The sequence below is a fragment of the Streptomyces sp. S465 genome, from assembly GCF_026898115.1.
Lineage (GTDB): Bacteria > Actinomycetota > Actinomycetes > Streptomycetales > Streptomycetaceae > Streptomyces > Streptomyces luomodiensis.
On record NZ_CP114036.1, the window covers coordinates 3,085,212 to 3,141,257 of the forward strand.

Sequence of the window (56,046 nt, forward strand, 5' to 3'; positions counted from 1 at the left end):
AAGGGGCCAGGAAGACCCGGTTCATCCGGGCCGTCCGGGTGACCAGCTTGCGGTGGGTCCGCACGCCTTCCTCGGTCAGCCGCAGGACGTTGCGGCGGCCGTCGTGCGGGTCGCGCACCCGCTCCAGCAGGCCGCGGCGGGCCAGCCGGGCGACCAGGTCGGCGATGGTGGAGCGGTCGAGGTGGACGTGTTCGCTCAGCGTCCGCTGATCGATGTCCGGCTTCTCCATCAGCGCGTTGATCACCGCGAACTGCGGCGAGGTGGTCTCCTCGGAGACCATCGCGCCCCACAGCAGGGAGTGCGCCTGCTGGAGGCGGCGGGCCAGATGCCCGGGGTGCGTGTTCAGGTCCACCGCACCGCCCATGCCGCCTCCTCCTGGCTTCTGACGTCTGCGTCGGTTCCGTGCACGATTAGTCCGTACACTGAGCGATTCTGCCCCGCGGAAGAGCTGATGTCGAGAGGCAGCATTCCCCCAGCTCCAAACCCTTGACGCGCGGGCCCGCCGATGGCAACGTGCGGAACCGGCGCCCAATTAATCAGCACACTGAGCATCCTGCCCACGGAGCGAAAAGGCTGACCACAGACATGGCTCTCACCCAGTCCGACATCGACGGCGAACTCACCCTGATACGGGAGTCCTACGAGAAGGCGCGTGCCGAGGGGGCGCCCGCCGCCGAGCACCCGTCGCGCGACTTCCGCCCGTACCGCAGCAGTACGCTGCGCCACCCCAAGCAGCCGCTGGTGGCGGTGCACGGCGACCCGGAGACCGTGGAGCTGCACACCCCGGTCTTCGGCCACACCGACACCACCGCGCTCGACAACGACCTCACGGTGCAGCACCAGGGCGAACCGCTCGGCGAGCGCATCACCGTCTCCGGGCGGCTCCTGGACAGCCAGGGCCGCCCCATCAGAGGGCAGCTCATCGAGGTGTGGCAGGCCAACGCGTCAGGCCGCTACGCCCATCAGCGCGACGACCACCCCGCACCGCTGGACCCCAACTTCACCGGCGTGGGGCGGACGTTGACCGGCGACGACGGGTCGTACCACTTCACCACCATCAAGCCGGGTGCCTATCCGTGGCGCAACCACGAGAACGCCTGGCGGCCGGCGCATATCCACTTCTCCGTCTTCGGCACCGCGTTCACCCAGCGGCTGATCACCCAGATGTACTTCCCCGGCGATCCGCTCTTCGCCTACGACCCGATCCTCCAGTCCGTGACGGACCAGTCCGCGCGGGAGCGGCTGGTCGCGACGTACGACCACGGGCTGTCGCGGCCGGAGTGGTCGCTGGGCTACCGCTGGGACATCGTGCTGGACGGACCGTCCGCCACCTGGATCGAGGAGGGCCGCTGATGACCGAGAGGCTCGCACCCACACCGTCCCAGACCGTGGGACCCTTCTACGGATACGCCCTGCCCTTCCCCGACGGCGGCGAGATCGCCCCGGCGGGCCACCCCGACACGATCACCCTGCACGGCCGGGTCTACGACGGCGAGGGCCGGCCCGTCCCGGACGCGCTGGTCGAGCTGTGGCAGCCGGACCCGGACGGCTCCCTGGCCGGAGCGGCCGGGTCGATGCGGCGCGACGCGGTGAACGGCGGGTTCCTCGGCCGCAACGGCGTGGACTTCACCGGGTTCGGCCGGATCGCCACCGACGCGGACGGCCACTGGGCAGCCCGTACGCTGCCGCCGGGCGGCCCGGCCGCCCCGTACATCAGCGTGTGCGTCCATGCCCGGGGGCTGCTGCACCACCTCTTCACCCGCGTGTACTTCCCCGAGCACACCGAGGCCAACGCCGCCGACCCGCTGCTCGCCTCGCTGGATCCGGCGCGCCGCGAGACGCTGGTGGCGACGGCGGGGTCCCGGCCGGGGACGTACCGCTTCGACATCCGCCTCCAGGGCGAAGGGGAGACGGTTTTCCTTGAGTTCCGCTAGTTCCGCTCGTTCCGCTGGTGCGGCTGGTTCCGCTCGTTCCGCTGGTTCCGCTCGTTCCGACGGTGCCGGTGACGACGTGGGGCTGCTGTCCCCGGTGCGGGCCGGTTCGGCGGTGGAGGCGGCCACCGGCGACACCGCGTTCCTCCAGGCCATGCTGGACGCGGAGGCCGCGCTGGCGCGGGCGGTGGCACCGGCCGGGGCGGCGGAGGCGGTGGCGGGCGCGGCCCGCGCCGAGCTGTACGACGTGCGGGAGCTGGCGCTGCGCGCCCGCTCCGGCGGCAACCCCGTCATTCCGCTGGTCGCCGATCTCACCGCGGCGGTGGCCCGCACGGACCAGGAGGCCGCGTCGTATGTGCACCGGGGCGCGACCAGCCAGGACATCCTGGACACGGCCGCGATGCTGGTGTCCGCCCGCGCGCTGCCGCTGATCGTGGCCGATCTGGACCGCGCGGCGGCGGAGCTGGCGCGGCTCGCCGCCGCGCATCGCGACACCCCGATGCCCGGCCGTACCCTCACCCAGCACGCCGTGCCCACCACCTTCGGGCTGAAGGCGGCGGGCTGGCGGACGCTGGTGCTGGACGCCCGTGACCGGCTCGCGGCGCTGCGGCCGCCCGCCCAGCTGGGCGGCGCGGCGGGCACGCTGGCGGCCTTCGGGGACGGCGGGGCCGCGCTGCCGGCCCGGTTCGCCGAGGAGACCGGGCTGGCCGCGCCCCATTTGCCGTGGCACACCCTGCGCACCCCCGTCGCCGACCTCGGCTCCGCGCTGGCCTTCGCCGTGGGGGCGCTGGGGAAGGTGGCGGCGGATGTGCTGGTGCTCTCGCGCACCGAGATCGGCGAGGTGGCCGAGGGCACCGGCGGCGGATCGTCCGCGATGCCGCACAAGAGCAACCCGGTGCGCGCCACGCTGATGGCCGCCGCGGCCCGTCAGGCACCGCAGCTCGCGGCCACCCTGCTGGGCTCGCTGACCGCCGAGGACGAGCGCCCGGCCGGCGCCTGGCACGCCGAGTGGCAGACGCTGCGGGAGCTGTTGCGGCTCGCGGGGGGCTCCGCCCGGGACGCGGTGGAGCTGACCGGCGGACTGCGGGTCTTCCCGGACCGCATGGCCGCACACCTGGAGCTGACCGACGGCCTGATCGTCAGCGAACGCCTCATCGCCGCCCTCACCCCGATCGTCGGCCGCGCCCGTGCGAAGGAGCGGCTGACCCAGGCGTCGCGGCGGGTGGCGGCGGAGGGGGTGTCGCTGGCGGACGCGCTGGGCGATGTGCTGCCCCCCGACCGTTTGCGTGAGCTGACCGACCCCACGCGGTACGTGGGGTCCGCCCCAGCCCTGGTCGACCGTGCCCTCGAGCGTGGGGCGCGGCCCCAGCGGCGTCCCGAGCAGCGGTCCCATCAGCGCCCCGATCAGCGGCCCCACCCGTAGAAGTCTCGTCGCCGGGTGCGGGCCGGTGGGTGGTCGTGCCCACTGGCCCGCCCCGAGCGGCGTCGGCCCGCCGACCACCCATGACCCCACCCCCCTGGCCCCACCACCCCACCCACGAGCCGGAGTACCCAGCGTGACCCCACTCCATTACGACCTCAGCGGGCCCGCCACCGCGCCCCCGCTCATCCTCGGGCCCTCCATCGGCACCTCCCTCGCCGTCTGGGACCCCCAGCTTCCCGCGCTCGCCCGGAACCACCGTGTGCTGCGCTGGGATCTGCCCGGCCACGGCGGTTCGCCCGCCGCGCTGCTGCCCTCCGACGGCTCGGCCACCATCGGGGCGCTCGCCGCCCTCGTCCTGCGCCTCGCCGACGACCAGGGGTGGGAGCGGTTCGCGTACGCGGGGATCTCCCTCGGGGGTGCGGTCGGGCTGTATCTGGCCGCCCACCACCCCGACCGGGTGGGCTGCCTGTCCGTCGTCTGTTCCTCGGCCCGGTTCGGCGAGCCCTCGAGCTGGCGCGACCGGGCCCGGCTGGTGCGGGAGGAGGGCACGGAGGCGATGGTGGCGAGCCGGACCGGGACCTGGTTCTCGGAGGAGTTCGCGGCCACGCCACGCGGCCGCGCGCTGCTGGCGGACCTCCGCGCCACCGACCGGGCGGGCTACGCCGCCTGCTGCGATGTGCTCGCCGACTACGACATGCGGGACGCGCTGCCGTCCATCACCGCCCCCACCCTGGTCGTGGCCGGCCGTGAGGACCCGGCCACCCCGCCCGCCCACGCCCGTCAGATCGCCGACGCGGTGCCGGGCGCGAGTCTGCTGGAGGTCGCGGGGGCGGCCCATCTGGCGGGCGTGGAACGGCCGGACGCGGTCACCGGGGCGCTGCTCACCCACCTCGCCGGCGCGGCCCGGCCGTCCGACGACGCCTCCCGGCACGCGGCCGGGATGACGGTGCGCCGGGCCGTCCTCGGGGACGCGCACGTGGATCGCGCGGTGGCCCGTACGACCCCGTTCACCGCCCGCTTCCAGGACTTCATCACCCGCTACGCATGGGGCGAGATCTGGACCGGCGACGGACTGGACCGGCGGACCCGCAGCTGTATCACCCTCACCGCGCTGATCGCCCACGGCCATGACACCGAGCTGGCCATGCACGTCCGGGCCGCGCTCACCAACGGTCTGACCCGTGAGGAGATCGGCGAGGTGCTGCTCCAGTCCGCGGTCTACTGCGGGGTGCCGGCGGCCAACTCGGCGTTCGCCACCGCCCAGCGGGTCTTCGACGAGATCGACGCCGCGTCACCCGCCGACCCGGCGGCAGGTGTCGACGCTGCGTCACATTCCGATACCGACAGGTGACATACCTCCGCAACACCTCTGTCGTAATCCGCCTCCATCGTTGATCGTTGGGTCGTAGGGAGACCGGGAGACGAGGGGGCGTACACGATGTCCATGAGCCGTCGCAGGCTGCTGGGTGCGGGCGGAGGGCTGGCCCTGACCGGGGCGCTGGCCTCCGCCTGCGGAACGAACACCGGGCGGGGCGGCGACGACCACGCCGGCCAGCCGGTGATCGAGCAGTGGTACCACCAGTACGGCGAGGCCGGCACCGAACAGGCGGTCCGGCGGTACGCCGACGCGTTCGACGGGGCCAACGTCCAGGTGCAGTGGCGGCCGGGCAACTACGACCAGCAGACCGCCGCCGCGCTGCTGACCGACTCCGGCCCGGACGTCTTCGAAGCCAGCGGGCCGTCCCTGGACCAGATCCAGGGCGGCCAGGTGGTCGACCTCACCGATCTGCTCAGCGAGGCGAAGGACGACTTCAACCCGACCGTGCTGGAGCAGAAGACGTACCAGGGCAAGGTCTGGGGCATTCCGCAGGTCATCGACATGCAGCTGCTCTACTACCGCAAGAGCCTGCTGGCGGACGCCGGGGTGGAGCCCCCGGACACCCTCGACGCGCTCATCGACGCGGCGAAGAAGCTCACCACCAAGAACGTCAAGGGGCTCTTCCTGGGCAATGACGGCGGCCCCGGCGTCCTCGCCGGCACCCCCCTCAACGCCGCCGGGCTCGAACTGATCACCAAGGACGGCGAGATCGGCTTCGACGACCCGGCCGCCGCCCGCACCCTCGGCAAGCTGCACCAGCTCTACGCCGAGAAGTCGCTGCTGCTCGGGGCGCCCTCCGACTGGTCGGACCCGGCCGCCCTCACCCAGGGGCTCACGGCCATGCAGTGGTCCGGACTGTGGGCGCTGCCGCAGGTGCAGAAGGCGCTGGGGGAGGACTTCGGGGTGCTGCCGTTCCCCAAGGACGGGGCGGACGGCGCACCCGCGGTGCCGGTCGGCGCGTACGGGGCGGCGGTGAGCGCGAAGACCAAGCACAAGGCGGAGGCGAAGGCGTATGTGAAGTGGCTGTGGGTGGACAGGACCGAATACCAGGAGGACTTCGCCCTCCGCTACGGCTTCCACATCCCCGCCCGGATGTCGCTCGCCAAGAAGGCCGCCAAACTGCGGACGGGCGCGGCCGGTGAGGCGGCGCGCTACGCCTTCGACCACGGCCATGTCTCCGAACCGCTGCTGTGGACCGCCGCGGCCAGGACCGCCTACCAGGACGCGCTGAGCCGGATCATCAAGGGCGGCGCCAACCCGGACGGCGAGCTGCGGTCGGTGATCCGCAAGGCCCGGGCCGAGTTGCGGCGCGTGAAGAAGAAGAGCTGATGCGCGGCACGTATCGACGCAGGCTCCTGGGCCCGCAGAACCGCCACCTCTGGTTCTGGATCTTCGTCGGCCCGTTCGTGCTGGGCCTGACCCTCTTCACCTATGTGCCGCTGGCCTGGAGCGCGTACCTCAGCTTCTTCGACGCGCACAACACCGTGTCGCCGACGGACTTCGTCGGTCTGGACAACTACACGGCGATGCTGGGCGACGACGCGTTCACCGACAGCCTGGTGACCTTCCTGGTCTTCACGGCGTTCATCGTCCCGGCCACCTATGTGCTCTCGCTCGGGCTCGCGCTGATGGTCAACCGGCTGCGCTGGGCGCAGGCGTTCTTCCGGTCGGTGTTCTTCCTGCCGGTGGCGTGCTCGTATGTGGTGGCGGCGCTGATCTGGAAGATATCGATCTTCAACGGGGTGCGCTTCGGGCTGGCCAACACCGTACTGGGCTGGTTCGGCGCCGATCAGATCGCCTGGCTGTCGACCACCGAGCCGCCCTGGTACTGGCTGGTCATCGTGACCGTACGGCTGTGGCTCCAGGCCGGGTTCTACATGGTGCTGTTCCTGGCCGGGCTACAGCGCATCTCGCCGCGGCTGTACGAGGCGGCGGCGGTGGACGGGGCGCGGCCCGGGTGGCAGGTGTTCCGGCACATCACCTTTCCGCAGCTGCGGGCGACCTCGGTCGCGGTGGTGCTGCTGCTGGTGATCAACGCCTTCCAGGCGTTCGACGAGTTCTACAACCTGCTGTCGGATGCGCGCGGCTACCCGCCCTACGCCCGTCCGCCGCTGGTCTACCTCTACTACACGGCGCTGGGGCAGGGGCAGAACCTGGGCCTGGGCAGCGCGGGCGCGGTCATCCTGGCGCTGATCATCGCCGTGGTGACGCTGGTGCAGGCCCGCTGGTTCGGCCTGGGCCGGAAGGAGGACTGATGCGCACGTCCCGGAACCCGCGCACGCGCACCCCGCACACCTCGCGGGATGTGCGGGACGCCCTGGTCGGGGTGGGGCGCGCGGTGCGACTGGTGCTGCTGATCGCGCTCGCGCTGCTCTTCCTGATCCCCTTCTATCTGCTGGTGCGCAACGGCCTGTCCAGCGAGGCGGACATCACCTCGCCCGGCTGGACGTTCTTCCCGAGCGAGCTGCACTGGTCCAACGTCCGCGAGGTGTTCGACGACCCCAATGTGCCGATGGCGCACGCGCTGCTCAACTCCTCGCTGATCGCGGTCCTCACCACCGTCGGCACCCTGCTGCCGGCCTCGCTCGCCGGATACGGTCTGGCCCGTATCCCGTACGCCTACGCCGATGTGGTCTTCTACTGGATCCTGGGCGCCCTGATGGTCCCGGCGGCGGTGACCTTCGTGCCGAGCTTCGTCCTGGTCTCCACCCTGGGCTGGGTGTCCACCCTGCGCGGTCTGGTGGTGCCCACGCTGTTCAGCGCGGTCGCGGCGTTCATCTTCCGCCAGTACTTCCTGGGCTTCCCCAGGGAGCTGGAGGACGCGGCACGGGTGGACGGGCTGGGCTACTGGCGCACCTACTGGCGGGTGGTGGTGCCCAACTCCCGGCCGGTGTTCGCGGCGGTGGGCACGATCGTCTTCATCGGCGCCTGGAACTCCTTCCTGTGGCCGCTGGTCATCGGCCAGGACCGGGACGCGTGGACGGTGCAGGTGGCGCTGTCCACGTTCACCACCGCCCAGACCGTCAACATCCATGAGCTGTTCGTGGCGGCGGCGGTGTCGATCCTGCCGCTGCTGGTGGTCTTCCTCGTCCTCCAGCGCTATATCGTCGCGGGCGTCGAGCGCACCGGTATCGACGACTGAGGCGGCTCATCCGGCGGCCGGCCCGCCGTCCGGCAGCGGGTGGTACCGCCGCAGCCAGACCTCGGTCTGGGACAGATGCGCGGTGGCGGCCGCGGCGGCGGCCGCCGGATCGCGTGCGGCGAGTGCGTTGATCAGCGCCTCGTGGCCGAGGTCGCTGACCAGCCGGATGGTGTCGGCCTCGGGGGCGCCGTAGATGCTGTAGTGGCTGCCCCGGGCGCGCAGCACATCGGCGAGGGCGGCCAGCGCCTCATTGCCGCTCGCCCGGCACAGGGTGGCGTGGAACTCCCGGTCCAGCGCGTGCCGTTCCGCCTCGTCCTCGGACCGGGCCAGCCGCTTCTGCACCGCGCGGAGCCGGGCGACGACCTGCTCGTCGGCGCGGGCCGCGGCCAGCGCGGCGGCCTGGGCCTCCAGGGGGCGGCGGACGTCGAACAGCTCCAGCAGCCCGTCCAGCGGCAGGACGTCCACGGTGGCGGCGAACCCGGCCAGCATCTGCCCGGGGCGCAGCGCCGAGACGAAGGTGCCCGCGCCATGGCGGGACTCCAGCATCCCGAGGGCGGCGAGCGTGCGCACCGCCTCGCGCAGCGATCCGCGCGACACGCCGAGTCGCGCGCAGAGTTCGGGCTCGGCCGGGAGCTGCTGACCCGGCGTCAGCTCACCCTTGGCGATCATGGCGCGCAGCCCGTCCGCCGCCACATCGGTCGCGGCCATCCCGCCACCCCTTCCTCATGGACCGACCGAGTCGTGAGAACCAAGTCGTTAGACGACTTCAACGCCAACGATCGACTTCGTTACTGCCATTTTACGTCGAGACCCTGTTCAGAACGGTGTCACCCCTCTACGGTTCCCCGAAAGCTCATCGAAGTCATCGGACAACTCGGGAAGGGCTTATGACCGCCCTGTCACACTGGACGCTCGACCCCTCGGTCGTCCACCTCAACCATGGCTCGTTCGGCGCCGTGCCACGCCCCGTCCAGGAGGACCAGCGGACGCTGCGCGAGGAGATGGAGACCAACCCGGACGCGTGGTTCCGGGAGCTGCCCGAGGGGGTGGGCCGGGCGCGGGCCGCCGTGGCGCGGTTCCTGCGGGTCCCGGCGGACCACACCGCCCTGGTGGCCAACGCCAGCGCCGGAGTGAGCACCGTGCTGGGCTGCCTGGCGCTGCCGCCCGGCGGCGAGGTGCTGCTGACCGACCACGCCTACGGCGCGGTGGCGATGGGCACGGCACGGGCCGCCGCGCGGGCCGGCGCCCGGGTGCGGACGCTGCACATCCCGCTGGAGGCGACCGCCGAGGAGATCGCGGCCGTCTTCGCGGGGGCGCTGAGCGAGGCCACCGCGCTGGTGGTGGTCGACCAGATCACCTCGGCCACCGCCCGGCTCTTCCCGGTCGCGGAGATCACCCGGCTCGCGCACGCCGCCGGGGCGAAGGTCCTGGTCGACGGCGCGCACGCGCCCGGCATGCTGGCCGATCCGGTCGGCCTGGCCGGGGCGGCGGACTTCTGGGTCGGCAATCTGCACAAGTGGTGCTGCGCGCCGCGCGGTACGGCGGCGCTGGTCGCGCGCGGGCCCGACGCCCAGGACCTGTGGCCGCTCACCGACTCCTGGGGCGCCCCGCACCCCTTCCCGCGCCGCTTCGACGAACTGGGCACGACGGACCTCACCGCCTGGCTCGCGGCGCCGCGCTCGCTGGAGTTCATCGAGGAGACGTACGGCTGGGACACCGCCCGCGCGCGCATGGCCAAGCTGGCCGAGGTGGCCCAGGGGCTGCTGGCCGACGCCCTGGGCGCGGACCTGACCGCCGTCGGCGGCAGCGAGGCCCCGGCGATGCGGCTGGTCCCGCTGCCCGCCGGACTCGCCACCGACCACGCCGCCGCCCATGTGCTCCAGCGCCGCATCGCGGCCGACACCGGCTGCGAGACCGCCATCACCTCCTGGGACGGGCGGGGCTTCCTGCGGCTCTCGGCCCATCTCTACAACACCGTCACCGACTACGAGCGACTGGCCGAGCGCCTTCCGGGCTGTCTCGAGGAGTAAGACCCATGCGCACCAAATCCATCGAAGCGACCATCGAGGACGCCGCGAGCCCCGAGACCCGGCTGTCCCGCGCCCTGGGCCCGCTCCAGCTGACCCTCATGGGCATCGGCGTCACCATCGGCGCGGGCATCTTCGTGCTGACCGGCACCGCCGCCGCGAACTACGCGGGGCCGAGCATCGCCGTCTCGTACGCCATCGGCGCGGTCGCCACGGCCCTGGTCGCGCTGTGCTACATGGAGTTCGCCAGCACCGTCCCGGTGGCGGGCAGCGCCTACACCTTCGCCTACGTCTCGCTCGGGGAGCTGGTGGCCTGGCTCATCGGCTGGGACCTCATCCTGGACATGACGATGGGCGCGGGCGCGGTGGCCAGTGGCTGGTCGCAGTACGTCACCGACTTCCTGGCCACGTTCGGCATCCACATCCCGGCCTCCGTCTCCGGCCCGGACGCGGCCGTCAACGTCCCAGCCGTGCTCGTCATCCTGGTGCTCACCGCCATCCTGGCCTCCGGGGTGCGCACCACCTCGCGGATCAACACGGCGATGACGGTGGTGAAGCTCGCGGCCATCGTCGTCTTCCTGGCGATCGGGGTGACGCATGTCGACACGGCCAACTGGTCGCCGTTCATCCCGGCGTCCCAACCGGTGGGCGATGACGGCGACATGTGGCAGCAGCCGCTGCTGGGGTGGGCCGGGCTGGGCGCGGACGCGACGTTCGGCATGGCCGGGATCCTGACCGGCGGCGCGATCGTCTTCGGCGCGTACTCCGGCTTCGACATCATGGCCAGCAACGCCGAGGAGGCCAAGCGGCCGCAGCGCACCCTGCCCATCGCGCTGCTGTCCACCGTCGCCGTCTGCGCCGTGCTGTACGTCGCCGTCGCCCTGACCGTGACCGGGATGCAGCACTACACCAAGCTGGACAACGCCGCCCCCATCACCGGTGCCCTCAAGGCGGCGGGCGCGGACTGGGCGGTGCGGATCGTCGGCATCGGCGCGATCTGCGGACTGACCACGGTGGTGATGATCATGCTGCTGGGGCAGAGCCGGGTGTTCCTCGCGATGAGCCGTGACCGGCTGCTGCCCGAGTGGTTCTCCCGTGTCCACCCGGTCACCCGCAGCCCGCGCCGGATCACCTGGACCCTCGGGCTGCTGGTCGCGTTCATGACGGCGGTGCTGCCCATCGGGGACCTCGCCGAGCTGGGCAACATCGGCATGCTGACCTCCTTCATCGTCGTCTGCGCCGGCGTGGTCCACCTGCGCCGGTCCCGCCCCGATCTGCGGCGCGGCTTCCGCACCCCGTGGGTGCCGGTCGTCCCGGCCGTCGCGGTGCTGCTGTGTCTGCTGCTGGTGGGCAATCTGCCGCTGATCACCTGGGCCCGGTTCCTGGTCTGGATGGCCGCCGGACTGCTGATCTACCTGTGCTGGGGCCGTCGGCACAGCAAGGTGGCCACCGGCGAACTGGCCTCCGGCGCCACGCCCCGCGAGGCCGGGGAACGGGAAGCCGGGGGCCGGGCGTCCTCATCCGCGTCCTGACAGCCCCCGCCCGCTCGTGGCGACCGCCGGGAGCGGGGCCGGTGCGCCGAAGACGCGTTCCCCCGGCACCCCGCCGCGCAGCAGGGCCGCCCCCAGCGGGGTCAGGGTGTGCAGGACGGCGCCGCCCTGGCGCAGGGTGTGCACCAGGCCCGCCTCGCGCAGCACGCTCGCGTGCTGACTGGCCGAGGCCAGCGATACACCCACTCTGCGGGCGAGTTCACTGGTCGTACAGCCGCCGCCGACCTCCAGCAGCACCGCCGAGCGGGTCTGTCCGACGAGCTTGCCGAGGGTGCGCGCGGAGCCCGGCGCGACGGCGGGCCGCTGCTCGGGGCGGGGCGCCGGGCCGCGCCGGGTGTGTTCGACGGGGTAGACCAGTACCGGCGTCAGCTCCGGGTTCCGCAAGGTCACCGGTGTGCCCCGGCAGAAGAACGACGGCAGCAGCAGCAACCCGCGCCCGTTCAGCCACAGATCGCGGTCGACCGGATAGTCGACCTCCAGAACGGGCGCCCGCCACCGCATCGTCGGCGGCAGCGAGGCCAGCAGCCCGTCGGCGCCCCCGTCCAGCAGGGCGCGGCCCCGGGCCGCCCGGTCGGCCTCGATCCGGGCCTGGATATGCGGCCAGTACGGGGCGACGACGGCCTGGTAGTACGCGCGCAGCGTGGCGATCAGCCGGTCCAGCGGCTGTCTCTCGCCCTGCGCCAGGTCCCGTATCCACCCCGGGAGCGAACGGGCGCCCGGGAGTCCGGCGAGTTCCGCGTGCAGCCGCTCCCCCGGGACGGCGCGCAGCGCGGACATCGCGGCGTCGCAGCCGAATATCCCTTCGGCGGGGGTCAGGAAGTCCGGGAAATAGCCGCGCGAGGGAATGAGCGGCGCGAGGAGCCGGGCTTCGCCGTTCAGTCGGTTACGCGCCTCCGAACGCCATTTTCCGTATACGCTCTCGGCCCGGTTCTCCCGTAGCCGATGGAAACTCAAAGCGGTTTCCCAGAGCGCATCCGGGCGGACCGCCATCCGCAGCCGGGCCAGATCGAGTTCACTGAAATGAACACGGAGCACCCAGACCCCCACACGTGACATGCCGACCGCCCCCCGATCACCGTTGAGTATGCACGGTGGCACGGTCAGTGACCACGCCCTTTTGGCCAGATGTGAAACGGGGAGCGGTGCGGCGGCCGGCGGCGGAAAACTGTTCTCCGGGAAAACCGGGGGCCGCCGGTAAACACTTACCGGGGCCGTCCGGAATTCAACAGGCGGTGCTCGGCGCCAGTTTGCTCGTTCCCGTGGGGGGTGACGAGTACGTTACGGCGGCTGGGCACTTGTGTTGCCGCACGTAGCCGATGCGCGCGGCAACGGCTCCCGTGGGGGGAGTGAGAGGGGGCGGCACCTCCGCACAAGGTGCCGCCCCCTTTGAGGTCCGGAGCCGCTGCCGGGGGTTGAGGGTGGGTGGTTCCCGGCGCGGGCTCCGGTGGTCTACCGGCTGTTCGCCGCCGCCCGGCCGGCCTCCAGGCGGGCGACGGGGATGCGGAACGGGGAGCAGGAGACGTAGTCCAGGCCCACCTCGTGGAAGAAGTGGACGGACTCCGGGTCGCCGCCGTGCTCACCGCAGACGCCGAGCTTGAGGTCGGGACGGGTGGCGCGGCCGGCCTGGGCGGCGTCGCGGACCAGGGAGCCGACGCCGTCCTTGTCGATGGTCTCGAACGGGCTGACGCCGAAGATGCCCTTCTCCAGGTAGGCGGTGAAGAAGCTGGCCTCGACGTCGTCGCGGGAGAAGCCCCAGACGGTCTGGGTGAGGTCGTTGGTGCCGAAGGAGAAGAAGTCGGCGGACTCGGCGATCTGGGCGGCGGTCAGCGCGGCGCGCGGCAGCTCGATCATGGTGCCGAGGGTGAGCTTGAGGTCCACCCCGTGGGCCTGCTCGACCTCCGCGATGACCCGCTCGGCCTCCTCGCGGACGATCTCCAGCTCCTGGACCGTGCCGACCAGCGGAATCATGATCTCGGCCCGTGGGTCGCCCTTGGCGCCCCGGCGCTCGGCCGCGGCCTCGGCGATCGCCCGTACCTGCATGGCGAACAGCCCGGGGATGACCAGGCCCAGGCGCACCCCGCGCAGGCCCAGCATCGGGTTCTGCTCATGGAGCCGGTGCACGGCCTGGAGCAGCCGCAGATCGTTCTCGTTGTGGTCCTTGCGGGACTCGGCGAGCGCGACGCGCACCGACAGTTCGGTGATGTCGGGCAGGAACTCGTGCAGCGGCGGGTCCAGCAGCCGGACGGTGACCGGCAGTCCGTCCATCGCCTCGAACAGCTCGACGAAGTCGTCCTTCTGGAGCGGCAGCAGCTCACCCAGCGCCGTCTCCCGCTCCTCGTCGGTGTGGGCGAGGATCAGCTTCTCGACCATCTCCCGGCGCTCGCCGAGGAACATGTGCTCGGTGCGGCACAGCCCGATGCCCTGGGCACCGAACCGCCGGGCGCGGGAGGCGTCCTCGGCGTTGTCCGCGTTGGCCCGCACCCGCAGCCGGCGCACCCGGTCCGCGTACGCCATGATCCGGTGCACCGCGCCCACCAGCTCGTCGGCGTCGTCGGCGCCCGCGTGCATCCGGCCCTCGAAGTACTCCACGACCGGCGAGGGCACCACCGGGACCTCGCCGAGGTAGACCTTGCCGGAGGAGCCGTCGATCGAGACGATGTCGCCCTCCTCGATCACCAGCTCGTCCTTGCCGTCCCGGCCGGGCGCGGTCATCCGGCGCCGCTTGGTGTCGACTTCGAGCTCCTCGGCGCCGCACACACAGGTCTTGCCCATGCCGCGGGCGACGACGGCGGCGTGTGAGGTCTTGCCGCCGCGCGAGGTCAGGATGCCCTCCGCGGCGATCATGCCGTCGAGGTCGTCGGGGTTGGTCTCCCGGCGGATGAGGATGACCTTCTCACCCGAGCGCGACCACTTGACGGCGGTGTACGAGTCGAAGACGGCCTTGCCGACGGCCGCGCCGGGGGACGCGGCGATGCCCCGGCCGATCTTCCGTACGTCGTCGCCCGCCGCCGCCTCCGTGTCGAAGCGCGGGAACATCAGCTGCGCCAGCTGCGCCCCGTTGACCCGGCGCAGCGCCTCGGCCTCGTCGATCAGCCCCTGATCGACCAGCTGGGTGGCGATCCGGAAGGCGGCCCCGGCGGTGCGCTTGCCGACCCGGGTCTGGAGCATCCACAGCTTGCCGCGCTCGATGGTGAACTCGATGTCGCACAGGTCCTTGTAGTGCGTCTCGAGGGTCTCCATGATCTGCATCAGCTGGTCGTACGAGCGCTGGTCGATCTGTTCGAGATCGGCCAGCGGCACCGTGTTGCGGATGCCCGCGACCACGTCCTCGCCCTGGGCGTTCTGGAGGTAGTCGCCGTAGACGCCCTGGTGGCCGCTGGCCGGGTCGCGGGTGAAGGCGACGCCGGTGCCGGAGTCGGGGCCGAGGTTGCCGAAGACCATGGAGCAGATGTTGACCGCGGTGCCGAGGTCGTGCGGGATGCGCTCCTGGCGGCGGTAGAGCTTGGCGCGGTCGCCGTTCCAGGAGTCGAAGACGGCCCGTACGGCGAGGTCCATCTGCTCCCGCGGCTCCTGCGGGAAGCCCCGGCCGGTCTCCTTGGCGACGATGTCCTTGAACTCGCCGACCAGCTTCTTGAGGTCGGCGGCGTCGAGGTCCACGTCGACGACGACGCCCTTGGCGCGCTTGGCGTCGTCGATGGCCTCCTCGAAGAGGTCGCCGTCCACACCGAGCACGGTCTTGCCGAACATCTGGATGAGGCGCCGGTAGGAGTCCCAGGCGAACCGGTCGTCGCCCGCCTGCGCGGCGAGCCCCGCCACGGACTGGTCCGAGAGGCCGATGTTGAGGACGGTGTCCATCATCCCGGGCATGGAGAACTTGGCGCCGGAGCGTACGGAGACGAGGAGGGGATCGTCCGCCTGGCCGAGCTTCTTGCCCATCGTGGCTTCGAGGGCTTCGAGGTGCGCACTCACCTCGTCGCGCAGGGCCGCGGGTTCCGCGCCGCTGTCCAGGTAGACCTTGCATGCCTCGGTGGTGATGGTGAAGCCCGGTGGCACGGGGAGACCGAGATTGGTCATCTCGGCGAGGTTGGCCCCCTTCCCGCCGAGCAGGTCCTTGAGATCCTTGTTGCCCTCGGTGAAGTCGTAAACGAACTTCTGCTGATCTTGTTTTTCCGGCACGGGACTCGATCTCCTCGGCTCGGCTGCCCTGACGGCGGGGAGCGTACCCAGATCGAAGGCTCCTTAGGAGGTCCACTCCACCGTCATACGGCTGTAACCACCCGCCTGCCACGTGTTCGAAAGTGCGGTGCCCGATCACGACCCCGTCGACTCGCCTTCAAGTCTCGAACAGACACCCACCCTCCGCCCGCGGTGGACGCACGGAATTTCACTGTACGTAACCGATGGTTCGACGTGTCGAACATCAAGTGGATGGCACTGAGTGCCACGCATTGGAGAGGTGAGCACAGCGGAGAACCGCCGGACCACCCCTTCGCGACCGCTCATATGAGCGAGACCCTGATCAGAGTGGCGAGAATCACGCCTTACCAGCACCCATTGTCTCGCCTTTTGGATACAACGAGAGCGGCCCCGCTCAGATGAGCACCGCCCGGCGGAGCGTCCGTGGCGGGTATGTTGACGTCGGACCGCACCAGGGGGCTGAGGAGGGCTTGTGACCAGTGCACGGCCCGCGCCGCCCGGACTGGCCGACGGTGCGCGGCGGGTGCTCCTGGCGAACTGGACCGGCTCCTCCACGGTCCCCTCGCCCGGCCTCTATCCGCACCAGTGGAGCTGGGACTCGGCGTTCATCGCGATCGGTTCGCGCCATATTTCGCCCCGGCGCGCCCAGCGGGAACTGGAAACCCTGCTCGCCGCCCAATGGGGTGACGGCCGTATCCCGCACATCGTCTTCAACCCGGCGGTGCCGCCCACCGCGTACTTCCCCGGCCCCGGCTTCTGGCGCTCCACCACCGCCGGCGCGGCCGCCGGCGCCCCGCGCCACGTCGAGACCTCCGGCATCGTCCAGCCCCCAGTGCACGCGCTCGCCTGTCTGCTGGTGCACCGGGCCGACCCGCGCTCATCGGCGCGCCATGGCTTCCTCGCCCGCGTCCACCCCCAGCTCGCCGCCTGGCACCGCTATCTGGGCCGGGCCCGCGACCTGGGCGGCGGCGGGCTGGTGTCCGTGGTCCACCCCTGGGAGCCCGGGATGGACAACAGCCCCTGCTGGGACGCCCCGCTGGCCCGCGTCGAACCGGTGCCCCCGGGCACGTTCCACCGCGCCGACCTCGACCACGGCGCGGCCTCCGACCGGCCGACCGACCTGGACTACGGACGCTACGTACGGCTCGCGGCGGACTACCGGGACGGCGGTTACGCGGACGGTGGCCGCGCGGACGGCGGCGCCGGTTCGGCGTTCCTGGTCGAGGACCCCGGCGTCAACGCGCTGCTGATCGCCTCCGAACACGCCCTGGCCGAGATCGCCGCCCTGGTGGGCGCCGACGCCTCGGTCCACCGGAGGTGGGCCGCACATCTGACGGCCGCCCTGGTGGACCGGCTGTGGGACCCGGCCGCGGGGCTGTTCCGCTGCCGCGATCTGCGCGGCGGTGGCCTGATCCCCGAACTCAGCGCGGCGGGCCTGCTGCCGCTGCTGGTCCCCGGCCTGCCCCGCGAGATCGCGGCCGCGCTGGTCCGCACGGCCTGCGGCCCGCACTTCGGGCTGGGCCACACGGTGCGCCTGGTGCCCAGCTACGACCTGCGGGGCCGCGCCTTCGACCCCGCCCGCTACTGGCGCGGCCCCGCCTGGTTCAACGTCAACTGGCTGCTGGAGCGGGGCCTGCGGCTGCACGGCGAGCCGGAGCGCGCCGACGCGCTGCGGGCCGCCGCCCTGGAGACGGCGGTCGCGTCCGGCTTCGCCGAGTACGTCGACCCGTACACGGGCGAGGCGCGCGGTACGCGCGACTTCGGCTGGACGGCCGCACTGGCGCTGGACCTGGCGGTGGCGGCGGATCAGGCTCCCTGATCGCCACCGACCCCCCGCGACCCGTCCCCGGTCCCCTGCGACCCGTCACCAGTCCCCTGCGCCTCGTCCCCGGTCCCGCGCGACCCGCCGCCGGACCCGCGCGGCTCGTCCCCGGTCCCCCGCGACCCGTCACCGGACCCGCGCGACCCGTCACCGGACCCGCGCTCCTGATCCTCAGCCCCGCCCGGCCCACCACCGGCCCCCCGCATCCCGCCGCCAGTCCCCCGCCGCTCGCCACCGGACCCGCGCGCCTGATCCTCAGTCCCGCCCGGCCCACCACCGGCCCCCAGCGACCCGTCACCAGTCCCCCGCGACCCGTCCCCGGTCCCCTGCACCTCGTCCCCGGTCCCGCGCGACCCGCCGCCGGACCCGCGCGGCTCGTCCCCGGTCCCGCGCGGCCCGTCCCCGGTCCCGCGCGCCTGATCCTCAGTCCCGCCCGGCCCGCCACCGGTCCCCCGCACCCCGCCGCCGGTCCCCCGTAGCCCGGCCAGGGCTTCGCGGGTTCTGACGGTGCAGTTGTGCTCCTCGCCCAGGACGCGTTCGCTGATCTCCAGGACCGCGCGCCACTCCGCCTCGGCCTCGTCGAACCGGCCGAGGCCCTTGAGGGTGGTGCCGAGGTTGTGGCGGGTCCAGAGGGTGTTGACGTGCTCCGTGCCCAGGACGCGCTGCCGGGCGGAGAGCGTCTCCCGGATCTCCGTCTCGGCGTCCGTGAACCGGCCGAGCTTGTTGAGCACATTGCCCAGGCTGTGCCGGGCCGCCAGCGTGGCCTCGGCCTCGGCCCCCAGGGACCGCGTGCGCCCCTCGGCCACCCTGCGGTACAAGGGCTCGGACTCCTCGTAGCGCTTCTGGTCGCGCAGCAGGGCGGCCAGCTGGACATACGTCAGCAGGGCGCTCGGGTCGTCCGGGTCCAGCACCCGGGCCTCCCCCTCCATGGTCACCCGGTACTCCTGCTCGGCCTCCGCCACCCGGCCGAGGCGCGCCAGCGCCCCGGCCCGGCTGTACCGCGTCACCAGTGTCGACTGGGCGTCCGGTCCGGAGATCCGGACCCGGTCCTGGAGCAGCTGGGTGAACTGCTCCAGCGCCTCCTCCTGCTGCCCGGCCATCCCCGTGCTGCTCGCCAGGTGGTGCCGGGTGGTGAGGGTGTTGTGGTGCTCGGCCCCGAGGACGGCGGTCTGCCGCTCCAGGAGGTCGCGGTAGGCCGTCTGCGCCTCGTCGTACCGCCGCTGGTCGTCCAGGACCATCGCGCGCAGCCGCAGCGCGGTCAGCGACTCGTCGTGCCGCTCCCCGAGGGCGGCGAACGACTCCGCCACCAGCGCCTCGGCCTCGGCCTCCGCCTCGTCGTACCGCCGCAGGCCGCGCAGCCGCTCGACGCGGTTGCGACGCGCCCGGCGCACCCGCCAGTGGGTGGGGCCGAGCCCGGCCGACGTCCGGTCGACCATGTCGTGCCACAGCGCCTCGGCCTCTTCGTCGCGCCGCCTGAGGTTGAGGATGTCGCCGAGCGTGAAGAGCGCCGTCAGCAGGGCCGAGTCCACCTCCGACTCGGCCGGCTCGCACTCCTCGGCCGCCGACCGCATATCGGCCTCCGCCTCGTCGTAACGCCCCAGCCGCCGCAGTGCGGTGGACAGCCAGGCCCGTGCGTTGACGGTGTCGTACCGCGCGGGTCCGTACAGCTCCCGCGCGCTGGAGACGGCGATCCGGAATTCCTCCTCGGCCTCCTCCACCCGGTCGAGGTCCAGCAGCAGGCGCCCGCGCCGCTGGTGCTTGCCCTGAGCCGCCCTCCGGGCGCCGTCGCCCTCCCGCCGCTCCCATGCCTCGATCAGCGTGCGGCACTCCTCCTCCGCCGCCTCCGTCCGCCCGGCGTCGCTCAGCAGGTCGACCAGGTAGCCGCGGGCGAAGAGCGTGTAGTCGTGTTCCGTGCCGTGCACCCGCCCCGAGATCGCGACCACCGCGCGCAGCTCGCGCTCCGCCTCCTCGTGCTCCCCGAGTTTGTTCAGGGTGAGGGCCAGATGCCCGCGGAGGTTGCGGGATTCGAGGTCGTCCGCCGGTCTGAGCCCCTCGATCTGCTCCCGCGCCACCTCCCGCAGGTCGTCCACGTGCTCCCGCCACCCGGCGTCGACGAGCTGCTCGGCCACGTCGGGCAGGGTCCGCACCGCCCACCAGCCGGTCTCCTCGTCCCGCTCATCGGCCTCGGTGAGCATCTTCTCGACGTAGTCGCGCACCGACTTCGGCAGCCCGTCGTCCGCCGCGATCCGCCGCACCACCGCCATCACCTCCGGCTGGACCCGCTCCGAGGCGTAGGACCGGGGCGGGTACGCGGGGGCCGGTTCGCCCGGCCGCGGTACGGGCTCCGCCCGCTCCGGCGACGGTTCCTCGTCCCGGTCCTCGTCCAGCAGCCCCAGCCGTTGCAGCAGCTCCGGGGAGGCCGCCGCGAACGGGCGGGCCTCCTCGGCGACGCGGGAGTCCCCGTGGCCGCCGGAGAGCCGGGCGCGGAACTCCGGGCCGCTGCCCTGGCGGTGCAGCAGGAACTCGGTGACCCGCGCCGCCGTCTCCAGCGCGTCCGACGTGCGGACCGCGTCCAGCAGCAGATCCGCGACCCCGGGGTGGAACTCGTACTCCTCCGCGCTCCCCGCCCGCCTGCGCAGCAGCCCGCCCAGGAAGACCTCGGCCAGCTGTGCCGGGTGGAAGCGCTCCGGGCCGCCCGCGCCCGCCTGGTGGATCAGCCGCATCACCGGCAGCGTCAGCGGGTGGACGGTGGCCAGCGCCCCGGCCAGCCGCTGGCCCTCGGGCGAGGCCGCGCCCCGGAAGCGGCGCAGCCGCTCCTCGGCCGTCGGCTCGGGGACCTGGGCCGTGGCTCGCGCGGCCACCGGCTTCTCCGCCCCGTCCAGCAGCAGCACCGGCAGCGGCCCGCCGCTGCCGCCCGTCCCGGTGAGCGCCGCCCACGCGCCCAGCTCGCCCTCGGCCAGCTCCAGCACCGGCACCGGTGTGCCCTCGTACGTGACCAGGCCGCGCGGCAGCACCGGATGGCGCACGGACAGCGCCCGGCCCGGCGCGCCCTCCCGGCCGCCGGCGTCGACCAGCAGCCGCTGGGTGGGCATGCCGCGCTCCGGCCACATCCGCGCGGGCAGCGGCTGCAGGACCGCCACCGGCGCGTGGCGGGCCCAGCGGCGCAGCAGCCGCGGGATCGCGCCGTCGCGCCACCCCGGGCCCACCCCGTCCGAGAGGACCAGCATCACGGTGCGGCCGGAGGTGTCGGTCAGCTGGCGCGCGGTGCGGCGCGGGGCGCCGGGGGCGTACGGGCGCGCCCTGAGCACCGGTTCGTCCCTCTCCGTCGCCACGCTGTCCAGGCCGTAGGTGCGCACCGAGCGGAAGGTGCCCTGCCGCTCCAGCAGTCCGCGCAACTCGGCGGCGAGCTGCTGCCAGAGCACCATGGACGGGCCGTCGTCCACGACCAGCGCGACGCTCAGCCAGCGCTCGGGCCGGGGGCGCAGCACAACGTCCGGCAGACCGGTTTCGGCGATCCACTCGGCGGTGGCGGTCTCGTCCACGCGGAAGGAGGTGCGGGACGGCACGCTGCGCCGCAGGGGGCGCAGCGCGCGGGAGAGTCCGCGCGTCGCCGGGAGCGCCCGTACGCCCCTGACACCGACGGCCCGCGCCGGGCGGGCCACGGCGGTGCGGGCGACGCCGGGGGCGTAGAGCCCGGCGTCGGCGGTGGGGCCGGGCTCGGGTTCGCCGTCGGCGGGCGCCTCGGCGGGGTGCCGCCGGGCGCCCTTGCCCTCGTCGTCGCCGTCGGCCGTGCCGGAGGCGGGGCCGGCGGCCCCCTGGGGCGGCGTCGGCTCCCCGCCGGGCTCCTCCCGCGGCGACCGGGCGGTGGTCGCGGCGAACCACAGGACGTCGCGCAGCTCCTCCTCGGAGAGCTCGACCCCCGCGTCCTCCAGCAGGGCGCACAGCCGCTCGATCATTACGCGTCGGCTTCGTTCAGCGAGCGGAACAGCTTGTCGAGGACGTCCTGGTCCACCCGCACCCCGGAGGACCGCAGCCGGACCGCGTTGAGCAGCTGGTCGGTGGCCAGCTCGCGCTCGGTGCGCAGGGTCAGGAAGTGCGCGATCAGGTCCTGGGCCCGCGCGCCGGTCTCCTCGCCCAGATGCATGGTGACGATCCGCTGGAGCTGCTGCTCATCGGGCTGCTTGAGGTCGAGCCGGACACAGCGGCGCAGGAACGCCGGGGGGAACTCGCGCTCGCCGTTGCTGGTGATGACCACGACGGGGAAGACGCGGCAGCCGACCCAGCCGCTGGTGATCCCGGCCTTGTCCCGGGAGCCCGAGACCCGCACCTGCACGGTCCGCCCCTCCCCCAGGCGGGCCAGTTCGGGGATCTCGAACTCGCCCTCCTCGAAGACCGTGAGGAGGTCGTTGGGCAGGTCGACATCGCCCTTGTCGAGCTCGTCGACGAGCAGCACCCGCGGCCGGTCGGCCGGCAGCAGCGCGGTGCCGAGCGCGCCCAGCCGCAGATAGTCACCGATGTCCGGCTCGGTGCCGGCCGGTTCGTCGGCGCGCTGCCGCAAGGAGGCTTCGCGCAGCCGGCCCACCGCGTCGTACGAGTAGAGGCCCTCGGCGAGCGTGGAGCGGCTGTTGACCGGCCAGTGCAGCACCTCGCCGAGCTTGAGCTCCCGGGCGATGGCGCGGGCCAGCGTCGACTTGCCGGTGCCGGGCCGTCCGGTGACCAGCAGCGGGCGGTGCAGGTGCAGCGCCATGTTGACCACGTCGCGGTCCTCGTCGGAGATCAGATACGGCAGCGCCCGGTCCTCGGCCCGCTGCCGGGCGTCGTCGCCGAAGCGCCGCCACGGCGGGGCCGTGGGCCAGGTCTCCACGTCATGGGGCTCGGTGTCGCCGCCCTGGAAGAGCCTCCAGTCCTGTGCCATCGTCTTCGTCTCTCCTCAGGGTGCGGACTCAGGGTGCCGACAGGTCGAGTCGGTCGGGAAGCGGTCGGTGCGGGTCGTCCCACAGCAGGGCCAGCTGCCGGCCCGGATGGCTTTCGTCGGCGTCGCTCTCCAGCCGGAGCTTGCGGAGCCGCTGGGGCAGGTGCTCCAGCGGCCCGGTGCCCAGCAGGGTCCTCAGCTGCTGCTCGGTGAGGGCCGGTTTGGTGCCGGTGTCCCAGACGAGCACGGGCACGCCGTCGAAGAGACACGCGGTGAAGATCTTCGAGCGGGTCCACGCCGGACTGGCCGTCATCGCGCCCGGGGCGGTCTCCTGCCGCTCCATGGCGGCCCGGACCTGCGCGAAGCTGTGGGTGTGGCCGGGCAGCCAGTGCAGGTCCCCCGGGGTGGCCCCGGCGACCCGGGACCAGCGCCGCTCCCACAGATGGCGCCGCTCGGGCTGGCGCAGCTCGGCGCAGCGCAGGACGACCGGGAAGTCGGTGCCGAGCGAGCGCTCCTGCGGCTTGCCCGCGTCCAGCGGCCAGCGGTGCACGTCGAGTTCCAGGTCGGTGGACGGGACGAAGAACTCCACCACGGTCTCCGTGGCGCGGGCGTGCGCGGCCAGCAGGGCGTCGATCCCCCGCTGCATCTCCTCCGGGGAGGCCGGGGTGTCGACCTTCGCCAGCGCGTCGACCTCGTCGCCACGCCGCGCCCACACCTCGTAGGCCCGCCGCTGGCCGGGGCCGTGCGGCGGGTGGAGCCTTATCTGGATGCGCCGGCGCTCGGCGGGGCCGGCCGTCCGGGCCCGTTCGGCCTCGGCCGTGGCGCGGGCGCGGTGGTCCAGCAGGACGTCCTTCATGCCGAGCCGGACCGCGCAGGCGCCCGCCCAGACGCGCAGCTCGGCGGCGACGGCGCCGTCGGAGTACGCGGCGAAGTGCTCCACGGTGCTCAGCAGCTGCGGCAGCTGGTGCGGTCTGGGCACCAGCTCCTCGAGGGCGTCGGCCAGGGCGACCGGATCGTGCGCGGGGAGCCGGGCGGGGCCGAACTGCTGGTGCGCCGCCGCGACGACGTCGGCGCGGCCCGGCTCGTCCAGCCGGCCCAGGAGTGCGACCAGCTCGGTGTACTCGGCGCAGGTGAGCCACTGCTTCTGGAGCCTGCGGCACGCCTCGCGGGCCTCCGCGCCGATCCGCTGGTCCGGGGCCTGTTCGGCGAGCGCGTGGAAGAGGGTGGCGAGTCCGTGCTCATGGGCGAGCGCCCAGTCGACCAGCTCCTGCGCCAGCAGGGCGCCCGTCGCGGGCGGCGCGTCGGTGAACTCCATGCGCAGCCGGGCGGCGACCCGCGCCGCCGATCCGGCCGGATCGGCCCCGAGCAGCCCCGACGCCTCCAGGACCAGGGTCTCCCGGAACCGGCTCAGCAGCGGATCGAGCGGTGGGCCGGGCGGCGGGCCGGGCGGGCCGAGCCGGACCACCCGCACGTTCTCGCGCCAGCCGCTGACGTACACCGTCGGGCGCTGCCGACCGGCGTCGCCCGCCCGCTCGAACTCCTCCACCACGCCCTGCCAGACCCGGTCCAGATCCAGGTCCGCGCCGTCGGCCACGGCCGCGTGGAGCTGCCGCAGCAGTGCGGCGGTGAACCGGCCGGTGCCCTGCTGCTGCTTGGCCACCGCCCCGGCCTGGCACGCCCGCATCCAGTAGATCGGGCGCTCCACGTCGACCTGGGGGGTCTGTGCGAGGTCGTCCGGCTCGTCGGCCAGCTCGTGGACGCCGGGGTCGAGTGCCTGGCGGCAGGCGTCGATGATCACGGTGACCCGGTCCACGCCGTCCCACGGCAGATGCTCGGTGTGCATCAGATGGATCAGGCCGTCGGCGTCCGCGCCCTGGAGGTCGGTGTCCCGGGTCTCCGGGTAGAGCAGGCTCCACCGGCCGCGCTGGGTCTGCACGCCGTGCCCGGCCCAGTAGACCCACAGCCAGTCGGCGTCGATGGACCGCAGCTCGTCCTGGAAGACCTGGCGCACATCGGCGCGCTCCGCCGGGCGGTAACCGGGGTGCGCCGCCTCCAGGGCCGCCCGGTTGTGCTCCAGGGGCGAGGCGAGCAGCTGGATGTTCTCCGCCGGTACGCCCTGCCCGGTCAGCCACTCCCGCATGGCGAGGGCGTCGTGCACCGGGCCGTCGAGGTTGAGGCCGTCGCTGCCGTTGTACCGCTCGACCGCCACGAGCACGGCGTGGGTGCGGCGCCAGTCGTGTTCCACCGCTGTCACGCCGGCAGCTCCGGGGCCAGCAGGTCGTACAGCCTCTGGTGGGCGAAGTAGGAGGTGTGGGCGCGCGGGAAGGGCTGGCGGGTGTCGACGCGCACATCGGTGACCCGGCCGGGGAAGACCTTCGCCCCGACGAAACCCAGCAGGTCCTGCTCGTCGTAGACGTTGATCCAGCGGGGGAAGGCGGCGGGCAGCGGCTCGCCCCGGCGCAGCGCGGTGAGCGCGTCCAGCTCGTAGAGGAACGGCGCCTGTGAGCCGACCGTCACCAGCAGCTCCACCCCGGCGGGCGGATCGGGCTCGGCGAGCAGATCGGCGCAGGCGATCCCGCCGAGGCTGTGGGCGAGCAGCACCACCGGCCCGTCCCCCGCGGCGACCGTCTCGTCCACCGCCGTACGGATCGCGGCGCGCACCCCGGCGCCGCGCACCTGGTAGCGGAGGATGTCGCCACTGGCCGGGACGGAGCCCTTGGTGATCCCGCCGCGGAAGGTGTGGGCCAGCGAGGACAGCGGTGAGAGGTAGGAGTTGAGGGCCCGTACGGCGACGCCCTTGGCGGCGCGGGCGACGAATCCGCCCCGGTCGGTGCCGCCGAGCCGGTCGGTGAGCGCGCCGACGACGGTGTCCCGGTCGGCGCCGTCCACCGCGAGCGGTTCATCGGCGCCCTGCGGGCCCTCGGCCCGCTGGACGGCCAGGGCGTACACGGCGCGGGCCGCGATCGCCTCGATGCCGTCGACGGGCGGAGTGCCGCCGAGGCTGCGGGAGATCTCCTGGGCGACGCGGCCGCCGGCCGGGCCGAGGTGCGGCGCGAGGTCACGGACCAGCTCGTCCAGGCTCTCCCCGCCGCCGGCCACCCCCTCCAGGCTCAGCCCGCGCACCGTGTCGGCGATGGCCCGCCAGGGGTCCTGACGGCCCGGGGCGAAGCCGGGCCGCGCGCCCGCGCCGCGCCGCGCCCGCGCCGCCTCCGCGAACTCCCGCAGCTCGGCGAGCGGGTCCACCTCCAGCAGCGCCCATACGGCCAGCGGGTCGTCCTCGTCCAGCGGGCCGTCGTCGCCGAGCCCGCGGTTCCTCGTCCGCACCGGGACCGACGCCCCGTCAAGTCCCAGCGAGGCGCCGTGCTCCTCGCCCCAGAAGCAGCGGACGACCCTGACCTCGGCTCTCACCCGCCCCAGGCCGCTCACGACCCGCGCGAAGCTCTTCTCGTACGACTTGGCCCGGACCCCCGTGCCGTGGACGAAGACGACGCTTGTCACCGATCCCCCCAGATCGCCTTGATCCCCACCGTGACCACGAGCCCATCACTCTAGCCCGTGCCGGACCCGCCCTCACCCGTGATGCCCCCGCACGCCCCAGGACGAACCGGTTCAGCCGCCCGAGGTGTCCAGCTCCGCGTCCGCGCCGACCCCCGCGCGGTCGTACGGGTCGTCCAGCCAGCCGTCGGGCAGCACCACGCGGTTGCGGCCCGAGGTGCGGCCGCGCGGGCCGTCGGCGCCGGGGGGCCACTCCTGGTCCAGGTCCAGCTCCGCCAGCAGGGCGTCCAGCTCGGCCAGGGACGAGGTGATCGCCAGCCGCTTGCGCATCTCCGAGCCGACCGAGAACCCCTTGGTGTACCAGGCGACATGCTTACGGAAATCGATCACGCCGCGCTCCTCGTCCGCCAGCCACTCGGCGAGCAGCTCGGCGTGGCGGCGCATCACGGCCGCGACCTCCTTCAGCGTCGGCCGCGCGGACACCGGCGGCTCGGGGCCGGGCTCGAACGCGGCCACCAGATCGCCGAAGAGCCAGGGCCGCCCCAGGCAGCCGCGCCCCACGACCACGCCGTCGCAGCCGGTCTCGCGCATCATCTGGACCGCGTCGTCGGCACACCAGATGTCGCCGTTGCCCAGCACCGGGATCTCGGGGACGGCCTCCTTCAGGCGGGCGATCGCCTCCCAGTCGGCGGTGCCGCCGTAGTGCTGGGCCGCGGTGCGGCCGTGCAGGGCGATCGCGGTCACGCCCTCCTCGACCGCGATCCGGCCCGCGTCGAGGTAGGTGATGTGGTCGTCGTCGATGCCCTTGCGCATCTTCATGGTCACCGGCAGCGGGCCCGCGGCGGCCACCGCCTCGCGCAGGATCGAGCGCAGCAGATGCCGCTTGTACGGGAGCGCCGAGCCGCCGCCCTTACGGGTCACCTTGGGCACCGGGCAGCCGAAGTTGAGGTCGATGTGGTCGGCCAGGTCCTCGTCCACGATCATCCGGACGGCCTTGCCGACGGTCACCGGGTCCACCCCGTACAGCTGGATGGAGCGCGGCTTCTCGGTCCCGTCGAAGTGGATCAGCCGCATCGTCTTGGCGTCGCGCTCCACCAGCGCCCGGGTGGTGATCATCTCGCTGACGAACAGCCCCCTCCCGCCGGAGAACTCCCGGCACAGGGTGCGGAACGGCGCGTTGGTGATCCCGGCCATCGGTGCGAGCACGACCGGCGGCTGGACCGTATGCGGTCCGATCTCCAGCTGTGCGTGCGGCGTCGGCGTCATGGAGTGGGCTTCCTCGTGGGTACTACGGTGGGAGGGCGGGTCGATCGGCGGGCCGCCCGGTGCGGGCCGGTCTCTCATTGTCCCGCACCCAGGAGGAGGACCGACAGGGCGGTCATGGCCGCCGTACGGACACTATCGATGTAGCGTTCAACCATGCGTGAGCTCAGCCATCGGCGGCGCATGCTTGTGCTGGCGATCTGCTGCATGAGCCTGCTGCTCGTCAGCCTCGACAACACCGTCCTCAATGTCGCCCTGCCGGTGATGCGGAACGACCTGCACGCCTCCGTCTCCGGAATGCAGTGGACGATCGACGCGTACACCCTCGTCCTCGCCGCGCTGTTGATGCTCTCGGGCTCCACGGCCGACCGGGTCGGGCGCAAGCGCACCTTCCAGACCGGGCTGGTGATCTTCACCATCGGGTCGGCGCTGTGCAGCGTCGCACCCAATCTGGAAGCGCTGGTCGGCTTCCGCGGGGTGCAGGCGATCGGCGGTTCGATGCTCAACCCCGTCGCCATGTCGATCATCACCAACGTCTTCACCGAGCCCAAGGAGCGGGCCCGCGCCATCGGGATCTGGGGCGGGGTCGTCGGCATCAGCATGGCGGCCGGACCGATCGTGGGCGGACTGCTGGTCGAATCGGTCGGCTGGCGCTCGATCTTCTGGATAAACCTTCCGATCGGGATCGCGGCGCTGGCCCTCACCGCCCGCTTCGTCCCCGAGTCGCGCGCCCCCAGGCCACGCCGGGCCGACCCGATCGGCCAGCTGCTGGTCATCGCGGTGCTGGGCACCCTCACCTACGCGATCATCGAGGCGCCGGACCGCGGCTGGGACTCGCCGCTGATCGCGACCTGCTGGGCGGTCGCCGTCGTGGGGCTGCTCGCACTGGTCCGGTACGAGGGGCGGCGCGAGGAACCGCTGATCGACGTGCGGTTCTTCCACAGCGCGCCGTTCAGCGGGGCGACGGTGGTCGCGGTGTGCGCCTTCGCGGCGCTCGGCGGCTACCTCTTCATGAACACCCTCTACCTCCAGGACGTGCGCGGGCTCGACGCGCTGCACGCCGGGCTGTGGATGCTGCCCATGGCGTTCATGTGCTTCGTCTGCGCACCGCTGTCCGGGCGGCTGGTGGGCGCCCGCGGCCCCCGGCCGTCGATGCTGGCGGCCGGCGTCGCCATAACGGCCAGCGGGGTGATGTTCGCGGTCTTCGACGCCCAGGCGACCGATGCGGGGCTGCTGGTCGGCTATGTGCTGTTCGGCCTCGGCTTCGGCATGGTCAACGCGCCCATCACCAATACGGCGGTCTCCGGAATGCCCCGCTCCCAGGCGGGAGTCGCCGCGGCCGTCGCCTCCACCAGCCGCCAGGTGGGCCAGTCGCTCGGCGTCGCGGTGATCGGCGCGGTGCTGGCGGCGGGCGCCGCGTCGGCGGCGGCGGCCGGAACGGGACACGCGGCCTCGCCGGCGGCCGCGGCGGCGTTCGTGGACGCCGCCCGCCCCGCCTGGTGGATCATCGCCGGATGCGGCGCCGTCATCCTGCTGCTGGGACTGGTGACCACCGGCCGCTGGGCCCAGGCGACGACCCGGCACGCGGCCGCGCTCTTCGAGGAGGGCGCGCCGGCGGCGCAGACATCGGCCGGCGCCAAGGCGTGAGGCGCGAGGTGTATGGCGTACGCCATGCGCCACGTGCCGCGTAAGGAGGCCGCCCCGGCGGCGGGTCAGGTTCCCGCCGGTTCCGGGGCGGCCTCCTCCTCGAGCGCCATGGCGTGCAGCCGCAGCAGGCGCTCATGCGTCTCGGCGTCCGCCGGGGTGTAGGTGAGCAGCTTGGGACCCTGCTGGGGGCCGGTCCACAGGCTGGTGGAGGCCAGCCGGACGATGCCCACCCGCGACTGGCGGTAGACCTTGATCTTGTCGCCGGGCCGGACCACCTCGTGCCGCGCCCAGATCTCCCGGAACTCAGGAGAGGCGTCCTCCAGCCGCTTCACCATCGCCTTCCAGGCGGGCTCGGCGACATGCTCGGCCATCACGGCCCGGAACTTGGCCGCCATCAGCCGGATCGTCTCGTCCCGGTCCACCAGGCTGGAGCGCCACCCGTCGTGGGTGAAGGCCAGCCACAGGCAGTTGCGGTCCTCCGGCGGCACCCGGTCCAGGTCGCACATCAGCAGCCGGTAGGTGCGGTTGTAGGCCAGCAGGTCGAAGCGGCTGTTCTGGACGCAGGCGGGGAACGGCTCCAGCTGCTCCAGCATGCGTTGCAGCGTCTCCGGAACGCCCGTGCACTCACTGGCCGGGGTCGGGTCGACGGTCCCGGCCAGCGCGAAGAGATGGGCGCGCTCGCTGCGGTCCAGGAGCAGCGCGCGGGCGATGGCGTCGAGGACCTGCGCCGAGACGTGGATGTCGCGGGCCTGCTCCAGCCACGTGTACCAGGTCACTCCGACGGCCGAGAGCTGCGCGACCTCCTCGCGGCGCAGACCGGGCGTCCGCCGGCGGCGGCCCCGGGGCAGACCCACCTGCTCGGGTGTGATCCGCTCCCGCCGGCTGCGCAGGAACGCCGCCAGCTCGCCTCGTCTCGGATCGCCGCGTGTCTCGGCCCCCGCGCCCCTGCTCCCGGCCGTCGCACCGGCCGCGGCCTCCTGCACCATCGTGGTCATGCCTCCAGGATGCCGGAGAGCCTCAGCCGGTTGCCAGGTACTTCTGGTACCAGGATAAAGACACTCTGGTACCAGTCTGAGCGGCGCGACATCGTCGTCAGCGTGACCGAGACGCAGACACGAACGATCCGAACGACACCCGCGACATCCACGACACCCACGACATCCACATCCACGACGCCCACGACACGGGCGACACGGGCGAGACCCTCCGGCCCCGCCCTCAGCCCCCTCGGGCTGTTCACCGTGCTGCTGGGCGCGGCGCTGCCCCTGATCGACTTCTTCATCGTCAACGTGGCCCTGCCCACCATGGACCGCGATCTCCACGCCGGCCCGGCCGTGCTGGAACTCGTCGTCGCCGGATACGGCGTGGCGTACGCGGTGCTGCTGGTCCTCGGCGGCCGGCTGGGCGACACCTTCGGACGGCGCAGGCTCTTCCTCACCGGGATGGCGGCCTTCGGCGTGACCTCGCTGGCCTGCGGGCTCGCGCCGGACGCCTGGAGCCTGGTGGGCGCCCGGGTGGCGCAGGGCGCCGCGGCCGCGCTGATGCTGCCCCAGGTGCTCGCCACGATCCACGCCTCGACCAGCGGTTCGCGCCGCGCCCGCGCGCTCAGCCTGTACGGCGCGACGGCCGGTCTGTCGATGGTGGCGGGGCAGATCCTGGGCGGTGTGCTGGTGGCCGCGGACATCGCGGGCACCGGGTGGCGCGCGGTCTTCCTGGTCAATGTGCCGGTCGCGCTGATCGGCCTGGTCCTCGCGGTCCGCACGGTCCCCGAGACCCGCTCGGAGCGGCCCGCGCCGGTGGACGTCCCCGGCACCGTGCTGCTGGCGCTGTCGCTGATCACGCTGATGGTGCCCCTGACCGAGGGCCGGGCGGCGGGCTGGCCGCTGTGGACCTGGCTGGTGCTGGGCGCGTTCCCGTTCGTGGCCGCCGCGTTCTACGTGGTGGAGCGGCGCGCCGACCGGGCCGGACTCGTGCCGCTGCTGCCGCCGAGCCTGTTCGCGGAGCGCGGGCTGCGGCGCGGGCTGCCGATCGTGGTGCCGTTCTCGATCGGCTTCGGCGGCTTCATGTTCGTCATCGCCGTCGCGCTCCAGCAGGGCCTGCGGTACGGACCGGTCGAGGCCGGGCTGGCGCTGGTGCCGATGGCGACGGCGTTCTTCGTCGCCTCGCTGCTGGGGCCGCGCCTGGTGGGCCGCTACGGGAGCCGGGTGGTGACCGCGGGCGGGCTGCTCCAGGCGGTGGGCATCGGCACGCTGATGCTGGCCGTATGGCGGGACTGGCCGGATCTGTCGCTGGCCGGGCTGCTGCCGGGCGTGGCGCTGGCCGGGTTCGGGCAGGGGTTGCAGCTTCCGGTGCTGATCCGGATCGTGCTGGCCGATGTGCCGAGCGAGCGGGCCGGAGTGGGGAGCGGTGTGATGGTCACCACCCAGCAGTCGGCGCTGGCGCTGGGCGTGGCGACGCTCGGCACGCTCTTCCTGGCCCTGGAGCCGTCGGCGGGCATGGGCGACGCGCTGGTCAGCACGCTCGCGGCCCAGCTGGGGGCGATCGTGATGACCCTGCTGCTGAGCTTGCGGCTGCCGCGCGCGGTGTCGTAGGCGGAATGCCCCGTCACCCGGCACCGGTCACACCTGGGGGCCGGTCACGCCCAGGACGCCGGTCACGCCCGGGAGGCGGTCCGCCTGGGAGGAGCCGGTCACGCCCGGGACGCCCGTCACACCAGGGACGCCCGTCACGCCCGGGAGGCGGTCCGCCTGGGAGGAGCCGGTCACGCCCAGGACACCCGTCACACCAGGGAGGCGGTCCACCTGGGACGCCGGGACACCGGTCACGCCCAGGACACCCGTCACGCCCGGGAGGCGGTCCGCCTGGGAGGAGCCGGTCACGCCCAGGACGCCCGTCACACCAGGGAGGCGGTCCACCTGGGACGCCGGGACACCGGTCACGCCCAGGACACCCGTCACGCCCGGGAGGCGGTCCGCCTGGGAGGAGCCGGTCACGCCCGGGACGCCCGTCACCCAGGGAGGCGGTCCGCCCGGGACACCCGTCACACCCGGGACACCGGACGCCCGTCACGCCCGGGAGGCGGTCACACCAGGGACGCCGGGACACCGGTCACGCCCGAGAGGCGGTCCGCCCGGACGCCCGTCACGCCCGGGACACCCGTCACGCCAGGGACGCCCGTCACGCCAGGGACGCCCGTCACGCCCGGGAGGGGGTCACGCCCAGGAGGGGGTCATGCCTGGGAGGCGGCCCACCACAGGATGAGCGCGGCCACCGCGAAACAGGCCAGCATGATCAGGACGACCTGCCGCCGCGCCGCCGCGTCGGCGGTCATCCGCGGCGAGCCGAGGGCCCCGTGTGCCTGGGCCAGGTGATCGAGCCCCTTGTGCCGGGCGCCGCCGTAGGTGATCCGCTCCTGCCAGTCGCAGTGGAGGCAGCCGAGCAGCCGCCGCTGCCCCGGACCGTAGCCGTAGCTCACCTCGAAGACCGTGCCGTCCTCGCGGATGGCGGTGATGTGGTGCGTCACGCCTCGCACGATGGGTGAACCCCCGTTCTGCCGAGCCGACGGGCTCCGGTGCCACGGACGTCGCGTCCGCGGCGCCGGAGCCCGTCGTCGGGTATGTGTCCGGTGCCGTGCTCCGGGCCGTCGGCCCGGACCGGGTCAGCAGCCGATCAGGCGGCCGCCCAGGTAGGACTGGATCTGGTCGAGGGAGACCCGCTCCTGCTTCATCGTGTCGCGCTCACGCACGGTGACGGCGTTGTCGTCCAGCGTGTCGAAGTCCACGGTGACGCAGAACGGGGTGCCGATCTCGTCCTGGCGACGGTAGCGGCGGCCGATCGCGCCGGCGTCGTCGAACTCGATGTTCCAGTGCTTGCGCAGGTCCGCCGCGAGCCCCTTGGCCTTCGGCGAGAGCTGCGCGTTGCGGGACAGCGGCAGCACCGCGACCTTGACCGGCGCCAGCCGCGGGTCGAGCCGCATCACGGCGCGCTTCTCCATCTTGCCCTTGGCGTTGGGCGCCTCGTCCTCGACGTACGCGTCGAGCAGGAAGGCCAGCATGGCGCGGCCCACGCCCGCCGCCGGCTCGATCACATAGGGGGTCCAGCGCTCGCCGGCGTCCTGGTCGAAGTACGACAGGTCCTGGCCGGAGGCGGCGGAGTGCGCCTTCAGGTCGTAGTCGGTGCGGTTGGCCACACCCTCCAGCTCGCCCCACTCCGAGCCACCGAACTGGAAGCGGTACTCGATGTCAGCGGTGCGCTTGGAGTAGTGGGAGAGCTTCTCCTTGGGGTGCTCGTACCACCGGATGTTCGCCTCCTGGAGACCGAGGTCCCGGTACCAGTTCCAGCGCTGCTCCATCCAGTACTCGTGCCACTTCTCGTCCTCGCCCGGCTTGACGAAGAACTCCATCTCCATCTGCTCGAACTCACGGGTGCGGAAGATGAAGTTGCCCGGCGTGATCTCGTTGCGGAACGACTTGCCGAGCTGCGCGATACCGAACGGCGGCTTTTTGCGCGAGGTCTGCTGGACGGCGAGGAAGTTGGTGAAGATGCCCTGGGCGGTCTCGGGGCGCAGATACGCGACCGAGCCGGAGTCCTGGGTGGGGCCGAGGTGGGTGGAGAGCAGCCCGGAGAACTGCTTGGGCTCGGTGAAGCTGCCCTTGTTGCCGCAGTGCGGGCAGTTGACGTCGGCCAGGCCGTTCTCGGGCAGCCGGCCGTGCTTGGCCTCGTACGCCTCCTCCAGGTGGTCCGCGCGGAACCGCTTGTGGCAGGAGGTGCACTCGGTGAGCGGGTCCGTGAAGGTGGCGACGTGGCCGGACGCCTCCCACACCTCACGGGCCAGGATCACGGACGAGTCGATACCGACGACGTCGTCACGCGAGGTGACCATGGCACGCCACCACTGCCGCTTGATGTTCTCCTTCAGCTCCACACCGAGCGGTCCGTAGTCCCAGGCGGCGCGCTGGCCGCCGTAGATCTCGCTGCACGGGTAGACGAAGCCACGGCGCTTGCTGAGGCTGACGATGGTGTCGATCTTGTCGGCGGCCACGGTGCTCTCTTCATTGATGACGACATTGACGACGAAGCGAATGCTTCAGGTTACCGGCGGCGGCACCCCCCGGATCAAATCGATGCGCGAAGCGATCACCAAGAGGGCACTTGTTGACAATCGTTTCCATTTTTGTTGAAAATGAGAGTCATGAACATACGCCGCCTCAGGCCCACGACCGCTCTCGTCGGAGCCGCCGCACTGGGTCTGACCACCCTGACAGCCTGCTCCTCCGACGCCGGAGACGGAAGGACGGACGGCAAGCTCGACGTGGTGGCGTCGTTCTATCCGATGCAGTTCCTCGCCGAGCGGATCGGCGGGTCCGCCATCCATGTGTCCACGCTGACCAAGCCCGGTGTCGAGCCGCACGACCTGGAGATCAGCCCCCGGCAGACCGCCGACCTCAGCAAGGCGGGCCTGGTGGTCTACCTCAAGGGACTCCAGCCCTCCGTCGACCGCGCCATCGCCCAGGCCCAGCCCGAGCACGTCGCCGACGCCGCCTCGTACACCACCCTGGAGGACCACGGCACCGAGGTGGAGGGCCATGAGCACGAGGGCGAGGAAGGACACGACGACCACGCCCACTCCGGCGACGCCGCCGCCGACCCCCACATCTGGCTGGATCCGGTGCGCTACGCCCAGGTCGCCAAGGGTGTCGGCAAGGCGCTGGAGAAGGCCGACCCCGATCACGCCGAGACATACAAGAAGAACACCACCGCCCTGGTCAAGCAGCTGAACACGCTCGACCAGGACTTCCGGAACGGTTTGAAGGACCGTTCCTCGGACACCTTCATCACGACCCACGCCGCCTTCGGCTACCTCTCCGAGCGCTACGGTCTGCGGCAGGAGGCGATCTCCGGGCTCGACCCCGAATCCGAGCCCAGCCCGGCCCGGGTCAAGGAGCTGCATACCATCGCCAAGAAGGACAAGGTCAACACCGTCTTCTTCGAAACCCTGGTGAGCGACCGCACGGCCAAGACGCTGGCGGGCGATCTCGACTTGCGCACCGATGTGCTCGATCCGATCGAGGGCATCGGGACCAAGTCCAAGGGCGATGACTACATCCAGGTCATGCGGTCCAACCTCAAGGCCCTGCAGACGGCACTGGGCGCCAAGTAACGGAGGAACCCAATGGAAACCGAGGAGACCAGGGAGACCGGGGAAGCCCGGGACCCCGGGGACACCGAGGAGCCTGACATATCCCAGCCGGCGGAGCGCGGCACGGCCACCGAGAAGCACGGCACCGCCGCTGACCGCGGCCCGGCCCTCGACCCGATATCCCTGCATGGCGCCACCGCCACCCTGGGCGGCCGCACCGTGCTGCGCGGCGTCGACCTGACCGTCCGCCGCGGCGAGGTCGTGGCGCTGCTCGGCGCCAACGGCTCGGGCAAGTCCACCGCCGTACGGTCCATCGTCGGCCAGGTGCCGCTCAGCGGCGGTGAGCTGGCCCTCTTCGGCACCCCGCGCCGCCGCTTCCGCGACTGGGCCCGGATCGGTTACGTACCGCAGCGCACCACCGCCGCCAGTGGCGTCCCCGCGACCGTCCGCGAGGTCGTCTCGGCGGGCCGGCTGGCCCGCCGCCGGTTCGGCCCGCCACGCAAGGCCGACCGGGCGGCCGTTCAGCGGGCCCTGGAGCTCGTCGGCATGGCCGACCGCGTCCGGGACCCGGTGAGCGCCCTCTCCGGCGGTCAACACCAGCGCGTTCTGATCGCCCGCGCCCTCGCGGGCGAACCGGAACTGCTGATCATGGACGAGCCGATGGCCGGCGTCGACCTCGCCAGCCAGGAGATCCTCGCGGACACCCTCCGCGAGCAGGTCGCCGCGGGCGCCACGGTCCTCCTCGTCCTCCATGAGCTGGGCCCGCTGGAGCCGCTGATCGACCGCGCGGTGGTGCTCCGGGACGGCTGCGTCGTGCACGACGGGCCGCCGCCCAAGGCCGTGGGCCAGCACGCCCTGCCCGGCCATGATCACGTCCACCCCCACGCGGCGCCCGACGCCGAACCGATCCGGACAGGGTTGCTGACCTGAGATGCTCGAGATCCTCGACTACGCCTTCATGCAGCGGGCCCTGCTCGCCGCCGTCATGGTCGGCATCACCGCGCCCGCCGTCGGTATCTACCTCGTCCAGCGCCGTCAGGCGATCATGGGCGACGGTATCGGCCACGTCGCGCTCACCGGCGTCGCCCTCGGCTTCCTGACCGGCGCCAACCCGGTGTGGACCGCCGTTCTCGTCTCCGCCCTCGGCGCGATCCTCATGGAGCTGATCCGCTGGTACGGCAAGACCCGTGGCGATCTCGCACTCGCGATGCTCTTCTACGGCGGTATGGCGGGCGGTGTGCTGCTGATCAACCTCTCGCCGACCGGCTCCAACGCCAACCTCACCACCTATCTCTTCGGCTCGATCACCACGGTCTCCCCCGACGACGTGGTCGCGATCTCCCTCCTGGCCGCCTTCGTCGTCCTGATCACCCTGGGGCTGCGCCGCCAGCTGTTCGCGGTGTGCCAGGACGAGGAGTTCGCCCGGGTGACCGGCCTCCCGGTGCGCACGCTCAACCTGCTGCTGGCCATCACCGCCGCCGTCACCGTCACCGTCGCCATGCGCGTCGTGGGCCTGCTCCTGGTCAGCGCCCTGATGGTGGTCCCGGTCGCCGCCGCCCAGCAGGCCACCCGGGGCTTCGCGATGACGCTCGCCCTGGCGATCACCATCGGCATCGTGGTCACCCTGTCCGGCACGGTGTACTCGTTCTACGAGAACGTCCCGCCCGGCGCGAGCATCGTCGTCCTCGCCATCGGCGTCTTCGCGGTGATCACGGCCCTGGCCGCACCCCTGGCGAAACGACGCGCACAGCGGGTCGCCGCCGCCGAGGAGCGCTGCACTCTGAGGGACGATGTACTCGTATAGTCCTTCGCTCAGGTTCTCGCTCTCGCCCGTTGTCACAGCGTTAACTGGCACAATGGCCGGGCAGCAAGCGCAGCGGGCGCGGAGAGAGCGCCGAGGGCGACGGAGCATGCGAGGTTGAGGAGGCAGCTGTGGCGACCGCGGGTCCCCCAGTACGCGGCCGGTCCACCAGGCAGCGCGCCGCGGTGGCGGCGGCACTGGACGAGGTGGACGAGTTCCGCAGTGCGCAGGAGCTCCACGACATGCTCAAGCACCGCGGCGACTCGGTGGGCCTGACCACCGTCTACCGCACGCTCCAGTCCCTCGCCGACGCCGGCGAGGTCGACGTCCTCCGCACCACGGACGGCGAGGCGGTCTACCGCCGCTGTAGCAGCGAGGAGCACCACCACCACCTGGTCTGCCGCGCCTGCGGCAAGGCGGTCGAGGTGGAGGGCCCCGCCGTCGAGAAGTGGGCCGACGCGATCGCCGCCGAACACGGCTTCGTGGACGTGGCCCATACGATCGAGATCTTCGGCACCTGCGGCGACTGCGCCACCAAGCCCTCCCAGGACTGACCCGGCCCGCCTCGGCCCCGCCCTACGGGGCGGGCGCCGCGGCCGAGCCCGACATCCTGAGCAGCCGGATCAGGACGACCGCCGCCACCCCAACGATGGCCGCACCCGTCGCACCGTCGCCCACCAGGCCGCCCTCACCACGGACCTCGGCATGGGCACGCACCTCCGCCGGGACGGCCCCGCCACGTCCTGGAGCACCACTCCGCCCACGGTCCTCGTCCCCCTCCTCCCCAGGGTTGTCGCCGTCCGGTACGGGAAAGACGGACGTACGCGCGTCGTCCCGCCCGCGGCGGGGCGACGGGCCCGTACATGTGCATGAACAGGCATGAACATTACGGCTGACTTGGGGGGAAGCCTGATGTCCTTGTTTCCGGACCTGCCGGCGTTGCCGGGCCTCTTCGTCGATCCGCCCTCTCCGAAGAAGACCGCCGGCGCCTTCCACACCACCAGCGCGACGGGCAAGAACAAGACCAAACTGGACGACCCAGAGGCCGCCGGGAAGGCCCACTCGGGATGGGCGGTCGCGAGGCCCAATCAGGAGTGCGTGACGGCGTGGCGCAACCGTCTGCACGATCTCGGCGAGTCGGCCAGGGAAGCCGCCACCGCCATCACCGACGCCATGGACGACTACATGGACACCGACCTGTCCATCGCGGCGGAGCTGCGCAAGGACGCCCGCTGGCTGGAGGGTGCCTGATGGTCTCCGTGCCCGACCTCCGGTCCGCGAGCCCGCAGGCATGGCGGGACGCGGCCACCGACGCGCTCACCGCGGCCAAGCACTGCGAGGAGATCGGCACCGCCGCCCGCGACGACGTGGCCCGCACGCTGGAGAAACAGTGGGTGTCCGACGCGGGCCTCGCCGCCCGCCGCACCTTCGTCAAGCACGCCGAGGACTACGAGGCGGCGAACCTGGCGCTGCGCGAGCTCTGCCGCGTCTACGACGACCTGGCCGACGAGATCGAGGCCGCCCAGCGCGATCTGAGCAGCGCGCTCACGTACGCCGACGACCATGAGCTGACCGTCGACGACAGCGGTCGCGTCTCCCGCGCCGCACCGGCGGCCTCCGCCCCCGGTGACGACAGTCAATCCGATCCGGTCCAGCACGCCCAGGGCATCATCGAGGGCGCCCTGTCCCGCGCGACCAAGGCCGACACCACGGCGGCGGCCGCGCTGCGGACCATCAGCGGCCTCACCGAGATCTCCGACCCGAAGCTGGTCAAGGAGGCGCTGAAGAAGAACAGCCCGCTGGCCATCGCGCTGCGCCTGACGGGGGCGCCCAACGGTACGCATCCGATCAACGTCTCCCCCTCGCAGCTGGCCGCCGTGGAGCGGGCCGCGAGGGAGACCGGGGTGAGCAAGACGCTGCTGCTGTCGATCCTCTGGCAGGAGCAGCAGTGGTACCAGAACTACGACCAGGACGGCCATGGTCTCCTGCCGACCATCGGCAGGATCTTCAACTGGACCCTCCAGCAGACGATCAAGCCGGACAAGTCGCTCGGCATCACCCACATAAAGCTACAGACGGCCCGTAACGTCATAGAGCAACACCGGCAGGCGTTCACCACGCAGGACGGTACGTATCTGGGAGACCTCAGCGACGCCCAGCTCACCAAGTACATCGAGGAGTACCCCAACGAGGACATCCGCCTGAGCGCGTACTACCTCCAGGAGTTGCGGAAGAATCCGTACGGTGCGGACACGGACAAGCAGTTGTTCATGCTCTACGCCGCCGACACCCCCGACGTCCGTGAGAAGAACGAGCAGTACGGGGACGATTCGGACCCCCGCGGGGGCGCCATCAAATCCCGCGCCGAGAACTGGGACAAGCTCCAGCCGTATATCGAGGATGCCCAGGCGTGGGAGGCTCTGAGCGACGAGGAACGCCAGAAGGCCCTGGAGCAATTGGAGAGCGACACCCCCAAGGGGCACTCCATCACCATCGACCCGGTCTACGGCAGCGAGTCGCACGGCACCGGCACCGACGAACCGGAGCCCGGCACACCGTCGCCCGAGCCCGGACCGTCCCCCACCCCACCCTCCTCGGGCGGTAAGAACGACGACGGGGACGGAGGCGACAAGAGACCGAGCGAGCCCAGTTCCGGCCCCATACCGCGCCCCTCGGCGACGGGCCAGGCCCCCTGAAGAAGTGAGTCCATGAAGCGAGTGATCAGCGTGTTCGCGGCGGGGACGGCCACGGCCGTCCTCGCCGCGTGCGGCACCACGTCGGGCGGCGACGCCGGCTCGTCACCCAGCCCCAGTGCCACGATGCCGGGCAATGTGCCCACCAAGCCCGAGTACGCGGACGCGGACGCGGTGGTGGAAGCCCTCGAAGCGGGGGGTGTCCCGTGTGAGATCACCCGCCGTTCGCAGGGCGGCAGCGCTGGAGGAAGCGGCCTCGGATGCGCCTCCGTCATCGACGGCACGAAGTTCGAGAACGACATCCAAGTGCTGAACCCGAAGAAGTTCAGCCGCGACGAGATCGGCGAGTCCATCGCCTCCCACAGAGAGCCTCCCACCAGTCACACCATCGTGGCCGCCGGTCACTGGTTCGTATGGGTCACCGAACCGCGCTTCGCGAACCGGATCGCCGCCGCCCTCGGCGGTGTCGTACTGCCGCCCGAGAAAACCAAGATCCCCGAGTACCCGCTCCCGGACATTCCCCGCACCCCCCGCTACCGGTCGGTCGGCGCCCTCGCCGACGACCTCGCCGCGGCGGTCGGCTGCGGCGACCGGAAGCAGCGGTCGGACACGGTGCTGACCTGCACCACCGGCGCGGACACCGGCTCGTCCAACTGCGCCACCCTGGCCCTGCACGCCTCGGACGCCGACCGTGACGCGGTGCTGCGCGAGGCCATCGCCTACAAAGGGGTGCCCGCGACCCTGGTCACGGCCGGCAACTGGACCGTCAACCTCTGCGACTACGACCTGGGTTCGCGCGTCGCCGACGCCCTGCACGGCACGGTCGTGTCCTACGACGGGGGCTGACCGCCGATGCCCCGAGAACACAGCCGGTCGGCCTTCGTACGGCCCTGGTCGCATCCGCGCCTGAAGCGCCCCCAACGCATCGCGGCGGGCACCACCGCGCTCCTGGCCGCGCCCCTCCTCACCGCCGGGGTGTCGCTGCGGCTGCGGTACGCGGGAGCCCCCGCGCCCGGAACGCGCACCCGAGGGCGGGACGCGGTGTGGCTCGGGCACGCCTGGGTGGACGGGCGCAACGGCGAGGCCCAGCTCGCCGAGCTGGTCCGGCGGATGCGCGGCACCGGCATCCGGGACCTGTACGTCCACGCGGGCCCGCTGGAGCACGACGGCAGCCTGCCCGCGTCGCGCTACCCGAAGGCCCGCCGACTGGTGGACGCGGTGCGGCGCGAACTGCCTGGTGTGCGCGTCCAGGCGTGGCTGGGCGACGTCCTGTCCACCGAGGGCCCACCCGGGATGGACCTCGGCGAACGGGCGACGCGCGAGCGGGTCGTGCACGCGGCCCAACAGGTGCTGGAGGCGGGGTTCGAGGGCGTCCACTTCGACCTGGAGCCCCTGCACTCCGGCGACCGGGACTTCCTGACCCTGCTGGACGACGCGCACGCGGTCACCCGCGCCCGCGGCGCACCACTGTCGGTGGCCGCACACCAGATCGATCCGCTCCCCGCCCTCCACTCCGTGGCGGGTTTCCTCGCCGGTCACCCCAAGTGGTGGTCACCGTCGTACTTCGGCGCGGTCGCCCGCCGGGTCGACCAGATCGCGGTGATGTCCTACGACACGGCAATGCCGCTGGAGAGCCTGTACGGGGGCTACGTCGCCCAGCAGACCCGGCTCGCCCTGAAAGCGACCCCGCCCGGCACCCGCCTGTTGATGGGCCTCCCGGCCTTCCACACCGACGACATCGGCCACCACGAGTCGGCCGAAACGGTCACAGCGGCCATCCGGGGCGTCCGCCTCGGCCTGAGCCGCGAGGACGCCCGCCGCGAGCGGTTCGGCGTCGCGCTGTACGTGGACTTCGCGGCGACACCGGGGGACTGGGCCGCGTACCGGCGGGGCTGGGGCGCGTCGAATTGACGATGCCGGGATGCATGCACAAAGGTCGAGCAAATTGGTAAAGCGCTGGTCACTCGGTAAGTCCAAGCCCTTCAGGGAGATCCAGGAGAACTTGCCGACGATCCTCATCCCCGACCTCTTCACCCATCTGGGTAATGATCGAGATCAGTTCCGCCCGTTCGGTATCCGACAGAGCTCCTAGTGACGTGGCGGCATCCTCGGCAAGAGCTGCCGATGCCTCCACAGAGACAGACTCTTCGTCGGACAACTCATGGGATACAAGCAGCTCGATCAATCTACTTGAACGACTCACGAGCCCGCAATCGGAGGCTGCTGTTCGCTCCATCGTGCAATCTCGCCGCCCGGTATGCACGTGACTCGACTCCCGTTCGGCCCCGCAGGCCTCAGTAGTAATCCGACTCCTGGCGGTCCCGTCCCGTCGGAGCGATTTGTTCCTCAGAAAAGACGCGTACAACGTCGAACCCGTCAAGCATCACCCCGAAGCTGGGAGCAGTGTCAGGGTCCGGCGGTTCAGAGATGCCGACGATTGCGCCGACAGCCCCCTCCAGTTCCGGCCGGTCGGGAGAGGCGACGACCCGAACCTCTGCGTAGAAGTGAAGAGGATCTTCCATGTTTCATTCCTTGAGTTAGGGTGCCCAGAGGCACTCCATGGCCTACTTGTGAGTGATTTCCCCGTCCAGCGAAACATTCAAGTGACTTCCGTCCCGGCTCAACCAGCCGAGTTTAGCCCTTCCTGTCTTGCTCAACTGGACATCCCATTCAAAGGGCTGCCCGGCAGTGCGGGATGGCCCCTTGATCCATTCATTACCAAATCGGTCAATGTAACCCTTCCGGGGACCGCGCAACAACCCCGCGTTGACTGAGGTGTTTTCAGGAGGCACGAATCGGATGCGCCCCGAGAAAGGAAGCTGCGCATCCTTGAGTAGTCCCTTCACACCCGTGCGCGGGGTGGGCACCGGGTCTCCGCACTTCAACCCCATAGGGTCGAGTGACGTCAAAGGGGAGTCAACGTACCGATGATGGTTGGGCGCAGGATCCAGACCGAGCGGATCGGCGGACGTGTAGCGGGCCGTTTCGGGGTCGTAGTGGCGGAAGTAGTTGTAGTACAGGCCCGTTTCAGGGTCGGCGTATTGGCCGGGGAAGCGGAGGGGGCAGGTGGTGGTGGCCGGGCTGCTTACCGGGGAGGGGAAGTGCGTGCCCCAGAGGGTTGTGCGGTGTTGCCAGGCCAGGTCACCTGCTGAGGTGACCAACTCCGTGGGGGTGCCCACCAGGTCCGTGATGATGGCGTGGAAGCGGGGTTCCATCTCACCTGCGGCGCCTGTGAATTGTGCGATCAGGGATTGGCCCGGCTCGCGGACCAGCGGGGTGTGGTCGGTCTGGGTGAGGGGGCAGTGGGTGTCCGGGGCGTAGTCCCAGGTGGTGTGCCTACCGTCTTGGGTGGATTGTTCAGCCAGGCGGGTGTCTTCCCAGGTGAAGTCCACCGATTCGGCGACCGTGCCGTCCTCGGCCAGGCGTTGTTTGGACAGGCGGCGGCCGAGGGGGTCGTAGGTGTAGTGCCAGTGCTCGCCGTCCGGGGTGGTCGCGTCCGTCAGGCGGTCCTCGGGGCTCCAGGTGTAGGTCCAGGTGCGGGTCGACGCCGTCGCTGCCCTCGGTGCGCACCACCTTCCCGTCCGGCCCGTACACGTACCGGAACGAGGTGCCGTTGCGGTCGGTCCAGGACGTCACCCGGCCCTGGTCGTCGTATGCCAGACGCAGCGGCGTACCGCTGGAGTTGGTGACCTCGGTGAGGTTGCCCGCCTCGTCGTAGCCGTAGCGCATCACCACCGTGCCGCCCTCGCGGCTCCGCTCGGGCGCGTAGCCGGACGGCGGTTCGTCCAGCAGCCGCAGCGCGGTGACCCGCCGGCCCTCGGTGTCGACGGCCAGGTAGGAGCCCCCGGAGTGGCGGATGGCCAGTGGGGCGCCGCTCAGGGCGCGTTCGATGTCGATGCGGACGCCGTTGCGGTCGTGCAGGCTCTCCAGGGCCAGGTAGACCGCTCCCGGCTGTTCCGTGGCGGCGGGGCGGGTGAAGGTGCGCACCACACCCGTCTCCGGGTCGGTGACCGTCATGACGCCGTCCGGTTTGCCGTCCCACTCCAGCGGCCATCGCGCGCCCTTCGCGGGCAGCGTGGGCACCCCCGGTTCCGGTACCGGGTACACCAGCCGCATCCCGTCCGCGGCGGCGAACACCACGCCCTCCGCGTCCAGTTGGACCCGTTCGTCCAGCAGGCTGGTCCAGGTCGGGCCGAACCACACCCCGCCCCGGTACGAGGACACATGGGTGCGCTCGAAGACCAGCGGCAGCGCACCGGGCAGGGTCAGGTCCGTGTGCTCCATGATCATCGCGCCGGTCGCGATGTCGATCGGCTCGCCCGTGCACGGGCACTTCTTGGCCGGGCGGGCGGCCGGGCCCTCCTCGATGAGGTTCGGGCGCGACGAGGGCACTTTCGGCGGTTTGAGCAGGTCCGGGACGCCGGTGAGTTTGGGGACCACACCGGGCTTGAGCACTCCCAGACCGGCGCCGAAGAGCCCGCCGTCGATCATGCCGTCCTTGGCGGCCTGGTTGACCTCGTCCAGGCTGAAGCCGTGCTGCTGCCCCAGGGCGATCTTGATGGGCTGGGCCACCGCGGCGTCGATGGTCACCGACAGCACGCTGGTGAAGACGGCGCCGGTCAGCATCTCCGCGGCGATGACCGCGACCGCTTCCTCCACGGCGACGCCCAGACTGGCGGCCATGGCGATGATCTCGGCCGCCACCCCGTCGGAGGCGCCCCCGGTGACGATGGTCAGCAGCCCACCGCCGACGAGTGCGAGCGCGTCGATGGTGATCTGTGTCCACAACTTCTCGATGGCGTCGTCGACCGTGTCGGCGAACTTGTCGAGTGCCTTGGCCATGTTCCGGGCGGACTTGGCGAGATTGCTCAGCCAGCCCTCGTCCTTGCCCTTGGCGTAACGTCCCCAGAAGATCTCGAAGGCGTCGATCGCCTCGCCCTTGTTGTTGTGGATGAGGTTCGTGGCCGCCTTGTTGGTCGCGGCCCGCACATCGTCCACGCTGTCGGCGAACGTCCGCCAGGCGTCGGCGGCGTGGCGCAGGGTGCCGGAGTTGGCGTCCGGCCACCACATGCCCAGCTTCATCAGCAGGGCTTTGGCCTTGTCCTCGATGCTCACCGGCCGCCGCCGTGGCCGCCCGGCCCGTCTCCCCCGGCCTTCTTGACCTTGGTGAACATGCCCTCGATGAGCTTGTCGTTGTCGACATGGCCGTCGGCCATGTCGTTCATCGCCTCATGGATGCTGGTCAGCCCGAGGACGAGAATGCCGGCCGCCGATTCGATGTGCTTCTGGTTCGGCTTGTACTGCTTGCCGAAGTCCTTGCCGGGCTTGTCGTCCCCCCACGGCTCCCCATAGCCGTCCAGCGCGGTGATCAGCGTGGTCAGCGCCTCGCTCAGCTTCACGGCCTGGTGGTGGAAGGTGGGCGCGACGGATTTGATGTCCGCCACCTTGATGTCCAGGACCTTGTTCCCGCCGCCGTGCCCGCTGCCGCTGCCCATGCGACGCCTCCCCCGCTGAGCGTTTGTCATACAAAGCTCTCAGGCTAGGGCGGCAACAATCATGGGCTGTTCAATATGAGCCACACAATGAGTAAAGTCCGCTCAGGACTGCGTCAGGTAGTCCACGAGGGCCTCGCGGCTTCGCTGAAGGTCCGCGATGCGCTGGTCCGTGGCCGCCAATTCGCGGTCCAGGATGGCCCGTACGTCCACACACATGTCGATCGCCGGCCGCTCGCCCCGCATGCACGGCAGGACCGAACGGATCACCTCGGTGGACAGGCCCGCGTTCAGCAGAGCGCGCACCTGCCGCACGGTGATCACCGACTCCTCGTCATAGACGCGGTAACCGTTCGCGCCACGCCGGACCTTGAGCAAACCCTGCGCCTCGTAGTACCGCAGCGACCGCGAGCTGACACCGGTACGCCGGGACAACTCCCCGATCAGCATGTGCTCCGCCCCATCCGACCTTGACCTTCCCACCGGTGTGAAGCCTTAACGTCGCCCCGTCGGCGAAACATTCCGTACCGGTGGAGCACGGATGCTGGTCCGCACCGGACCGGCCGCGTACGGTCCCCCGGCCCCGCTGACGCTGACGACGGTCGCGTACGAACGCGTCCTTCCGGCCGTGCAGCACGTCGGCGAGGTGGCCAAGACGTATTTCCTGCGTGAGGCCGTCGGCCAGGGCTTCATGGGCATCGTCCGCCGGCAGCTGGACCGCCTCGGCGTCCCCCAGCGCGTCCAGGAGATCACGCTCGCCGACCTTCCGGCGCTGGCCGGGGCCGTGGTCATGAACTCGTGGACGCCCGGCGTGGCCGTCCACGGGATCGGTTCCGTGCCCCTTCCCGAGGCGCCGTCCTTCGTGGAGTTGCTCCACGACGCCTACCGGGCGGAGCCGCTCACCTCGCCGTGAGGGCGACCGGCCACCGGCCGTCGGCCGTCCGCCACCGGCCGTCGGGGAGCCACCTCCCGGGGACGCCGCTCCGCACCCGGCTCACGCGTCGAAATCGTGATACCCGTACTCGACGTAACCCCGGTCGATCAGCTCGTCCTCCAACTCGTCCTCGTCGAGGCCCTCCAGGTCGCTGAGGTCGTCGAGGGGGCCATCGCCGAGCATCACGTAGTCGCCCTCGTCCGCTGTCTCACCGACGAGCGGCGGGACCGGGACGCTCTCCCAGTCCACGATGACCTCGATCGCGTCGTTGAAGTCGCCGGCCACCATCCCGTCGGCAAGCGCTGTCCGCACCTTGTGCGGATCATCCGCGCCGACGGCGTAGCCGGTCGGCTCGCCCGGTCCGAGGAAGGTGATGTCCGGGTAGCCGTCGACTCGTATCGTGACGAACGGATGGAGGTCGATGGATCGGACGCGTTCGCCCCGCTGATACACGTCCAGGGCCACATCGGCGCCGTACTCGAAGAGCAGCCATAGGTTGGTGGTCTCTTCGAGTTCGAAGTCCAGAGCGGCCATCGCTTCGTCCACGCTGCCGCAGATGTGGTGCGCGTCCTTCCTGGCCCCACCGGGGGACACGCCGAACCTCAGGTCGTAGAAACTTTTGGGCACCATGCCGGGAAGCCTATGGGGAGGGACCGACAACCGGCTTCCCGGCAGGGGCCGTTCCTGGCCCATGCCCCCCTACGGGGTCTGGGTGTCCTTCTTCAGCTGCTCCTCGTTCGGGATCGCCCCGCCGAAGCGGCGGTCCCGGGAGGCGTACTCCACGCAGGCCCGCCACAGGTCGCGGCGGTCGAAGTCCGGCCACAGCACGTCCTGGTACACCATCTCGGCGTAGGCGCTCTGCCAGATCAGGTAGTTCGAGGTCCGCTGCTCGCCGGAGGGGCGCAGGAAGAGGTCCACGTCCGGCATGTCCGGGTAGTAGAGGTACTTGGCGAACGTCTTCTCGTTCACCTTCGCCGGGTCGAGCCGGCCCGCCCGGACGTCCTCCGCCAGCGCCTTCGCGGCGTCCGCGATCTCCGCCCGGCCGCCGTAGTTCATGCAGAAGTACATGGTCATGGCGTCGTTGCCCTTGGTCTGCTCCTGGGCGACCTGGAGTTCCTGCGCGACCGACTTCCACAGCTTCGGCATCCGGCCCGCCCAGCGGATGCGGACGCCCATCTCGTCCATCTCGTCGCGGCGGCGGCGGATGACATCGCGGTTGAAGTTCATCAGGAAGCGCACCTCGTCGGGCGAGCGCTTCCAGTTCTCGGTGGAGAAGGCGTAGAGGGAGAGGTTCTTGATCCCCATCTCGAGGCAGCCCTTGAGCACGTCCAGCACGACGCCCTCGCCGACCTTGTGCCCCTCGGTGCGCGGCAGCCCGCGCTCCTTGGCCCAGCGGCCGTTCCCGTCCATCACCACGGCCACGTGCTGCGGCACCAGCTCACCGGGGATCTTCGGCGGCTGGGCGCCGGACGGGTGCGGGTCCGGCGCCCGGTATTCGCGCCGCTGTCGGCCCAGAAACCCGCGTCCTGCCATGCCTGCCACGTCTCCCTCTTGCCTTCGCTCTCTGTGCTGCTACTGCTATTTCTCTACGTACCGCAGCGACCGGAGTCCCCGCTCCAGGTGCCAGTGCAGATACGCCGCCACGAGCCCGCTGCCCTCCCGGGCGTGGCGCAGCTCACACGCGTCCGCCGTCTGCCAGTCCCCCGTCAGCAGCGCGCCCAGCAGCGTCAACGACTCCGCCGAGGGTACGACGCTTCCGGGCACCCGGCACTCCCCGCAGATGACGCCGCCCGCGCCGACCGAGAAGAACCGGTTCGGACCGGGCATCCCGCACTTGGCGCAGTCGTCGAAACTCGGTGCGTAACCGTTGACGGCGAGAGAGCGCAGCAGGAACGCGTCCAGGACGAGATGCGGCTCGTGCTCCCCGGCGGCGAGGGTGCGCAGGGCGCCGACGAGGAGCAGATACTGCTGCACGGCGGGCTCGCCCTCGTGGTCGGTGAACCGCTCGGCCGTCTCCAGCATCGCCGTACCGGCGGTGTAGCGGGCGTAGTCGGTGACGATCGTCCCACCGTACGGAGCGATCGTCTCACTCTGCGTGCAGAGCGGAAGCCCGCGCCCGATCAGCTCGCCGCCGCGTGCGAAGAACTGCACGTCGACGTGGGAGAACGGCTCCAGCCGCGCCCCGAACTTCGACTTCGTCCGCCGCACCCCCCGCGCCACGGCGCGGACGCGGCCGTTGTTGCGGGTCAGGAGAGTGATGATCCGGTCCGCCTCGCCCAGCTTCTGGGTGCGCAGCACGATGCCGTCGTCGCGGAACAGACTCATGCGGCTTATTGTCCCTCAGCGGAACAGGTGGTCGAGCCGCCCCGCCCGTACGCTCCGCGTGAAGGCGCGGAGGGCGGTGGGGGTGGTGGTGATCACGGTCCGGGGGTCGTCGCTCTCGCGGAGGAGGATCGCGGCGTCGGGAGCGTGGGCCAGCTCGACGCAGGCGTTGTCCGGGGCGTCCGCCGAGTAGGAGGACTTCCGCCAGTGCTGTACGTACGACATCCCTCTGCCTCCTACATCAGCGGTCGGCCATGTGGTCGAACTCTCCGGCCTTGACCCTCTCCATCAGCTGCCGGAGAGCGGCGGGAGTGGTCGCGATGATCACGTTCGGATCGTCACTCTCGCGGAGATAGACCGCAGCGTCGGGAGCGTGGGCCAGCTCGACGCAGTTGTTACCCGGACCGTCCGCCGAGTAGGACGACTTCTGCCACTGTATGTCGGACATCTCAATGCCTTCAGAGTCGTTGTGCGATGGCGTGGATGAAATCGCGCGTGTCTTCAGGTGTGAGGGCCAGCACTTCCGTCTTGTCCAGGATTCGCCGGTAGTTCGCCAGATGGGTCTCCCCATCCAGCAAGGTCACGCCGGTGGGCGTGTCGAGCTGAACCGTATCCAACTGCGGGACCACTCCACACATATACGTCACCGAGGCTCCCGCATGTGGAAAGCCCCCAGCGGAGAAGGGAATGGCCCGGACGGTGACGTTATCCCACTCTGACGCCTCCAGCAGGCGCTCCAACTGCCCACGGGTTACCTTCGGCCCGCCGAACTCCATCCTCAACGCGGCCTCGTGAATAAGGAAGGTGCACTGCGGAGGGTCGTCCCGATCGAGCACCTCACGTCGCCTCATCCGGTACGAGACGTTGACTCGCCGTTGCGCCGGGGTGAGTGCGGGTTCGGCGGTGGAGAACACGGCGTTCGCGTAGTCCTCGGTCTGCAGTAGCCCCGGGATGTGCATGATCTGCACCGCGCGCAGGCGCACAGCGTGGGAGTCCAGCTCGGCCAAATCCAGCGCGTCGACCGCCATCCGTTCCCGATACTCCTCCCACCAGCCCCGGCCACGCTCGGTGGCCATGGCCGCGAGAGCATCCACGTACGCCTGGTCGCCGCAGGAGTAGATGGCGGCCAGCATCCTGACGCGTTCCTCGCTCACGCCGAGGCGTCCCGACTCCATGTTGCTGACCCGTGCACCCTCGGCACCCAGTTGTTGAGCCGCGTAGGCCACCGTCATCCCGGCGTGCTCACGCATCTTGCGTAGCTCCGCGCCAAGTCGGCGCCGCCTCGCGCTCGGGGCCGCCCTGTGCGTCATGCCCCTTACCTCCCCCACTTCGTCGTCACGCGGTGTCGTCGCAACGTTACCGGGTCACCGCATAGAGTGCATGGCTTTTCATCAATCAGTACACGGCTGCACTCAATACCCTATGGTCTTCAACAGCACAGCGCATCGGAATCACTACGCACCGCGTTGGGAGAACCGCCATGCCCGAAGCCGTCGAACCCACCGAGCCCGCGCACGCCTACCGCCTCAGCGCCCCCAACTCCCCCAAGAGCCCCAGGGTGTGCCGCGACGCGATCGCCGCCCTCCTCCACGCCAACGACCTGCACGACCTCGCGGACACGGCGCGACTGCTGGTCTCCCGAGGCGGTCACCAACGTCAACCAGCACACCAACACCCAACTGATCCACATCGACACCCTCGTCCGCGACCGCATCGCGACCATCGCCGTACGCGACGGCTCCCCGGAACGCCACCCATACCCTCGGGACGCGACGCCCGACGAGGAGGGCGGGCGGGGGCTGTTCCTGATGCGGGAGCTGGCCTACGCATGGGGTGTGACCTGGGAGAACGGGCTGCACCCCACCGGCAAGCACATTTGGTTCGAGCTGCGCGAACCCCTCACCGAGTGAAATAAGTACGAGTGACCGGAGGACACCCATGCCGCGCGCATCCGCCACCCTGCCCGAGTACTGGGACAGCTACAAGCCTCACCGCGAGGAAGGTGAGCAGCCCGCACCGAGCGTGGACGCGTTCGAGTGGACGCAGTACCAAGGACACGGACCGGGTGCGGAGTTTCTGGGGAGTCCCCGCACCGCGCTGGAGCTGGGTTCCGCCGAGGGCAAGGAAGCCGTGTACCTCGCTCGTACGGGCGTCGAGGTGACCGCCGTGGACTTTTCCGCCGTCCAGGTCGCCCGCGCCCACCGTTGGTGGGAGGGCACGTCCCGGCTGACCTTCGTGCACGCCGAAGCCTGCGACTACCTTGCCCGCACCGACGCCATGTACGACGCGGTGTTCTCCATCTGGGGAGCCGTCTGGTTCACCGACCCCAACGCCTTGATCCCGCTGATCCTCGAACGCATCAATCCCGGCGGCACCCTGGCCTTCTCACAGGCCGAGCCCATCGAGGACCACTACGGAGCGCAGGCGATGTACGGAAACGGATTCACGGGTCGAAAGCTCACCCTTCTGCGTTGGTCATACGCGCCCGAGTGGTGGGCCGACCTGCTGAAGCGCACGGGCTTCGTCGACATCGACGCGCGGGTGCTCCCTGCGCCGGACCCGGCGGACGTCGGCACCCTCATGGTGCGCGCGAGCGCTCCGAGGTGAACCGACGCCTGTCGTCTCCGTCTTTCCCCACCCCACTCGTTGCGATGTCACAGTCGTGTGCTGGTCGCGATGTGTCCCGGTCACAACCCCGCTGGGGTACGGCAGTTGGCCGCCGTACCGCGCCTCCCCTTCCGCACACTGGTTCTACAGAGCAGGTCAGCGCGGACAAGACGACGGATGAGGGATGCGCCATGGCGGCCGGTTGCCGGGACTGTGAGACGTGTACGAGGTCGTGGCTGGGGCGGCTGTTCCAGAACGTGGCGGTGGGGCTGATGCACATCTGCACGATCGGCATCAGCTATCTGATCAAGAAGGGGTTCAGGCGGCACTGCCCGCAGTGCAAGCACCTGCTGTCGCGGCACGCGCGCAGGGCGGACGGTTCGTTCCGGGACTAGTAGTGCTTGGTCAGGTTGGTGTGCGGGTGGGTATGTCACGGTTGCAGGTGGGGCAGGCGCCGGTCCAGGTTGCGAGGAGTGTCTGCAGTTCGCGGACGACTTGGTAGAGGCTCAGGCCGACGCCGTGTCTTTTGGGGCACGGGCCAGTCGCTGCAAGGTGCAGAAGGCATGCGCGACGGAGACGAGGGTGACGTGGTGGTGCCAGCCGCCCCAGGTCCGGCCCTCGAAGTGGGCCAGGCCGCCGGCGACCACGAGGCGCGCACCGTCATCGCCGTCTCCTTCGCCTGCATGGACGTCGCGACGGCCAGCCTGATCGCCCTCGACGGCGCGGGTGACGTCATGGAGCTGTACGACCAGACCCTCGCCCTGACCCGCACCACACCATGACCGGGCCGGGGGAGCCGGGCGGGGTGTCAGGAGCCGGGCGGGGTGTGAGTGGCCGCTGAGCAGGCCGAGCGCCTGGTCGAAGGTGCCGTTGGCTTCGGCGAAGCAAACGCCGCCCTCATGTCCAGCGCCGTAGCAGGACGGCTCGACCACCTCGGCACGCGTAACGCCCAGTCGGCCAAGTGCCGGTGAAACGGTTGGGGGCCGTGCGGCCAAGTACCGGGTGAAGGGATCACCGAGCACCTTGGAGGCATGGGTGCCCCTCATACCCGAACGACCCATGAGCCGGGGCGCGCCGCCGCGGCCGGACGCCGCGGGGTTCGCGGCGTTCTACGAGGAGAACTTCGACGCCGTCCTCGGCTTCGTGACCCGGCGCACCACCTGCCCGCAGGTGGCCGCGGACCTCACCGCCGACATCTTCGTCGCGGCGCTGGAGGCAGCCGACCGGTATGACCCCGGGCGCGGGTCGCCCTCCGCCTGGTTGTACGGCATCGCCCGCAACGTCCTGTCCTCCCACTACCGGGGCAACGTCCGCGAGCGTCACGCGGTGGCGCGGCTGAACGGGCGCCGGCTGCTGGACGACGAGGACATCGCCGCGCTGGAGGAGCGGATCGACGCGGAACGGGCGGCACGGGCGCTGGCCGAGCGGCACAGCGCGCTGAGCGAGCCGCTGCGCGAAGTCCTCGATCTGGTGGCCGTCGACGGCCTCACCCCGCGCGAGGCCGCTCAGGCCCTCGGGCTCAACCAGGCGACGGTGCGGGTCCGTCTGCACCGCGCGAAGCGGGCGCTGCGCGCCGCATACCCGGCCGTCACCGAACGCACCGATCGCACCGAACCAGTCGATCGCACTTTGGAGGTTGTCTCATGAGCACGCCCACCGGATTCAAGCGGCGCCTGGCGTCGGAGCTGTCGGCCATGGCCACGGCACCGGCCCCCGTCGGTGCCACCCGCGCCCCGGCCCGTCGCCTCCGCGTCCGGTTCGCGGTCGCGGCGGTGGCGACGGCCGCCGGTGCGGCGGTGGTCGTGCCCACACTGAGCGGCTCGGGCGCCGCGCCCGCGTACGCCGTGACCAAGCAGGGCGACGGCTCCCTGGTCCTTTACCTGGACCGCCCCGAGGGCCTGCCCGGTCTGCAGAAGCAGCTGAAGGAGATGGGCGTGCGGGCGGCCGTCCTGGAGGGGGACGAGAACTGCCCCACGGGTGCCCCGCCCGAAGCCCCCTGGGCCACGATGGACTATGCGATGACGATCTCGTCCCAGCCGTGGAGCGCCATCATCCGCCCGGACATGATCCCGGACGACACCGTCCTGCCGGACGGCAGCCGGGCCAAGGGCGCGACGCTGCTCATCGTGGCGGAGTTCGGCAAGGACCACAGGACCAAGGGGGTGTCGTTCCGGCTGGTGGAGAAGGTCCCGAAGTGCAGCGTGCCAGGGATCGGCGCCGGCGGCCCGGACGCGCACCTCTGACGCGAGGGCACGGTCGCGGGCCACTCCCCCGGCTCCGCCCCCCATGGCTCAGCCGTCGTGACTCAGCCGCCACGGCTCAGTCCCCCGAGGAAGCGGACCGTTTCGACAAGCGGGGTCCGATCCGTGCGGGCGTGCGGCCCGTGCGGATCCTCGCAGTGGCGGAGAGCACCCGCTCAGGCGCGGGGATGTCGTGGGTGGCGCCGGTCACCGGGCCCTGTGGAACGAGGCCCGGTGACCGGCGCGGTGGGTCGTCAGGCGCTCGGTCAGAGGTATCGGAAGCCGACGGGGACGCCATCGGCTCGATGGACACCAGCGTCCCGGGAGCGGATCTTGCAGACCATCCCGTTGACGACCCGCCGGTCGATGATCTTTGCGGCCGGACCCTAGCGCACGGCTCCGGTCGCGCGTACTTCGGCGAGCGCTTGCCGTGCCAGCGGGCCGAAGCCCTCGCTGTTGTCGGTGTCGATCCACTGATCGTAGGCGATCTCCCAGACGAGCATGCCCAGTTTCGCGGCCACGCGCGCGGTCAGGCTCGGGACTCCGCGGCCTTTGAGGGCCTCGATCATCGAGGCGGCGAGGTCGATCCTTTTCAGGGCTTCACGTTCACGCAGTTCCGTATTGGCGTTCAGCACGGCCTGGCGCCGGCCGCTGAACTCACGGCGGTCGGCGGTGAAGAACGTCCGGCCGAGCGCGTCGAGGGCGTCCGCCACCGCATCGAGCGGCCCGGCCGCCGGCGGCGCCGAGGCGATCCCTTCGACGAGCAGACCGGTCACCGTGCCCCCGCCGAAGAGCACCTCGCGCTTGTCCGGGAAGTACCGGAAGAACGTGCTCTTGGTGAGCCCCGCGCGCTCCGCGATCTCGATCACGGTCGTGTTCTCGTAGCCGTGCTCCTCGAAGAGGTCGAGGGCGGCGGCGGCGAGTCGTCCTGGTGCGTCGGGTTGCCAGCGAGCCATGGGAGCAGTGTACGGGACTTGGTGCCGTCACTGGTGTAGGGTCGATGAGACCAAGTCCCATCACTGGCCAGGAGAGGTCACCGATGAGTAAAACTGTCCGTTATCAGCGCTTTGGCGGTCCCGAAGTACTCGAACTGCAGGAGATACCCGAGCCGCACGCCGCACCGGACGAGGTTCGCGTCCGGGTCACGGCCGCCGGGCTGAATCCGATGGACTGGCAGATCACCACACAGCCCGAAATGGCGGCGCGGTTCGGCATCACCTTGCCGGCCGGGTTCGGCAGCGACTTCGCCGGAGTGGTGGACGAGGTGGGCGCCGAAGCCACGGGATTCGCGACCGGCGACCGGGTGTACGGGGCTGCGATTGGGCGTTCCGTCGCCGATTTCGTGCTGGTCAAGACACCCACGGCAACGCTATGGCCCACCCCGGAGGGCATCGGCGACGAGGTGGCGGGCGTGCTTCCGGTGTCCGGTCTGACGGCCGCCGCCGCGCTCGCCGCGATCGGACTCCGCGCCGGGGACACCGTCCTGATCGGTGGGGCGGCGGGCGGCGTGGGCATCTTCGCCGTGCAGCTGGCGAAGCTCGCGGGTGCCCGGGTGCTCGGCACCTCCTCCGAGGGCACGTTCGGATTCCTGCGCGAGCTCGGCGCCGAACCCGTGGCGTACGGCCCCGGCCTGGCGGACCGGGTGCGGGCCTTGGCGCCCGAGGGGATCACCGCCGCAGCCGACCTGTTCGGAAGGGAGGCGGCCGAGACCGCGCTCAAGCTCGGCGTGGCACCCGAGCGGATCTCCGTCGTAGCCGACGGCCCCACCCCGCCGCCCGGTGTGCACAAGGCGGGCGCCCTGGATGCGGGTCCGGGCGCCCTGGAACGGATCACCGACGCGATCACTTCTGGCGAGATCACGGTGCCGATCGCGGCGACCTTCCCGGTCGAGCGGATCCGCGAAGCCGTGACGATGCAGGCCGACAGGCATGTTCACGGCAAAATCGTGATCGCACTGTGAACCGGCACAAGGTGGACTCAGCGTGTTCCCCGCACCGGGCCTGACCGGCCGCGTCACAGGCCCGGCCAGGCCCGGTGCGGACAAGGGGCGGTTGCGGCTGAGCAGCCGAAGGGGCAGATCGCCCATTCCGTCACGCCCCCCTTGGTATGGTGCGCGGGTTGCACCGCTGGGAGAGTTACGGCAGCGCTCAGGGGAGAGGCCAGGCGACGATGCAGGCGTCAGAGGTCCCGCATGCGGTGTCCGCGGCCATGTCGATCGCCTCATCACGTGGCCTGACAGCCGACGACGCGATCGTTCTTCACAACTCGAACAAGCTCACTCTGCGTCTGCTGCCGTGTGACGTCCTGGCCCGGGTGGCACCTGCAGCGCATCAGGTCGCACAGTTCGAGATCGAGCTCGCTCAACGGCTCGCCGCATCCGGGTGCCCGGTGGCTGCTCTCGAGCCCCGGGTGGAGCCACGCGTTCATGAGCGTGATGGCTTCGTGGTCACGCTATGGACCCACTACGAACCCGTGACACCCCAAGAGGTCTCTCCGGCCGACTACGCTCATGCGCTCCAACGGCTGCATGTCGGCATGCGCGAGGTCGATGTCCCGACGCCGCGATTCACGGATCGCGTCGAGCGGGCTCAACAACTCGTGGCGAACCGCGACCAGACTCCGGCGCTCGCCGACGCGGACCGGGAGCTGCTCGGCAGCACGTTACGAAGCCTGAGAAGAGTGATCGACGAGCGCGGTGGCGCCGAGCAGCTGCTGCACGGCGAGCCGCACCCGGGCAACGTGCTCACCACGAAGAACGGGCTGGTGTTCATCGACCTCGAGACGTGTTGCCGTGGGCCCGTCGAATTCGACCTCGCCCATGCGCCCGAAGAAGTCGGCGAGCACTATCCGGGTGTCGATCAAGACATGCTGCGCGCGTGCCGGCTACTCGTACTGGCGATGATCACAGCATGGCGCTGGGATCGAGGCGACCAGCTCCCCAACGGGCGCCGGCTGGGCACGGAGTGGCTCGGCCAGATCCGAGCCGCACTCCATCGCAACGGCTTGGAAACCCATGGCTGATCGCGGACCT

54 protein-coding genes and 2 pseudogenes (1 of these 56 cut by a window edge) are annotated in these 56,046 nt (G+C 71.3%); 27 read left to right on the top strand and 29 right to left on the bottom strand.

Annotation, left to right across the window (positions count from 1 at the left end):
* Positions 1-364, bottom strand: partial view of a MarR family winged helix-turn-helix transcriptional regulator gene (locus tag N6H00_RS13410; protein WP_268971886.1) — the 5' portion only. 77 nt of this gene lie to the left of the window's left edge; the window shows 364 of its 441 coding nt (coding positions 1-364); the start codon lies at positions 362-364; its stop codon lies off the left edge, out of view.
* A gap of 221 nt (positions 365-585) precedes the next feature.
* Here N6H00_RS13410 and pcaH point away from each other — a divergent pair, with 221 nt between their 5' ends.
* The 7 genes from pcaH to N6H00_RS13445 all read left to right on the top strand — a co-directional run bounded on the left by pcaH (position 586) and on the right by N6H00_RS13445 (position 7,874).
* On the top strand, positions 586-1,353 hold the full coding sequence (gene pcaH / locus N6H00_RS13415; protein WP_268971887.1) for a protocatechuate 3,4-dioxygenase subunit beta: 768 nt from the start codon (positions 586-588) through the stop codon (positions 1,351-1,353).
* Positions 1,353-1,934 carry a protocatechuate 3,4-dioxygenase subunit alpha gene (gene pcaG / locus N6H00_RS13420; RefSeq protein ID WP_268971888.1) on the top strand — a complete coding sequence of 194 codons (582 nt, stop codon included), beginning with the start codon at positions 1,353-1,355 and terminating at the stop codon, positions 1,932-1,934. The genes pcaH and pcaG overlap by 1 nt, the downstream gene beginning before the upstream one ends.
* A 76-nt stretch (positions 1,935-2,010) precedes the next feature.
* Positions 2,011-3,354: a 3-carboxy-cis,cis-muconate cycloisomerase gene (gene pcaB, locus N6H00_RS13425; protein ID WP_268971889.1), complete on the top strand. Its 1,344-nt coding sequence runs from the start codon at positions 2,011-2,013 to the stop codon at positions 3,352-3,354.
* Positions 3,355-3,487: 133 nt separating this feature from the next.
* On the top strand, positions 3,488-4,705 hold the full coding sequence (gene pcaDC / locus N6H00_RS13430) for a bifunctional 3-oxoadipate enol-lactonase/4-carboxymuconolactone decarboxylase PcaDC (protein WP_268971890.1): 1,218 nt from the start codon (positions 3,488-3,490) through the stop codon (positions 4,703-4,705).
* Positions 4,706-4,792: 87 nt separating this feature from the next.
* Entirely contained in the window at positions 4,793-6,061 is a 1,269-nt protein-coding gene (locus N6H00_RS13435; RefSeq protein WP_268971891.1) for an ABC transporter substrate-binding protein, read from the top strand.
* Positions 6,061-6,987, top strand: a complete 927-nt coding sequence (locus tag N6H00_RS13440; protein ID WP_268971892.1) for a carbohydrate ABC transporter permease — start codon at positions 6,061-6,063, stop codon at positions 6,985-6,987. Before N6H00_RS13435 ends, N6H00_RS13440 begins: the two co-directional genes overlap by 1 nt.
* Positions 6,988-7,037: 50 nt before the next feature.
* Positions 7,038-7,874: a carbohydrate ABC transporter permease gene (locus N6H00_RS13445; protein WP_268976950.1), complete on the top strand. Its 837-nt coding sequence runs from the start codon at positions 7,038-7,040 to the stop codon at positions 7,872-7,874.
* Positions 7,875-7,880: 6 nt separating this feature from the next.
* Here N6H00_RS13445 and N6H00_RS13450 read toward each other — a convergent pair whose 3' ends face one another.
* Entirely contained in the window at positions 7,881-8,582 is a 702-nt protein-coding gene (locus tag N6H00_RS13450; protein ID WP_268971894.1) for a FadR/GntR family transcriptional regulator, read from the bottom strand.
* A gap of 179 nt (positions 8,583-8,761) precedes the next feature.
* Here N6H00_RS13450 and N6H00_RS13455 point away from each other — a divergent pair, with 179 nt between their 5' ends.
* Complete coding sequence (locus tag N6H00_RS13455; protein WP_268971895.1) at positions 8,762-9,904, top strand: aminotransferase class V-fold PLP-dependent enzyme; 1,143 nt, start codon at positions 8,762-8,764, stop codon at positions 9,902-9,904.
* Positions 9,905-9,909: 5 nt separating this feature from the next.
* Positions 9,910-11,433, top strand: a complete 1,524-nt coding sequence (locus N6H00_RS13460) for an APC family permease (RefSeq protein ID WP_268971896.1) — start codon at positions 9,910-9,912, stop codon at positions 11,431-11,433.
* Here the strand turns inward: N6H00_RS13460 and N6H00_RS13465 are convergent.
* The gene (locus tag N6H00_RS13465; protein ID WP_268976951.1) at positions 11,419-12,486 is read right to left on the bottom strand and encodes an ArsR/SmtB family transcription factor; all 1,068 of its coding nucleotides are present in this window, start codon (positions 12,484-12,486) and stop codon (positions 11,419-11,421) included. The genes N6H00_RS13460 and N6H00_RS13465 overlap by 15 nt on opposite strands.
* Positions 12,487-12,900: 414 nt before the next feature.
* The gene (ppdK, locus tag N6H00_RS13470; protein ID WP_268971897.1) at positions 12,901-15,627 is read right to left on the bottom strand and encodes a pyruvate, phosphate dikinase; all 2,727 of its coding nucleotides are present in this window, start codon (positions 15,625-15,627) and stop codon (positions 12,901-12,903) included.
* 493 nt (positions 15,628-16,120) lie between these two features.
* On the opposite strand from ppdK, the gene N6H00_RS13475 reads away from it, so the two are divergent.
* Entirely contained in the window at positions 16,121-17,467 is a 1,347-nt protein-coding gene (locus N6H00_RS13475) for an MGH1-like glycoside hydrolase domain-containing protein (protein ID WP_268971898.1), read from the top strand.
* On the opposite strand, the gene N6H00_RS13480 is transcribed toward N6H00_RS13475, so the two are convergent.
* From N6H00_RS13480 to dusB, 5 genes are all read right to left on the bottom strand, one after another.
* Positions 17,455-21,426 (bottom strand): SAV_2336 N-terminal domain-related protein, encoded by a 3,972-nt coding sequence (locus tag N6H00_RS13480; RefSeq protein WP_268971899.1) that lies wholly within the window; start codon positions 21,424-21,426, stop codon positions 17,455-17,457. The two genes, N6H00_RS13475 and N6H00_RS13480, sit on opposite strands and share 13 nt — an antisense overlap.
* Positions 21,426-22,385 carry an AAA family ATPase gene (locus N6H00_RS13485; protein ID WP_268971900.1) on the bottom strand — a complete coding sequence of 320 codons (960 nt, stop codon included), beginning with the start codon at positions 22,383-22,385 and terminating at the stop codon, positions 21,426-21,428. The genes N6H00_RS13480 and N6H00_RS13485 overlap by 1 nt, the downstream gene beginning before the upstream one ends.
* 28 nt (positions 22,386-22,413) lie before the next feature.
* On the bottom strand, positions 22,414-24,636 hold the full coding sequence (locus tag N6H00_RS13490) for a VMAP-C domain-containing protein (RefSeq protein ID WP_268971901.1): 2,223 nt from the start codon (positions 24,634-24,636) through the stop codon (positions 22,414-22,416).
* Positions 24,633-25,880, bottom strand: a complete 1,248-nt coding sequence (locus N6H00_RS13495; protein ID WP_268971904.1) for a hypothetical protein — start codon at positions 25,878-25,880, stop codon at positions 24,633-24,635. The genes N6H00_RS13490 and N6H00_RS13495 overlap by 4 nt, the downstream gene beginning before the upstream one ends.
* A 111-nt stretch (positions 25,881-25,991) precedes the next feature.
* Positions 25,992-27,143 (bottom strand): tRNA dihydrouridine synthase DusB, encoded by a 1,152-nt coding sequence (gene dusB, locus N6H00_RS13500; RefSeq protein ID WP_268971905.1) that lies wholly within the window; start codon positions 27,141-27,143, stop codon positions 25,992-25,994.
* 153 nt (positions 27,144-27,296) lie between these two features.
* Here dusB and N6H00_RS13505 point away from each other — a divergent pair, with 153 nt between their 5' ends.
* Positions 27,297-28,787 (top strand): MFS transporter, encoded by a 1,491-nt coding sequence (locus N6H00_RS13505; RefSeq protein WP_268971906.1) that lies wholly within the window; start codon positions 27,297-27,299, stop codon positions 28,785-28,787.
* 65 nt (positions 28,788-28,852) lie between these two features.
* On the opposite strand, the gene N6H00_RS13510 is transcribed toward N6H00_RS13505, so the two are convergent.
* Entirely contained in the window at positions 28,853-29,782 is a 930-nt protein-coding gene (locus N6H00_RS13510) for a helix-turn-helix transcriptional regulator (protein WP_443072944.1), read from the bottom strand.
* A complete protein-coding gene (locus tag N6H00_RS13515) occupies positions 29,779-29,958 on the bottom strand; it encodes a hypothetical protein (protein WP_268977294.1) in 180 nt (59 codons plus the stop codon). Before N6H00_RS13515 ends, N6H00_RS13510 begins: the two co-directional genes overlap by 4 nt.
* Here N6H00_RS13515 and N6H00_RS13520 point away from each other — a divergent pair.
* Positions 29,885-31,378 (top strand): MFS transporter, encoded by a 1,494-nt coding sequence (locus N6H00_RS13520; RefSeq protein WP_268971907.1) that lies wholly within the window; start codon positions 29,885-29,887, stop codon positions 31,376-31,378. The two genes, N6H00_RS13515 and N6H00_RS13520, sit on opposite strands and share 74 nt — an antisense overlap.
* A 27-nt stretch (positions 31,379-31,405) precedes the next feature.
* Here the strand turns inward: N6H00_RS13520 and N6H00_RS13525 are convergent, their stop codons facing one another.
* From N6H00_RS13525 to N6H00_RS13535, 3 genes are all read right to left on the bottom strand, one after another.
* A complete protein-coding gene (locus tag N6H00_RS13525) occupies positions 31,406-31,798 on the bottom strand; it encodes a hypothetical protein (protein WP_268971908.1) in 393 nt (130 codons plus the stop codon).
* Between the two features lie 218 nt (positions 31,799-32,016).
* Positions 32,017-32,310, bottom strand: coding sequence for a hypothetical protein (locus tag N6H00_RS13530; protein ID WP_268971910.1), 294 nt, complete (start codon positions 32,308-32,310; stop codon positions 32,017-32,019).
* A gap of 135 nt (positions 32,311-32,445) precedes the next feature.
* Positions 32,446-33,828 (bottom strand): glycine--tRNA ligase, encoded by a 1,383-nt coding sequence (locus N6H00_RS13535; protein WP_268971911.1) that lies wholly within the window; start codon positions 33,826-33,828, stop codon positions 32,446-32,448.
* A 150-nt stretch (positions 33,829-33,978) separates the two neighbouring features.
* Between N6H00_RS13535 and N6H00_RS13540 the strand changes: the two genes are divergently transcribed.
* The 4 genes from N6H00_RS13540 to N6H00_RS13555 all read left to right on the top strand — a co-directional run bounded on the left by N6H00_RS13540 (position 33,979) and on the right by N6H00_RS13555 (position 37,281).
* Complete coding sequence (locus tag N6H00_RS13540; protein WP_268971912.1) at positions 33,979-34,947, top strand: metal ABC transporter substrate-binding protein; 969 nt, start codon at positions 33,979-33,981, stop codon at positions 34,945-34,947.
* A gap of 12 nt (positions 34,948-34,959) precedes the next feature.
* Positions 34,960-35,856, top strand: coding sequence for a metal ABC transporter ATP-binding protein (locus tag N6H00_RS13545; RefSeq protein WP_268971913.1), 897 nt, complete (start codon positions 34,960-34,962; stop codon positions 35,854-35,856).
* Position 35,857: 1 nt separating this feature from the next.
* Complete coding sequence (locus tag N6H00_RS13550) at positions 35,858-36,730, top strand: metal ABC transporter permease (RefSeq protein WP_268971914.1); 873 nt, start codon at positions 35,858-35,860, stop codon at positions 36,728-36,730.
* A 128-nt stretch (positions 36,731-36,858) separates the two neighbouring features.
* On the top strand, positions 36,859-37,281 hold the full coding sequence (locus N6H00_RS13555; RefSeq protein ID WP_268971915.1) for a Fur family transcriptional regulator: 423 nt from the start codon (positions 36,859-36,861) through the stop codon (positions 37,279-37,281).
* A 22-nt stretch (positions 37,282-37,303) separates the two neighbouring features.
* Here the strand turns inward: N6H00_RS13555 and N6H00_RS13560 are convergent, their stop codons facing one another.
* The gene (locus N6H00_RS13560; RefSeq protein WP_268971916.1) at positions 37,304-37,444 is read right to left on the bottom strand and encodes a hypothetical protein; all 141 of its coding nucleotides are present in this window, start codon (positions 37,442-37,444) and stop codon (positions 37,304-37,306) included.
* A 195-nt stretch (positions 37,445-37,639) separates the two neighbouring features.
* Here N6H00_RS13560 and N6H00_RS13565 point away from each other — a divergent pair, with 195 nt between their 5' ends.
* From N6H00_RS13565 to N6H00_RS13580, 4 genes are read left to right on the top strand one after another with little or no spacing between them, the layout of a single operon-like run.
* Positions 37,640-37,978 (top strand): hypothetical protein, encoded by a 339-nt coding sequence (locus N6H00_RS13565; protein WP_268971917.1) that lies wholly within the window; start codon positions 37,640-37,642, stop codon positions 37,976-37,978.
* Entirely contained in the window at positions 37,978-39,423 is a 1,446-nt protein-coding gene (locus N6H00_RS13570; protein ID WP_268971918.1) for a hypothetical protein, read from the top strand. Before N6H00_RS13565 ends, N6H00_RS13570 begins: the two co-directional genes overlap by 1 nt.
* A 12-nt stretch (positions 39,424-39,435) precedes the next feature.
* Positions 39,436-40,266 carry a hypothetical protein gene (locus N6H00_RS13575; RefSeq protein ID WP_268971919.1) on the top strand — a complete coding sequence of 277 codons (831 nt, stop codon included), beginning with the start codon at positions 39,436-39,438 and terminating at the stop codon, positions 40,264-40,266.
* Between the two features lie 6 nt (positions 40,267-40,272).
* A complete protein-coding gene (locus N6H00_RS13580; RefSeq protein ID WP_268971920.1) occupies positions 40,273-41,331 on the top strand; it encodes a hypothetical protein in 1,059 nt (352 codons plus the stop codon).
* A 49-nt stretch (positions 41,332-41,380) separates the two neighbouring features.
* On the opposite strand, the gene N6H00_RS13585 is transcribed toward N6H00_RS13580, so the two are convergent.
* The 6 genes from N6H00_RS13585 to N6H00_RS13610 all read right to left on the bottom strand — a co-directional run bounded on the left by N6H00_RS13585 (position 41,381) and on the right by N6H00_RS13610 (position 45,362).
* On the bottom strand, positions 41,381-41,578 hold the full coding sequence (locus N6H00_RS13585; protein ID WP_268971922.1) for a hypothetical protein: 198 nt from the start codon (positions 41,576-41,578) through the stop codon (positions 41,381-41,383).
* A gap of 136 nt (positions 41,579-41,714) precedes the next feature.
* Positions 41,715-41,942 carry a hypothetical protein gene (locus N6H00_RS13590; protein WP_268971923.1) on the bottom strand — a complete coding sequence of 76 codons (228 nt, stop codon included), beginning with the start codon at positions 41,940-41,942 and terminating at the stop codon, positions 41,715-41,717.
* Between the two features lie 42 nt (positions 41,943-41,984).
* Positions 41,985-42,812, bottom strand: coding sequence for a polymorphic toxin type 17 domain-containing protein (locus N6H00_RS13595; protein WP_268971924.1), 828 nt, complete (start codon positions 42,810-42,812; stop codon positions 41,985-41,987).
* A complete protein-coding gene (locus N6H00_RS40510; protein WP_268971925.1) occupies positions 42,778-44,535 on the bottom strand; it encodes a DUF6531 domain-containing protein in 1,758 nt (585 codons plus the stop codon). The genes N6H00_RS13595 and N6H00_RS40510 overlap by 35 nt, the downstream gene beginning before the upstream one ends.
* Entirely contained in the window at positions 44,532-44,915 is a 384-nt protein-coding gene (locus N6H00_RS13605; protein WP_268971926.1) for a hypothetical protein, read from the bottom strand. The genes N6H00_RS40510 and N6H00_RS13605 overlap by 4 nt, the downstream gene beginning before the upstream one ends.
* Before the next feature lie 102 nt (positions 44,916-45,017).
* The gene (locus N6H00_RS13610; RefSeq protein WP_268971927.1) at positions 45,018-45,362 is read right to left on the bottom strand and encodes a MerR family transcriptional regulator; all 345 of its coding nucleotides are present in this window, start codon (positions 45,360-45,362) and stop codon (positions 45,018-45,020) included.
* 79 nt (positions 45,363-45,441) lie between these two features.
* Between N6H00_RS13610 and N6H00_RS13615 the strand changes: the two are divergent.
* Positions 45,442-45,825 (top strand): annotated as a pseudogene (locus N6H00_RS13615) (branched-chain amino acid aminotransferase); the annotation flags it as partial.
* 81 nt (positions 45,826-45,906) lie between these two features.
* Here N6H00_RS13615 and N6H00_RS13620 read toward each other — a convergent pair.
* The 6 genes from N6H00_RS13620 to N6H00_RS13645 form a co-directional block, all read right to left on the bottom strand.
* The gene (locus tag N6H00_RS13620) at positions 45,907-46,476 is read right to left on the bottom strand and encodes a hypothetical protein (protein WP_268971928.1); all 570 of its coding nucleotides are present in this window, start codon (positions 46,474-46,476) and stop codon (positions 45,907-45,909) included.
* 69 nt (positions 46,477-46,545) lie between these two features.
* Positions 46,546-47,379 carry an isoprenyl transferase gene (locus tag N6H00_RS13625; RefSeq protein ID WP_268971929.1) on the bottom strand — a complete coding sequence of 278 codons (834 nt, stop codon included), beginning with the start codon at positions 47,377-47,379 and terminating at the stop codon, positions 46,546-46,548.
* A 45-nt stretch (positions 47,380-47,424) separates the two neighbouring features.
* The gene (gene recO, locus N6H00_RS13630) at positions 47,425-48,171 is read right to left on the bottom strand and encodes a DNA repair protein RecO (protein WP_268971930.1); all 747 of its coding nucleotides are present in this window, start codon (positions 48,169-48,171) and stop codon (positions 47,425-47,427) included.
* Between the two features lie 15 nt (positions 48,172-48,186).
* A complete protein-coding gene (locus N6H00_RS13635; protein WP_268971931.1) occupies positions 48,187-48,393 on the bottom strand; it encodes a DUF397 domain-containing protein in 207 nt (68 codons plus the stop codon).
* Positions 48,394-48,409: 16 nt separating this feature from the next.
* On the bottom strand, positions 48,410-48,616 hold the full coding sequence (locus tag N6H00_RS13640; protein WP_268971932.1) for a DUF397 domain-containing protein: 207 nt from the start codon (positions 48,614-48,616) through the stop codon (positions 48,410-48,412).
* 10 nt (positions 48,617-48,626) lie between these two features.
* The gene (locus tag N6H00_RS13645) at positions 48,627-49,478 is read right to left on the bottom strand and encodes a helix-turn-helix domain-containing protein (RefSeq protein ID WP_268971933.1); all 852 of its coding nucleotides are present in this window, start codon (positions 49,476-49,478) and stop codon (positions 48,627-48,629) included.
* Positions 49,479-50,106: 628 nt separating this feature from the next.
* On the opposite strand from N6H00_RS13645, the gene N6H00_RS13650 reads away from it, so the two are divergent.
* Both N6H00_RS13650 and N6H00_RS13655 read left to right on the top strand, forming a co-directional pair.
* Positions 50,107-50,775, top strand: a complete 669-nt coding sequence (locus N6H00_RS13650) for a class I SAM-dependent methyltransferase (RefSeq protein WP_268971934.1) — start codon at positions 50,107-50,109, stop codon at positions 50,773-50,775.
* 191 nt (positions 50,776-50,966) lie between these two features.
* The gene (locus tag N6H00_RS13655; protein WP_268971935.1) at positions 50,967-51,170 is read left to right on the top strand and encodes a hypothetical protein; all 204 of its coding nucleotides are present in this window, start codon (positions 50,967-50,969) and stop codon (positions 51,168-51,170) included.
* Between the two features lie 111 nt (positions 51,171-51,281).
* On the opposite strand, the pseudogene N6H00_RS13660 reads toward N6H00_RS13655, so the two are convergent.
* Positions 51,282-51,410: pseudogene (locus tag N6H00_RS13660) on the bottom strand (IS701 family transposase); the annotation flags it as partial.
* 424 nt (positions 51,411-51,834) lie between these two features.
* Here N6H00_RS13660 and N6H00_RS13665 point away from each other — a divergent pair.
* A complete protein-coding gene (locus N6H00_RS13665; protein ID WP_268971936.1) occupies positions 51,835-52,422 on the top strand; it encodes an RNA polymerase sigma factor in 588 nt (195 codons plus the stop codon).
* Positions 52,419-53,018: a hypothetical protein gene (locus tag N6H00_RS13670; RefSeq protein WP_268971937.1), complete on the top strand. Its 600-nt coding sequence runs from the start codon at positions 52,419-52,421 to the stop codon at positions 53,016-53,018. The genes N6H00_RS13665 and N6H00_RS13670 overlap by 4 nt, the downstream gene beginning before the upstream one ends.
* A gap of 383 nt (positions 53,019-53,401) precedes the next feature.
* On the opposite strand, the gene N6H00_RS13675 is transcribed toward N6H00_RS13670, so the two are convergent.
* Entirely contained in the window at positions 53,402-53,971 is a 570-nt protein-coding gene (locus N6H00_RS13675) for a TetR/AcrR family transcriptional regulator (protein ID WP_268971938.1), read from the bottom strand.
* 83 nt (positions 53,972-54,054) lie between these two features.
* Here N6H00_RS13675 and N6H00_RS13680 point away from each other — a divergent pair, with 83 nt between their 5' ends.
* Together N6H00_RS13680 and N6H00_RS13685 are read left to right on the top strand one after the other, a co-directional pair.
* Positions 54,055-54,975 carry an NADP-dependent oxidoreductase gene (locus N6H00_RS13680; RefSeq protein ID WP_268971939.1) on the top strand — a complete coding sequence of 307 codons (921 nt, stop codon included), beginning with the start codon at positions 54,055-54,057 and terminating at the stop codon, positions 54,973-54,975.
* 209 nt (positions 54,976-55,184) lie between these two features.
* The gene (locus N6H00_RS13685) at positions 55,185-56,036 is read left to right on the top strand and encodes a phosphotransferase enzyme family protein (protein WP_268971940.1); all 852 of its coding nucleotides are present in this window, start codon (positions 55,185-55,187) and stop codon (positions 56,034-56,036) included.
* The last annotated feature ends 10 nt before the right edge of the window (positions 56,037-56,046 follow it).

Coding starts and splice junctions, on each gene's coding strand:
- pcaH (WP_268971887.1), top strand. CDS start 586: ATGGCTCTCACCCAGTCCGACATCGACGGCGAACTCACCCTGATACGG.
- pcaG (WP_268971888.1), top strand. CDS start 1,353: ATGACCGAGAGGCTCGCACCCACACCGTCCCAGACCGTGGGACCCTTC.
- N6H00_RS13435 (WP_268971891.1), top strand. CDS start 4,793: ATGTCCATGAGCCGTCGCAGGCTGCTGGGTGCGGGCGGAGGGCTGGCC.
- N6H00_RS13440 (WP_268971892.1), top strand. CDS start 6,061: ATGCGCGGCACGTATCGACGCAGGCTCCTGGGCCCGCAGAACCGCCAC.
- N6H00_RS13450 (WP_268971894.1), bottom strand. CDS start 8,582: ATGGCCGCGACCGATGTGGCGGCGGACGGGCTGCGCGCCATGATCGCC.
- N6H00_RS13455 (WP_268971895.1), top strand. CDS start 8,762: ATGACCGCCCTGTCACACTGGACGCTCGACCCCTCGGTCGTCCACCTC.
- N6H00_RS13460 (WP_268971896.1), top strand. CDS start 9,910: ATGCGCACCAAATCCATCGAAGCGACCATCGAGGACGCCGCGAGCCCC.
- N6H00_RS13480 (WP_268971899.1), bottom strand. CDS start 21,426: ATGATCGAGCGGCTGTGCGCCCTGCTGGAGGACGCGGGGGTCGAGCTC.
- N6H00_RS13485 (WP_268971900.1), bottom strand. CDS start 22,385: ATGGCACAGGACTGGAGGCTCTTCCAGGGCGGCGACACCGAGCCCCAT.
- dusB (WP_268971905.1), bottom strand. CDS start 27,143: ATGACGCCGACGCCGCACGCACAGCTGGAGATCGGACCGCATACGGTC.
- N6H00_RS13505 (WP_268971906.1), top strand. CDS start 27,297: ATGCGTGAGCTCAGCCATCGGCGGCGCATGCTTGTGCTGGCGATCTGC.
- N6H00_RS13510 (WP_443072944.1), bottom strand. CDS start 29,782: ATGACCACGATGGTGCAGGAGGCCGCGGCCGGTGCGACGGCCGGGAGC.
- N6H00_RS13540 (WP_268971912.1), top strand. CDS start 33,979: ATGAACATACGCCGCCTCAGGCCCACGACCGCTCTCGTCGGAGCCGCC.
- N6H00_RS13545 (WP_268971913.1), top strand. CDS start 34,960: ATGGAAACCGAGGAGACCAGGGAGACCGGGGAAGCCCGGGACCCCGGG.
- N6H00_RS13550 (WP_268971914.1), top strand. CDS start 35,858: ATGCTCGAGATCCTCGACTACGCCTTCATGCAGCGGGCCCTGCTCGCC.
- N6H00_RS13565 (WP_268971917.1), top strand. CDS start 37,640: ATGTCCTTGTTTCCGGACCTGCCGGCGTTGCCGGGCCTCTTCGTCGAT.
- N6H00_RS13570 (WP_268971918.1), top strand. CDS start 37,978: ATGGTCTCCGTGCCCGACCTCCGGTCCGCGAGCCCGCAGGCATGGCGG.
- N6H00_RS13575 (WP_268971919.1), top strand. CDS start 39,436: ATGAAGCGAGTGATCAGCGTGTTCGCGGCGGGGACGGCCACGGCCGTC.
- N6H00_RS13580 (WP_268971920.1), top strand. CDS start 40,273: ATGCCCCGAGAACACAGCCGGTCGGCCTTCGTACGGCCCTGGTCGCAT.
- N6H00_RS13590 (WP_268971923.1), bottom strand. CDS start 41,942: ATGGAAGATCCTCTTCACTTCTACGCAGAGGTTCGGGTCGTCGCCTCT.
- N6H00_RS13605 (WP_268971926.1), bottom strand. CDS start 44,915: ATGGGCAGCGGCAGCGGGCACGGCGGCGGGAACAAGGTCCTGGACATC.
- N6H00_RS13610 (WP_268971927.1), bottom strand. CDS start 45,362: ATGCTGATCGGGGAGTTGTCCCGGCGTACCGGTGTCAGCTCGCGGTCG.
- N6H00_RS13620 (WP_268971928.1), bottom strand. CDS start 46,476: ATGGTGCCCAAAAGTTTCTACGACCTGAGGTTCGGCGTGTCCCCCGGT.
- N6H00_RS13625 (WP_268971929.1), bottom strand. CDS start 47,379: ATGGCAGGACGCGGGTTTCTGGGCCGACAGCGGCGCGAATACCGGGCG.
- recO (WP_268971930.1), bottom strand. CDS start 48,171: ATGAGTCTGTTCCGCGACGACGGCATCGTGCTGCGCACCCAGAAGCTG.
- N6H00_RS13635 (WP_268971931.1), bottom strand. CDS start 48,393: ATGTCGTACGTACAGCACTGGCGGAAGTCCTCCTACTCGGCGGACGCC.
- N6H00_RS13640 (WP_268971932.1), bottom strand. CDS start 48,616: ATGTCCGACATACAGTGGCAGAAGTCGTCCTACTCGGCGGACGGTCCG.
- N6H00_RS13645 (WP_268971933.1), bottom strand. CDS start 49,478: ATGACGCACAGGGCGGCCCCGAGCGCGAGGCGGCGCCGACTTGGCGCG.
- N6H00_RS13650 (WP_268971934.1), top strand. CDS start 50,107: ATGCCGCGCGCATCCGCCACCCTGCCCGAGTACTGGGACAGCTACAAG.
- N6H00_RS13655 (WP_268971935.1), top strand. CDS start 50,967: ATGGCGGCCGGTTGCCGGGACTGTGAGACGTGTACGAGGTCGTGGCTG.
- N6H00_RS13665 (WP_268971936.1), top strand. CDS start 51,835: ATGAGCCGGGGCGCGCCGCCGCGGCCGGACGCCGCGGGGTTCGCGGCG.
- N6H00_RS13670 (WP_268971937.1), top strand. CDS start 52,419: ATGAGCACGCCCACCGGATTCAAGCGGCGCCTGGCGTCGGAGCTGTCG.
- N6H00_RS13675 (WP_268971938.1), bottom strand. CDS start 53,971: ATGGCTCGCTGGCAACCCGACGCACCAGGACGACTCGCCGCCGCCGCC.
- N6H00_RS13680 (WP_268971939.1), top strand. CDS start 54,055: ATGAGTAAAACTGTCCGTTATCAGCGCTTTGGCGGTCCCGAAGTACTC.
- N6H00_RS13685 (WP_268971940.1), top strand. CDS start 55,185: ATGCAGGCGTCAGAGGTCCCGCATGCGGTGTCCGCGGCCATGTCGATC.